The sequence below is a fragment of the Shinella fusca genome (assembly GCF_014203155.1).
GTDB lineage: Bacteria > Pseudomonadota > Alphaproteobacteria > Rhizobiales > Rhizobiaceae > Shinella > Shinella fusca.
On record NZ_JACHIK010000013.1, the window covers coordinates 1 to 57,103 of the forward strand.

Below are 57,103 nucleotides of genomic sequence, written 5' to 3' on the forward strand. Positions count from 1 at the left end.
CTGCGGTCTCTCATCCGCCACCGCAATCGGCAATACAGCGCCAATCCCGGGCAAAGGGAAGTTACAAAGGTGGCCGGCAGGCCGGATGAGGGGCGGCCAAAGAACACAAAAGGCCGGGATCCTGCGATCCCGGCCTTTCCAGTTCGTCTTTCCGTCGGGGCTGTCAGTCGACGGCTTCCAATGAACGGATCGGTGCCATGTCGGCAGCGCCCGCGTTCTTGTCTCTTTCCCGTTGCAGCGCCTCGGTCTTCTCGCTGAGACAGCGGATGATTTCCTTGAGCTGCTGCTTCTGTTCCTCGGTGAGGACGGCGAAGATCGCCTCGATCGTCTTGTGCTGCGGCTGCTGGGCGGCCGAAATGACGGTCCGGCCCATATCCGTGATCGAGACGATCTTGGCACGGCGGTCCTTCGGGTCGGGCTCGCGCTTGACCAGCTTGTCACGCTCGAGACCGTCGATCGCTTCCGTCACCGTGCGGGGTGCGAAACCAAGAGCGCAGGCGATATCCGTCGACCGTTGCGGGCCCTGACATTCCAGAAGAAGCAGGAACTTGCTGCGGGCGAGCGACACACCTTCGTCCATCATGCACTCGTTCACCAGGCGGCTGACCTGATGGTAGAGCTTGAACATGCCCTGGGAGATTTCTATCGTGCTACTCATGAGGTGGAATATAGGTATTATGAGGGACCATGTCAAAGGATCGTAACGTTTTTCGATGAATTTGATCATAGATATTGAACGATCATCGTAAAGCCGCCCGGCCGTTATTTCCGCCTTCCCGGAAGGTTTTTTCCGGGGGCATGATTTCACCCTGCATAACCCGGCTCTTCGGCCTGCGGGCATTGACCCTTCGGGGCGTCGGGGCGATTGTCCGGCCATGCCTTTCCGCTTCATCCACACGGCCGACCTGCACCTCGATTCGCCGCTCACCTCCCTGGCCCTCCGCAATGCCGACCTCGGCGACCTGGTGCGCGGGGCGACCCGCACGGCGCTGGAGCGCATCGTCGACATCGCGCTCGCCGAGGCGGTCGACGCGCTCGTGATCGCCGGCGATCTCTACGACGGCTCGCAGACCTCCATGGCGACGGCGCTCTTCCTGATGGCCGAGATGCGGCGGCTGGAGGCGGCGGGCATCCGCGTCTATCTCATCCGCGGCAATCACGATGCGCAGTCGCAGATCACCCGCGAGCTCACCTTCCCGCCGAACGTGCATGTCTTCGACGGACGGGGAAGGCCGGTGCGGGCGGGGGCGCTGGCGAACGGGCGCGAGGTCCATGTCCACGGCATCAGCTTCGCCAACCCGCACGCGCCGGCCTCGTTGCTGCCGTCCTTCCGCGCGCCGGTGGCCGATGCGGTCAATATCGGCCTGCTCCACACCAGCCTTGCCGGCGCAAGCCGCCACGATCCTTACGCGCCCGTCAGCATCGCCGACCTCGCCGCGCACGGCTTCGACTATTGGGCGCTCGGCCATATCCACCAGCGCCGCGTGCATCTGGAAAAGCCGTGGATCGTCATGCCCGGCAACCCGCAGGGGCGCGACATCAACGAAAGCGGGCCGAAGGGCGTCACGCTCGTCACCGTGGAGGAGGACGGCACGATCGCCTGCGAGGAGCGCCCGGTCGCCGTCGCCGTCTTCGAGCGGCTGTCGGTGGACCTTGCCGGCGTCGACGACTGGCGCGGCATGCAGGAGCGGGCCGAGGCGGTGCTTGCCGCCGCGCTCGCCGCGACCGGCGGCGCCCATCTCGTCGCGACCGGCGGCGCCCATCTCGTCGCGCGCCTGACGCTGGCGGGCGCGACGCCGCTCGCCTGGCGCCTGCGCCGCGATGAGGACCTGCTGCTCGCCGAATTGCAGAATATCGCCGCCTCGCTCGGCTCCGGCTGGATCGAGGCGGTGGAGCTTGCCGTCACCGCCCCGCCGGTCGCCGAAGGGAGCGATGCCGGGCCGCTCTCCGAGCTTTCCCGCCTGATGCACGCGGACGTCACCCTCAGTCATGCCTATCGCGAGGAGCTGCGCGAAACGCTCGCCGATCTCCTGCGGCAATTGCCGAAGGAGGCGCGTCACCTTCTCGTGCCGGACGAGGTGGCGGAGGAGGGGCTGATCGCCGAGCTTGCCCGCGAGGGGGCCGATACAGTGCTCGCCCGCCTCGGCGGCGAGCGGGAAGGGGCCTGACATGCGCCTCGACCGGCTCGACCTCGTCCGCTACGGCAAGTTCACCGAGCGCAGCCTCGATTTCGGCGTGCCCCGGCCGGGCAAGCCGGATTTCCATCTCGTGCACGGCCCGAACGAGGCCGGCAAGTCGACGCTCTTTTCCGCCTATCTCGACCTCCTCTTCGGCATCGAGAAGACGAGCGCCTACGGTTTCCTGCATCCTTATGCGCTGATGCGCGTCGGCGGGCGGCTTTCCATCGGCGCGGACGCCGTGGAGGCGTACCGGCTCAAGCGCAACCAGGGAACGCTTGTTTCCGCCGACGACCGGCCGCTGCCCGATACGCTCTTCGCCTCCGTCCTCGGCGGCATGGACCGCAGCGCCTACCGCACCATGTTCTCGCTCGACGACGAGAGCATCGAGAAGGGCGGCGAGGATATCCTGAAGAGCGAGGGCGAGCTTGGCGCCATGCTGTTCTCGGCAAGCTCCGGCCTTTCCGACATGGCCTCCGGCCTTGCCGCGCTGAAGGCGGAGGCGGACGATTTCTACCGGCCCGCCGGCCGCAAGCACGGGCTCTCCACGCTGAAAATCGAGATCGAGGCGCTGGCGGCCGAGCGCAAGGCGCTCGACGTCGCTGCCCGCGACTACGGTCTTCTCGTGCGCGAGCGCGACGAGGCCGCCCGGCGCCATGCGGAGGCGAGCGCCGAACGGGCCGAGGCACGCGCCGCGCTGGGGCAGGCCGAGCGCAGCCTTGAGGCGCTGCCCGCCCTTCGCCGCCTGCGCAGCCTCAGGGCCGAGCTCGGCGCCTTCGACCTCGGCGATTCCCCGCCGCCCGGCTGGCGCACCCTTCTGGGCGAGCTTGCCCGCGAGGAGGCGGAGATTGCCGCTCGGACCGAGGGCGTGGCTGCCGAGCGCGACCGTTCCGCCGAGGAACGTGCGGGCCTATCCGAGGATGCCGCGGTGCTGGAGGCCGAGGCCGATATCGCGGCCCTTGCCGGCTCCGCGCTGGAAGCCCGCTTCCGCACCGCCGCGATGGACCTTGCCGCGCGCGAGGGCGAGCGTGACCGGCTTGCCGCAACGCTTCGGGCGGAGATCGCCGCGCTCGGCCTTCCGCCGGAGACGGATCCGGCGGAAATCCTGCTGCCGCCCGGCCTCGGTGAAAAACTCACCGCGCAGCTTTCCCGCCGCGCCGCGCTTGCCGAGCGCGCCGAGGCCGCCCTTCGCGAGCGGGCCGAGGCGGAAAAGGCGCTGGAGGCCGCGCGCGCGGCGCAGGATTGCGGCGCGGAGGGCGATGAGGCGCAGCAAGTGGCGCTCGGCGCCGCGCTGCGCGCCGCTCGCTCCAGCGATCTTCCCGCACGCCTGCGCGAAGCGCGTCGTCTTCTCGCCCTTGGCCGGCAGGAGGCCGAGGCGGCGATGGCGGGGCTTGCACCGTGGTCCGGCACGGCGGCGGCGCTCGCGGCCCTGCCGGTGCCGTCGTCTTCGGAACTTGAAAGCCTGCGCAAGCGGCGCGAGGCGGCGGAAGACGCCCTTCGCCGCCAGCAGGAGCAGGTCGCCGCCCTGACGCTCGAAAGTGCCGGCGCCAAGGCAAGGCTCGACGCGCTGCAGGCGGTAACGGGCGCTGCGGGCGAGGAGCAGGCGGGCCGCCTGCGCGCCGGGCGCGAGGAGGCGTGGCAGGCGCATCTCGCCCGTCTCGACCGCCAGACCGCCGCCGCCTTCGAGGCGGCGATGCGGGAGGACGACCGGGTGACGGATGCGCGCCTGCGCAGCGCCGACCGCCTCTCCGAAATCCGCCTGCTGGAGCGCAGCGTGGCGGAAGGCGCGGCGCGTCTTGCGGCGCTGGCCGGCGAGACGGAACGGCTTGAGGCGGCGCGAACGGAGACGGATGCGGAGATCGCCGCCATCGCCCGCCGCTGCGGCCTGCCGGCGGAGACGCCCCTGCCGGAAACGGCGGGCTGGATCGAGCGCCGTTCGGCCGCGCTCGCCATGGCCGCCGATCTTGCCCGGTGCGGCACGGAGGCCGATGTGGTCGAGGAGGAGGCCAGGGCGACGCTCCTGCGGCTTGCCGGCCTGCTCGGGACGGATTTTCCCGCCGGAACCACGTTCGAGGAAGCCGTCTTCCTTGCGGAGGATCGCCTGGAGGCGCTGAAGGCGGCGGAAGCGCGCCGCCTTGCCGCCGCCGAGCGCCACACCCGTGCCACAGCCGATGCCGAAGCGCGCGGCAAGGCGGCAGGGGAGGCGGCGGACGCCCTTTCCGCATGGCAGGCGGCATGGCAGCGGGACATCGCCGGCACATGGCTCACAACGGACCGGGCGCCGGGCGATCCGGAGCGCCTTGCCGCCCTTCTGCCCGCCCTGCAGGCGCTCGCCCGCACCGTCGAGCGGCACCGCGAACTGGAGCACCGCATCGCCGCCATGCGGCGCGACCAGGAGGATTATACCGGCCATGCGCAGCGGCTCGCCGGCCGGCTCGGCGAGGCGTTCGACGCGGCGGACCCCCTTGCCGCGGTTGCGAGCCTTAACCGCCGGCTCGCCGCGGCGAAAGCGGTGCACGACCGGCGCGCGGCGCTCGACAAGGCGCTGGCGCGGCTCGGCGAGGAGGCCCGCACGCTGGAGGAGCGCCGGGCGGCGCTTGCCGCGCGGCTTTCGGAGATTTTCGCCGTCCTCGGCTGCGCCAGCCTCGCAGAGGCGGAAATCCTCCTGGAATCCTATCGCCGGCGCGACGATCTTCTCGACCGCATCGGCGAGGCGGCGCGCGACCTTGCCCGGCAGATGCGCCTGGAAACCGCCGAGGAGGCGGAGGCCGCCCTGTCGGCGGTCGACGAGGACCAGCTTGCGGGCGAGCGGGCCGATCTTGCCGCACGGCTCGACGATCTCGACCGCGCGGTGGAGGAGCAGCACCTTGCAAAGGCCCGCGCCGACGAGGCCCTGTCGAAGATCGCCGGCAGCGATGCGGCGGCGGCGCTGGAGGAGCGGCGGCGCACGGCGCTCGTCGATCTTGCCGAGCGTTCGCGGCGCTACCTTGCCACGCGCGCCGGCATCCTTGCGGCCGAGCAGGCGCTGCGGCTCTACCGCGAGCGCCACCGCAGCCGGATGATGGAGCGCGCCTCGCACACCTTCCGCGCCATCACGGGCGGGGAATATGCGGGCCTTTCGACGGTGCTGGAGAAGGACGGCGAGTTCCTCGTCGCCAATGCCGCCTCAGGCGCCTCGAAGCTCGCGAAGGACCTTTCCAAGGGCACGCGCTTCCAGCTCTATCTCGCGCTGCGCGTGGCGGGCTACCATGAGATCGCCGAAACCCGCGAGACCGTGCCCTTCATCGCCGACGACATCATGGAGACCTTCGACGACGGGCGCGCGCTCAATGCCCTGCGCGTCATGGGCGAGATGGCAAGGGGCGGGCAGGTGATCTACCTCACGCACCACCGGCACCTGCGCGATCTGGCGCGGGAAGCCTGCCCGGACGTCACGGTCCACGAGCTGTAACGGACGCCCCGCCGGGCGCGGAACTTGACTCGCCCGGCGGTAAATGGTTCTTGGCGCACCATCTGCGCCGTGCGAAGCCTGCTTCGCGCGACCTTCCGCCTTCGATGAACGGACAGGCATGAACATGAGGACCGGGAAAGAGGCGACGATGTGGGAGCGGGGTCTTGCGCCTGCCGGCTTCCTCGTGCTGCTTTTCACCCTCTTCCTCTCGCAGTTCTCCCTGCCCGACAGTGCACGCACCGCAGGCCATCCGCAGCGTGCCGCCGCGGAAGGGGGCGTCGCGCCGTCGCCGCTTTCGCCTTCCGGCGACGATCTCTGGTTCCCGGCGAGCGGCCATGCCGAGCGGCGGACGGCCAAGGCGAAGGCCGGCCTTGAAAGCGGCAATGCCGGCGGCAAGGCTCTCCTGCCCGGCACGGGCTTCCTTGCCTATCCCTTCGAGACGGCGGCTTTGCTGGTCTTCGTCCTTGCCGACGATGCGGCCCCGGCGCGTGCAGCCACCGCGTTCTTCAGAAGCCGTGCGCCTCCGGCCCTTGCCGGTTGAGGCTCCGTGGCGCCGGTTGCGCGCCATTCGATGACATTCCGATCCCAGCGGACGGCGTCGGCCTGAGGGCGCGCCGTTCCGGCAGTTGAAGTGGAACACCCAATGAAAACCTCCAAGTGGGCCCTGATGGTCTACGCCGTCATCATCCTTTTCGGGATGCTCGCGGCCGTGCCCAACGTGCTGACGTCTGAGCAGCAGGCGAAATTCGGGCGCTACCTGCCCGCCAACCCCGTCACCCTCGGCCTCGACCTGAAGGGCGGCTCGCACCTCGTCCTCGAGGTGGATTCCGCCGCGCTGCGCAAGGCGCGCATGGATACGCTCCTCAACGACGCCCGCGCCATCCTGCGCAAGGCCGGCGAGCGGGCCTCGGCCGCCCGCCTCAACGGCGCCACGCTGACGATCACGCTGCCCGACCAGGACGCGCTCGACAAGGTGCTGCCGGAAGTGCGCAAGCTTGCCGCGCCTGCCTCCGCGCTCGGCTTCGGCGGCGGCTCGGCCGATATCGACGTCGCCACGAGCGGCACCGTCATCAACGTGACGCTGACGGAAGCCGGCATCAACGAGCGCATGTCGGCCGCCGTCGAGCAGAGCCTCGAGATCATCCGCCGCCGCGTCGACCAGGTCGGCGTTGCCGAACCGCTCATCCAGCGCGTCGGCGGCGACCGCATCCTCGTCCAGCTTCCGGGCCTCCAGGACCCGACGCGCCTTCGCCAGCTGCTCGGCTCGACCGCGCAGATGAGCTTCCACATGGTCGACCAGAGCGTCGATCCGAACGGCGTCGCCCCGCGCGGCGTGCTGATCCTGCCCGGCGCCAACGACGGCCGGAAGTATGCGGTCGAGGAGCGCGTCGCGATCTCCGGCGACCGCCTTGCCGACGCCAAGGCAGGCTTCGACCAGCGCACGAACGAGCCGATCGTCTCGTTCACCTTCGATTCCACCGGCGCGCGCCAGTTCGCGGAAGTCACCCAGGCCAATGTCGGCAAGCCCTTCGCCATCGTCCTCGACGGCAAGGTGTTGACGGCGCCGGTCATCCGCGAGCCGATCCTCGGCGGCCAGGGCCAGATCTCGGGCAACTTCAACCCGCAGGAAGCGACCGTCCTTTCGGCGCTGCTGCGCTCGGGCGCCCTGCCGGCCCCGCTCACCATCATCGAGGAGCGCACCGTCGGCCCGAACCTCGGTTCGGACTCGATCCGCATGGGCCTCTATACGGGTCTTGCCGGCCTTGCCGCCGTCGTCGTGATGATGCAGGTGCTCTACGGCTCCTGGGGCCTCATCGCCAATCTCGGCCTCGTGCTGCACACGATCCTGACCATCGGCCTGCTCGGCCTTCTCGGCTCGACGCTGACGCTGCCCGGCATCGCCGGCATCATCCTCGGCATCGGCATGGCCGTGGACGCCAACATCCTCATCAACGCCCGTATCCGTGAAGAGACGGCGGGCGGGGCGGGGGCCATGAAAGCGCTCGATGTCGGCTTCAACAAGGCCTACGCCACCATCGTCGACGGCAACATGACCACCATGGTGGGCATGATCCTGCTCTTCATGTTCGGCTCGGGTCCGGTGCGCGGCTTCGCCATCACCATGATCATCGGCCTTGCCATCTCCATGTTCACCTCGATCACCTTCGTGCGCCTGCTGATGCGCGAAGTGGTCATCCGCAGCAAGATGAAGAAGATCAACATCCATTCGATCTTCGGCCAGGTCTGGAGCATCCCGAGCTTCTCCTTCATGCGCGGGCGCTATATCGCGATCGCGACGTCTGCGATCATCTCGACCAGCTCGATCGTCCTGTTCTTCACGCCGGGCCTCAACTACGGCATCGACTTCGTCGGCGGCATCCAGGTGGAGGCGACCTCCAAGGCGCCGATCGACCTTGCCGTGCTGCGCAAGAAGATGGAGGACCTGAACCTCGGCGAAGTGGCGCTGCAGGAATTCGGCCAGGGCACGTCCGTCCTCGTGCGCGTCCAGCGTCAGCCGGGCGGCGAAGCGGTGCAGACCGCCGCGCTCCAGGAAATCCGCAACGGCGTTGCCGAAGTGATCCCGGACGCCAGCTTCGAGCGCACGGAAGTGGTCGGCCCGACGGTCAGCACCGAGCTTGCCCGCTCCGGCTTCCTTGCCGTCGGCCTCGGCATGCTGGCGATCCTGATCTACATCTGGTGGCGCTTCGAATGGCACTTCGCCGTGGGCGCCATCGTCACGCTGGTGCTGGACATCACCAAGATGATCGGCTTCTTCTCGCTGATGCAGATCGACTTCAACCTGACGGCCATCGCCGCCGTGCTGACGCTGATCGGCTATTCCGTGAACGACAAGGTAGTGGTCTACGACCGCATGCGCGAGAACCTGCGCAAGTACAAGACGATGCCGTTCTCCGACCTCATCGACCTGTCGATCAACCAGGTGATCATGCGATGCATCTTCACCTCGCTCGCCGTCGCGGCCTCGCTGCTGCCGATGGCGATCTGGGGCGGCGACACGGTCAAGCCCTTCGCCTGGCCGATGCTCTTCGGCGTCGTCGTGGCGACGACGTCGTCGATCTATATCGGCGGCCCGATCCTGCTCTTCCTCAGCCGTTACTGGAAGGATCGCAGCGCGACGCGCACGGCCGACGCGCCGGCGGCGGAGGCTTGAATGCAGAACGGGCGCCCTTGAGGCGCCCGTTTCGTTTCAGGAGAAGCGCGCCGGGCTGAAGGCCGCCGCCTCCACGCCCTCGCGGGCAAGCGGTTCGGGCACCGGAGCGCCGGCGAGGAGGCTGCCGGCAAGGCTGCCGAGGGCGGGCGAGGTGAGGATGCCGTAGCCGCCCTGGCCGGCGAGCCAGAAGAAGGACGGCTCGTCCTTCGCAAAGCCCACGACCGGCAGGCGGTCCGGCGAGAAGCTGCGCATGCCGGCCCAGCTCCTGAAGACGCGGCGCACGCTGAGGGTCGTCGCCTCCTCGATGTAGTGGGCGGCATAGGCGACATCCAGTTCTTCCGGCTGCACGTCGGCGGGCTCGCACGGCGTCTCGTCAGCGGGGGAGGCAAGCAGGCGTCCGCCCTCCGGCTTGAAATAGAACGTGTCCTCGATCTCGTTCATCTCCGGCAGGCGGCTTGCCTCGACGCCCTCCGGAAGGTCGACCGTGACGGCGGTGCGCCGGTGCGGCACGATGCCGACAGGGGCGACGCCGGCGCGGGCGGCGACCGTATCGGCCCAGCCACCGGCCGCATTCACCAGCATGCCGGCGACAAGCGTCTCCTCGTTCGTCTCGACCAGCCATTTGCCGCCGACGCGCCGGGCGCCGGAAAATTCGCGCTTCTCGAGGACCTGCGTGCCGTGGCGGCGGGCGTGGCGGGCGTAGGATTGCAGGAGCGCGTCGACCTCGATGTCCCAATAATCCGGGTCGAAATAGGCGGCGGCGACATAGGCGGGGTTCATGATTGGCGTGCGGGCGAGGAGGGCGGTCTCGTCGAGCCATTCGACGGCCGCGCCGAGCGCCTTCGCCTCCTCGAAGCGGGCCTGCACCAAGGCCGCCTTTTCCGCAGCGCCGAAGACGACGCTGCCGCGTGGGATGAGCAGAGGCACCTCGCAAAAGCCTTCCGGCGGCGCGGTCATGAAGGCGTGGCTGGCGCGGGCGAGCGCGTTGACGGCGGGGGCGTTGTCGCGCAGCGTGAACTCGGCGGCCGACCGGCCCGTGCTGTGATAGCCGAGCGCGCCTTCCTGCTCCAGAACGACGACGGAGCGGTGCGGGCTCAGGAAATAGGCCAGCGACAGGCCGGCAATGCCGCCGCCGATGATCGCGATGTCGAAAGTCTGCATGGTCGTCTCCGCCTGTCGTTTCGCCACAGGGGTAAGGGAGCGGCGGCCATTCTTCAAATTTATAGGGATGAAGGTGGCTATCAGCCGGATTGATGCTCGTCGCCCCATCGCCATGCGGAAACACCCGCGACATGGGCGAGGAAGGCGCGCTCGGCGGGGTTCAGCGTCGCGCCGGGATTGGAAATGCGGAAGGTCTCCGTCACCGGCAGGTCGGCATAGGGCGGCAATTGCCAAAGTTCGCCGGCCGCGAGCGCCCGGCCTGCGAGATGGACGGGCAGCATGCCGATGCCCGCATTGGCGATGACGAGCCGCAGCACCTCCTCCACGTTGAAGGCGAGCGCGCGCACCTGCTGGCCGAAGGAGCCGATGGCGCGTACGGCCGTCACCGGCCCCATATGGGGCCCGCCCAGTACGTCGGCGAGGAAACTTACATAGGGCTCGCCCCTCAGGTCCTCCAGCCGTGCATCCGCCGCGCCGAACAGGCGGTGGCTACGCCCACAGTACAGCGCATAGCGCTCGTAGCAGAAGGGCGCCTTTTCCAGCGCCTCGGGAATGATGCCGTCCGAAAGGCCGAGCGTGGCGACGCCCCGCTCCACCGAGCGGATGACGTCCGTGGTGGTCTCGACGGTGACGCCGACCGTCACGCGCGGATAGAGCTTGAAGAAATCGGCGATCGCCCGGTCCCAGGCCGGGTTCATGGCATGGCTGACGGTGTGGATGGCGATATGGCCGGCGATCTCCTCGCCGGAGGTCTCCATCGCTTCCGGCAGGCGCACGATGGAGGTGAAGATGTCGCGGCAGAGCGCATGCAGCCGCACGCCGGCCTCGGTGAGTTCGAAACGGCCGGGGCTGCGGTCGATCAGCCGGTGGCCGACCGATTGCTCCAGCCGCTTCAGCGCCATGCTGACGGCCGGCTGCTGCAACAGGAGCCGGCTCGCCGCCCGCGTGATCGAGCCTTCCTCCACCACGACCACGAAGGTGCGCAGCAGGTTCCAGTCGAGATTGTGGGCGAAGCGTTCGAGACGGTTGAGCGGCATGGGCCTAGCTATGACGGCAGGGCGGGGAATGGCAAGGGGTGGAAGCCGCCCCTCATCCCGCTGCCGCGACCTTCTCCCCGCAAGCGGGGAGAAGGAGGTTGTCGCGCCCGCTTCCTGCAAAGGGAAAACAGGGCCTCATGCTTCCTTCTCCCCGCTTGCGGGGAGAAGGTGCCGGCAGGCGGATGAGGGGCATTAGCCTCCCGCACCTCACTTCATCGTATAGATATCGATGGAGAAATACTTGTCGTTGATCTTCTGGTAGGTGCCGTCCTCGCGGATGGCCTTCAGGGCGGCGTTGAGCTTTTCGCGCAAGTCGTTGTCGTCCTGACGCACGGCTATGCCGACGCCTTCGCCGACGAACTTCGGGTCGGTGATCGGCTGGCCGATCAGCTCGCAGCAGGCCTTGCCGTCGTCGTTCTTGGTGACCCAGTCGAGCAGCGGGATCATGTCGCCGACCTGAAGGTCGAGACGGCCGTTCGCCATGTCGAGGTTGACCTCGTCCTGTGTCGGATAGAGCTTGATGTCGGCATCCGGGTAGACGGCGGCGACATAGTCGGCCTGCGTGGTGCCGGACTGGGCGCCGATGGCCTTGCCCTTCATGCCTTCGTTGGTGAAGTCGGTGATGCCGGAATTCTTCGCGGCGGCATGGGTCATGGCGGCGAGATAATAGGGATCGGTGAAGGCGACCTGCTTCTTGCGCTCCTCGGTGATGAACATCGAGGCGATGATCATGTCGTATTTCTTGGCGATGAGGCCGGGAATGATGCCGTCCCAGTCCTGCGCGACCACCTCGCACTCGACCTTCATCTTCTCGCAGAGCGCAAGGCCGATCTCGACGTCGAAGCCGCCGAGCTTGCCGGCCGAATCCTGGTAGTTGAAGGGCGGATAGGCGCCTTCCGTGCCGATCTTCAGCGTCTCGGCGGAGGCGTTGGCGGCAAGCAGCGTGGAGCCGGCGAGCGCCAGTGCCAGAAGCATTCTTTTCATGGTGGTTCCCCTGTTGTCTTTGGACGATGGGGAACGGTAGCGCGGGGCAGCGCATAAACGAAATAGATAGCCATGATGTTCGCTATCATTCCGGTTGATGCGCCGGCCCGGTTTTCCGGCTGCTACCAGCGCTGGTGGACGTGCGGTGCGACGAGGCGTTCGTAGATCTCCCGCGTCGCGTCCATCACGTCCTGCGGGATGGGCGGGAGGCTTGCGGCCGCGGCATTGGCCTTCGCCTGCGCGGCGTTGCGCGCGCCGGGAATGACGACGCTGACGGCGTCCGCCATCAGGATCCAGCGGAGCGCGAAGGCGGCCATGCTCTCGCCCGCCGGCACCAGCGCGCGGATCTCTTCGACCGCCTGAAGGCCCGCCTCGAAGGGCACGCCCGCAAAGGTCTCGCCGACGTCGAAGGCCTCGCCGTTGCGGTTGAAGTTGCGGTGGTCGTCGGCGGCAAAGGCGGTCTCGCGCGAAATCTTGCCGGAGAGGAGCCCGCTTGCCAGCGGCACGCGGGCGATGATCGCGACGTTGCGGCGGGCAGCTTCCTGGAAGAAGAGCCGCGCCGGGCGCTGGCGGAAGAGGTTGTAGATGATCTGCACGCTAACGACGCCGGGATATTCGATCGCCTTCAGCGCCTCCTCGACCTTCTCGACGCTGACGCCGTAATTGGCGATCTTGCCGGCGGCCTTGATCTCCTCCAGCGCTGCGAAGACCTCGGGGCGATAGAACACCTCGGTCGGCGGGCAATGGAGCTGCACGAGGTCGAGCCGCTCGACGCCGAGGTTCTTCAGGCTCCGGTCGATGAAGCCTTCGAGGTTTTCCTTGGTGTAGCCGTCGGCGACATGGGGCGAAAGGCGGCGGCCGGCCTTGGTGGCGACCATCGGGCGCGCGCCGCCGCGGTCCTTGAGAACGTCGGCGATGATCTTTTCCGAGCGGCCGTCGCCGTAGACGTCCGCCGTGTCGATGAAGGTCATGCCGGCATCGAGCGCGGCGTTGAGGGCGGCGCGGCCGTCGGCCTCGCTCACATCGCCCCAGGCGCCGCCGATCTGCCAGGCGCCGAAGCCGATGTCGGTGGTGGTGAAGCCCGTGCGGCCGAATGTGCGATGTCTCATGAAAATGTCTCCCGGCAAAAATCGATGTGCCGGGAGGTAGCATTCCGCCGGGAGGCGGACAAGGAAATCGCGCGATCTTCCGGTCAGGCCGGCATGATTTCAACGAGATAGAAGGCGGCACTGTCGCCGGCCGGCACCACCTCCGCCGCTTCCGCGCCGGCGAGCACGAGCGCATCGAGCGGCTGGAGGCCGATGAGGCCGTCGCCCGTCGAAACGCCGAGCGGTGCGAGCGCCAGAAGCAGGCGCTCGCCGGACGATGCCGGAAGGGCCGTCGATGCCGACGCGACATGATGCGTGAGCGTGTGCCGGAAGGCACCGCGCCGCGTCATCACGTTGAGGTCGGTGATCGGCCCGCCGGTAAGGCGCGCCGTGGTGGGCGCATCGGCGGGGAAGGCGAGCGGCGCGGACTGCGGCGTCAGCAGCCTGTCGCCGAGCCCTTCGATGGAAAGCGCCATGCCGTCGCCCGAAAGCACCGCCAGCGTGCGGTCGATGCCGGGGAAGACGGAGAAGGGGCCGTCGCTCGCCACGCTCGCCATGCTGACGCGCCAGCCGAAATCCGAAAGGCTCGCGCCTTCCGGATGGACGATCACCTCGACCGTCTCGCCGCCGCCGTTCTTCCACGGCATGCGGCGATGGTCGGCGTTGGGCAGGAGCCTCGCCATTAGTTGCCGAGGATGGCCGGCAGGCGCAGGCCCTTTTCCTTGGCGCAGTCGATGGCGATGTCGTAGCCGGCATCGGCATGGCGCATGACGCCGGTCGCCGGGTCGTTCCACAAAACGCGGCCGATGCGCTCGGCGGCGTCATCCGAGCCGTCGCAGCAGATGACCATGCCCGAATGCTGCGAGAAGCCCATGCCGACGCCGCCGCCGTGGTGGAGCGACACCCAGGTGGCGCCCGAGGCGGTGTTGAGGAGGGCGTTCAGGAGCGGCCAGTCGGAAACGGCGTCCGAGCCGTCCTTCATGGCTTCCGTCTCGCGGTTCGGCGAGGCGACCGAGCCCGAATCGAGGTGGTCGCGGCCGATGACGATCGGCGCCTTCAGTTCGCCGTTCCTGACCATCTCGTTGAAGGCGAGGCCGAGGCGGTGGCGGTCGCCGAGGCCGACCCAGCAGATGCGCGCCGGCAGGCCCTGGAAGGAGATGCGCTCGCGTGCCATGTCGAGCCAGTTGTGCAGGTGCGTGTTGTCGGGCAGCAGCTCCTTCACCTTGGCGTCGGTCTTGTAGATATCCTCCGGGTCGCCGGAGAGGGCCGCCCAGCGGAACGGGCCGATGCCGCGGCAGAACAGCGGGCGGATATAGGCCGGCACGAAGCCGGGGAAGTCGAAGGCGTTTTCCAGGCCTTCGTCTTTGGCGACCTGGCGGATGTTGTTGCCGTAGTCGAGCGTCGGGATGCCGGCATGGTGGAAGGCGAGCATCGCCTCGACATGGTCGCGCATGGAGGCGCGGGCGGCCTTTTCCACGGCCTTCGGGTCGCTTTCGCGCTTTGCCCGCCATTCGGCCATGGTCCAGCCCTTCGGCAGGTAGCCGTTGATCGGGTCGTGCGCGGAGGTCTGGTCGGTGACGATGTCCGGGCGGATGCCGCGGCGGACCATTTCGGGCAGGATCTCGGCCGCATTGCCGAGGAGGGCGACCGATTTGGCCTCGCCCGCCTTCGTCCAGCGGTCGATCATCTCCATGGCTTCGTCCAGTGTCTCCGCCTTCTCGTCGACATAGCGGGTGCGCAGGCGGAAATCGATGGAATCGGGGTTGCACTCGACGGCAAGGCAGGAGGCGCCGGCCATGACGGCGGCGAGCGGCTGGGCGCCGCCCATGCCGCCAAGGCCGCCGGTGAGGATCCACTTGCTCTTGAGGCTGCCGTTGTAATGCTGGCGGCCGGCTTCCACGAAGGTCTCGTAGGTGCCCTGCACGATGCCCTGGCTGCCGATATAGATCCACGAGCCGGCCGTCATCTGGCCGTACATGGCAAGGCCCTTCTTGTCGAGCTCGTTGAAGTGGTCCCAGTTCGCCCAGTGCGGCACGAGGTTGGAATTGGCGATGAGGACGCGCGGGGCATCCTTGTGCGTGCGGAAGATGCCGACCGGCTTGCCGGACTGCACGACGAGCGTCTCGTTTTCTTCCAGATCGCGCAGCGAGGCGACGATCGTGTCGAAATCCGCCCAGGTGCGGGCGGCGCGGCCGATACCGCCGTAGACGACCAGCTCGTGCGGGTTTTCCGCGACGTCCGGGTCGAGGTTGTTCATCAGCATGCGCAGCGGCGCTTCGGTCATCCAGCTCTTGGCGGTGCGCTCGGTGCCGGTGGCGGCGCGCACGTCTCGGATGTTGTGGCGGGGATTGTCGGTCATGGCTGGTTCTCCCGGATCAGCGATTGAGGGTGGAGGCGAGCGCCTCGATGTGGGTGAGGATGTCTTTCAGGTGGACGCGGAGCTTTGCGGCCTTCTCCTCGTCATAGGCGAAGGGCGGGGCCTCGCTTGCAAGATGGCTGCGCTGGGCAAGCTCCATCTGGATGGCGTGGACGCCGGTTTCCGGCCTGCCGTAATGGCGCGTCGTCCAGCCGCCCTTGAAGCGACCGTTGAGCACGCTCGTATAGCCTTCGGCCTTGGCGCAGACGTCGACGGTCGCCGCCTCGATCTCCTTGGCGCAGGTGCGGCCCATGTCGGTGCCGACGTTGAAATCCGGCAGCCGCCCCTCGAAGAGGAAGGGGATCAGCGAGCGGATCGAATGGCAATCGTAGAGGATGGCGACGCCGTGGATCGCCTTCACGCGCTCGATCTCGGCGGCAAGGGCCGCATGGTAGGGCGCATGGAAATTGGCGAGCCGATGGGCGATATCCGCTTCGGTCGGCGCAGCGCCGTCCTTCCAGATCGCCTTGCCGTCGAAATCCGTCTCCGGCACGAGGCCCGTCGTGTTCTGCCCCGGATAGAGGCTGACGCCGGCCGGGTCGCGGTTGGCGTCGATCACGTAGCGGTGGAAGGTGGCGCGCACCGTCGTCGCGTCCGGCAGGAGGCCGTCATAGAGGCGCTCGATGTGCCAGTCGGTGTCCGCGAGGATGCGGCCGTTGTCGTTCAGCCGCTCCCATATATCGGCCGGAACCTCCGTGCCGGTATGCGGAAAGGCGAGGATGACGGGCGAGGTGCCCTGGTGGGTTTCGAAGACGGTGCTCATCGGATGGCCTCCGGGTGACGCTCACCCCCCTCTGGCCTGCCGGCCATCTCCCCCACAAGGGGGGAGATCGGCAAGGCGTGGGGGCATTGCTCGACCGCGACGGTCGAATTGGGCGAAACGGCCCTCCATCCAATCTCCCCCCTTGTGGGGGAGATGGCCGGCAGGCCAGAGGGGGGTATCACGCTAAACGTACCCATCCCTATACCTCCAGCACCGGCAGGATGCCCTTGGAGACGGAGGCGGCGAGGGCGCCGGAGGAGATGAAGGTGCCGGCGGCCGCAAGGTCGGGGGCCATGTAGCGGTCTTCCTCCAGCGTCGGCACGACGGTGCGCAGCGCCGCAACGACCTTCTGCAGTTCCGGGCTGGTCACGAGCGGGGCGCGGAACTCGATGCCCTGCGCTGCCGTCAGCGCCTCGATGCCGACGATGGCGGCAAGGTTCTCCGTCATGCGCAGGAGGCGGCGGGCGCCGTGGCAGGCCATGGAGACGTGGTCTTCCTGGTTGGCCGAGGTCGGCGTCGAATCGACCGAGGCCGGATGCGCCATCTGCTTGTTTTCGCTCATCAGCGCGGCGGAGGTGACTTCCGCGATCATCAGGCCGGAATTGAGGCCCGGCTTCTTGGCGAGGAAGGCCGGCAGGCCGAAGGAAAGGGCGGGATCGACCAGCAGCGCGATGCGCCGCTGCGCGATGGCGCCGATCTCGCAGACCGCAATCGCGATCTGGTCGGCGGCAAAGGCGACGGGCTCCGCATGGAAGTTGCCGCCGGAGACCACCGTGTCGTCGGAAAGCACCAGCGGGTTGTCCGTCACTGCATTCGCTTCGATTTCCAGCGTGCGGGCGGCAGAGCGCAGGAGATCGAGGCAGGCGCCGTCCACCTGCGGCTGGCAGCGGATGCAATAGGGGTCCTGCACGCGCTCGTCGCCGGTAATGTGGCTTTCGCGGATGACGGAGCCGGCGAGCAGCGCGCGCAATGCGGCGGCCGCGTCGATCTGGCCCTTGTGGCCGCGCAGCGTGTGGATATCGGGATGGAACGGCGCGGAGGAGCCCATGGCGGCATCCGTCGAGAGCGCGCCGGTGACGAGCGCGGCCTGCGCGGCGCGGTGGGCGCGGAAGAGGCCGGTGAGCGCCAGCGCCGTGGAGACCTGCGTGCCGTTGATGAGGGCAAGGCCCTCCTTGGCGGCCAGCACGACCGGCTTCAGGCCGGCCTTGGCGAGCGCCGCGCCGCCCGGCAGGCGTTCGCCGGCATAGAAGGCCTCGCCTTCGCCGATCATCACCGCCGTCATGTGGGCGAGGGGGGCAAGGTCGCCGGAGGCGCCGACGGAACCCTGTTCCGGGATGACCGGGACGACGCCCTTTTCCTGCATGGCCTCGATGAGGCGCACGACCTCCAGCCGCACGCCGGAGGCGCCGCGGCCGAGCGAGATGAGTTTTAGCGCCATGACGAGGCGCACGATGTTCTCGCCGAGCGGTTTGCCGACGCCGCAGCAATGGGAGAGGATCAGGTTGCGCTGGAGCGTGGCGACATCGGCGGGCGCGATCTTGATGGAGGCGAGTTTGCCGAAGCCTGTGTTGATGCCGTAGACCGGCACGTCGCCGCTGGCGATCTCGGCGATGCGCGCGGCGGCCTTCTCGATGCCCGCGTCGAAGGACGCGTCGAGCCGGGCGGCTTCGCCGGTGCGGTAGATGGTTTCGAGGGTCTTGAGGGGCACGGAGCCCGGATGAAGCGTGATTGTCATGGTTCACTCCCGCGGCAGCTCCCGGCTGCCATTGATCGAATTACTGTCCGCTGCGGATGCGGGCGTGCATGGGGTTGAAGCCCATGCGGTAGACCAGCTCCGCCGGCCGGCCGATGTCCCAGAGGACGAAATCGGCCCATTTCCCGGCTTCCAGCGTTCCCACCTCGTCGACGAGGCCGAGCGCGCGGGCGGCCTCGCGCGTCACGCCGGCGATGCACTCCGTAACGGTCATGCCGAAGAGGGTCGCGGCCATGTTCATGGTGAGGAGGAGGGACGTGAGCGGCGAGGTGCCGGGATTGGCGTCGGTCGCGACCGCCATCTTCACGCCGTGCTTGCGGAAGAGCTCGACCGGCGGCTTCTTCGTCTCGCGGATGAAATAGAAGGCACCCGGCAGGATGACGGCGACGGTGCCGGCCTTCGCCATGGCGGCCGCGCCCGCATCGTCGGTATATTCGAGGTGATCGGCCGAAAGCGCGCCGTAACGCGCGGCAAGCGCCGCGCCATGCAGGTTGGAGAGCTGGTCGGCGTGGAGCTTGACCGGCAGGCCATGGCTTTTCGCGGCATCGAAGACCTTCGCCATTTCATCCGTCGAGAAGGCGATGCCCTCGCAGAAGCCGTCGACGGCGTCCGCCAGCCCCTCGGCGGCGATGGCCGGCAGCATCTCGCCGACGACCTTCTCGATATAGGCGGCCTTGTCGCCGTTCATTTCCGCCGGCAGCGCATGGGCGCCGAGGAAGGTGGTGCGCACGGTGACGTCGCGCGCCTCGGCGATGCGGCGGGCCGCGCGCAGCGACTTCAGCTCGTTCTCGGTGTCGAGCCCGTAGCCGGACTTGATCTCCAGCGTCGTCACGCCCTCGGCGATCAGCGCATCCACACGGGGAAGCGTCTGGCGCACCAGGTCGTCCTCGCTTGCCGCGCGCAGCGCCTTGACGGAGGAGACGATGCCGCCGCCCGCCCGCGCGATCTCCTCATAGGAGGCGCCGGCAAGGCGAAGCTCGAATTCATGGGCGCGGTTGCCGGCATGGACGAGATGGGTGTGGCAATCGATGAGGCCCGGTGTGATCCAGCGGCCCTCGCAGTCGATGCTTTCGGCGCCGGCAAAGGCTGCGGGAAGCTCGGCTTCCGGGCCGGCGAAGGCGATGCGCCCGTCCTCGACGGCGATGGCGCCGGCCTCGACAATGCCGAGCCCCGGAAGGCTTTCGTTGAGCGTGGCGAGGCGCGCATTGCGCCAGACGCGGGGCGTATCCTTTTCCGGTGTCGTCATCACGATTGCCTCTTCCCTGTGATGGATATAATGTATATACATAATGACGCAACACGCAAGGGCCAATTTGAGGCCGCGTTCAAGTGTACCGCGAAGGAGGGGACGATGGCCGTCATTCATGCAAGGCAGGCGCTGCTTTCGGGCGGCTGGGCGAACGATGTGCGGCTGCATGTCGAGGCGGGCCGCATAAGCGCGGTCGAGACGGACGCCGCCCCTGAAGCCGCCGACGAGCGCCACGACACCCTCTTCGCCGGCATGCCGAACCTGCACAGCCACGCCTTCCAGCGCGGTATGGCCGGCCTTGCCGAGACGCGCGGGCCGGGCAGCGACAGTTTCTGGAGCTGGCGCAACGTCATGTACCGCTTCGCGCTCTCCATGACGCCGGACGACGTCGAGGCCGTCGCCGCCCAACTCTATGTCGAGATGCTGGAGGCCGGCTTCACCCGCGTGGGCGAGTTCCACTACCTGCATCATGACAAGGATGGCGGGCATTACGACGATATCGCCGAGATGGCCGCGCGCATCGCCGCCGCGGCCTCCACGACCGGCATCGCGCTCACGCTGCTGCCGGTCTTCTACGCCCATGCCGGCTTCGGCGGCACGGCGCCGGGCGAGGGGCAGCGCCGCTTCATCAACGATCCCGAGTCCTATGCGCGCCTGCTGGAGCGCTGCCGCGCGCTCACCGACGGCCTGCCGGAAGGCGTCACCGGCGTCGCCCCGCACAGCCTGCGCGCCGTCACGCCGCAGGAGCTTTCCGCCGTCGTCGCCATGGCCGGCGACAGGCCGGTGCATATCCACATCGCCGAGCAGGTGAAGGAGGTGGAGGACAGCATCGCCTGGTCCGGCCGACGCCCCGTGGAATGGCTGCTCGACAATCAGGCCGTCGATTCGCGCTGGTGCTTCATCCACGCCACGCACATGACCGGGGCCGAGACCGCCGGCATGGCGAAGGCCGGCGCGATTGCCGGCCTCTGCCCTGTGACGGAGGCCAATCTCGGCGACGGCATCTTCGCAGGCGCCGATTTCCTTGCCGCCGGCGGCCGATTCGGTGTGGGGTCGGATTCCAACGTGCTGATCGGCCTGCCGGACGAGTTGCGCCAATACGAATATTCGCAGCGCCTCGCCCACCGTGCCCGCAATGTGCTGGCCGCCCCCGGCGGTTCGACGGGCCGCGCGCTCTTCGACGGGGCGCTTGCCGGCGGGGCCGCCGCGCTCGGTGCGCCGTCGGGCCTTGCCGCCGGCAACGCCGCCGATTTCGTCAGCCTTGCGCCGCGCCACGGCCTGGCGCTTGCCGGCGACGGCCTGCTCGACGGCTGGATCTTTGCCAACGGCGCGACGGTCGATTGCGTCTGGGTGAACGGGCGCAGGCAGGTCGAGGGCGGCCGCCATGTCGCGCGCGAGGCGGTCGGCCGGCGCTTTGCCGAGACGATGCGGGCGCTCGCCGACGCCTGACTTTCCATTGAAAGGCGTTGCGGCCTTTCCTAAGACAAGGAGCCGGGCGATTCCCGCCCGGCACACGCGCGGAGGCGGCCATTTCCATTTCCCCCGAAGAGGACAAGCCCCAGGCCGACGGCAAGGAGCCGTCGCTGCACCGCCGCATCCTCGACGATGTGGAGGGGAAAATCCTCTCGGGCGAATGGCCGCCCGGCCACCGCATCCCCTTCGAGCACGAATTGACCGAGCAATACCAATGCTCGCGCATGACGGTGAACAAGGCGATCACCGAGCTCGTCAAGCGCGGCCTCATCGAGCGCCGCCGCAAGTCCGGCAGCTACGTCACCCATCCGCACGCGCAATCCGCCGTGCTGGAGATCCACGATATCCGCCTGGAGGTCGAATCGCTCGGCCTGCCGTACCGTTACGAGCGCCGCAGCCGCACGGACAGGGCAGCGAAAGCCGCCGACCGCCGCCTGCTCGACCTGCCGGAGCCGACGCGCCTCACCGACATCACGGCCCTGCATTTCGCCGGCGTCCAGCCCTTCTGCCTGGAAGAGCGCATCATCAACCTCGCCGCCGTGCCCGAGACGGCCGGGGAAACCTTCGATACCGTCGCCCCCGGCCCCTGGCTCATCAGCCGCGTGCCCTGGAGCGCCGCCGAGCACCGCATCCGCGCCGTCGGCGCCGATCCCCGCGCCGCCGCGCTCCTCGCCATCCCCCCCGGTACGCCCTGCCTCGTGGTCGAGCGCCGCACCTGGAGCGGCGGCCTCTACATCACCCACGTCCGCCTGACCTATCCCGGCGAAAAGCACGAACTCGTCGCCGAATTCGCCCCGACCCACCCGCGGTAGGCATTCTTTTTGGACTGTAGAAAAAAAGACGGAGGCAGGTTGCGTCCGTCACAACGAGAGGACGCGCATCGACCAGCGCAGCCTTGCGGCAGATTGGTGTAACCGGATGGAAACAAGGGGAAAATGGTGGGCGATGAGAGAGCGTCCACCATCCGCTTAAAGCCTTGAATTACTTGAACCCGGCTAGCGGCGAGGGAGACACGATGTCTCCCTTTTGTGCCTCCTCATGACACAGGCTGACGAAGCACACAATAGGAACAGCTAAGACACCCGGCTTTGCAAAGTGTAGAAAGCCTACGTGGTTGCGAGCTTCTGGACAGAGGCTAGAGCAGCCCCCGCTCAATGAGATTGCTTTCTCCTGCTAACGATGCAAGTAAGCTGATATGTGCTGCCGATAACTGATATTTTTCATCTACAGGGGCATCAGCACTAACAAGATGAGCCATTCCCGCCTTCAGGATATCCCTTGAGACCCCATTCTCGATGACAGCTCTTACGCCTCCATAGGTAAACGTACGAGACAGCCTCACCCCGTCTACGAGTTGGAGGCCTTCGGCTGATGCGCTGGCGATCAAAGCATAAGCACATCTAACGGTTGGTGATCGCGGGCTAGGATGTGGAGACGAAGGCAGTATCCGTTTTATCTGGCTGAGAGGCTTTATGGGTATGCTGGCAACAGGGCCGATGCTCAGCAGGAACTTGTTTAAGACTGCTCGTTCAGGGTTATCTAGTGGTTCTCCCGAAAGAGTAGCAGCATGACGTTCGAGGCTGAAGGGTGCTGCACCAGACAGATTTCCTAAACCGCCAGCTAGGTTCGTCAAACATCCACCTTCGTGCAGACGCTTGTACTGATGAATAAGCTCAGCTTCTCTCTCTAAGCATTGCTGCTGTTCGTACTGGTCGTATAACTTCTCAATACGATAGATGACGTCACCGCCGTCGCGCAAGATTTTCCTGATGACGTTACACTTGAACGGATTGCTTTCTCCTATGGGGTGATTCCTCCTCGCCTCAGCTTCATGGTCCAAGGCGCGGAAATTAGTTCCCTTTCCAATGTAGAACGGGCGACCATCTTGACGGCATAGGAGGTATACATAGAAACGACCGTTGGTCGACTTGAGAAAAGACTGCGCTTCCGTCCGAAGCCCTTCAAATACAAAACTCATATCCCGCCCTTCGAGCCCACCCTACAAGTCTTCTACATTGGGGCTGATAACTGGCCCACTCGATAGTCATGCCAACATGTTCGCTGTCCACAGCATCTTAGACTACGGACATGGTACGACAAGAAACTCACGGCGCCGCCTGTCCAGTGGGCGACTGGATTGCAGGCTGGCTGTGGATGGGCGCGCTGGAGAAAACCAGAAATTTTTACGAGGGGGTATTTAAATCTCTTCGTGCAGCCACTTCCCCCCATGGGCGCTGTACGTCTGTACTTGCTGCTTCGCCGCCGATTACAGGTTGGCCTAAGCTGTTCGTACTGCCTTCTGACAGGTCGAGTGGGCGAAATTCTTCTGGAATGCCGTCAAGCCCGCAGGCAGCATAAGCGCCGTGTGACCCTGCCAGTAAGCCAGCGGCTAATATGCAGGTCCGCAATGCTGACTGTATGAAAGGAATTGGGCGAGCGGATACGGATGCTTGCGAGTATGTCGCCGCCGTCATAGCTGATGCGTTCGGTTTCAATGATACGCCCCACACAGAAGGGCGGTAGGCGCGGTACGTCCCCGCGAATTGCCCTTCGATCTCTGGTGATCGGGGAGGTAGTAAACCGCACAACACGGCCCCACGGCCTTTAGTCCGAGAACCTGTTGCATACGCCGCAGGCTCCCCGACCATAGGTCGAAGAGTGGTGTCTTTCAGGACACCGATCCTAGTTGTGACGGGCTACTACCCCCGTGGGGCCGCACGTACGGCTCCGAGGCTTGTTTCTCGCGTTCGTGCTTTGCTGTCAATCCTGAATGGCAATGTCAGGTTTCAGCGCTGGCAAGCTGTAATCCAGCTTTTTTATCGCTTCGTTCAACTGTTGAAGCGTGTATCCCTGCTTGAAATAATTCTGGTGAGTAACGCCTTGCCGCGTATGGCCCACCAGTGCTTGCACAATGGCTAGATCGACCCCGATCTGCATAAGCTGGGTGACAACAGTATGCCGCAGGCTGTGAAAAACGAGCCCGCTGTTTTTTAGGCCGAGTTCTGGCAGAAGCCGCGTATTAAAGTAATGTCCGAGACGTCGGCCCCATCCGTTTTTGGGATCGTAGGTAAAGGTGGGAAAAAGCTTCTGCTCTCCAAGGCGGCGCTTGACGGCGACATAATCCAGCAAGCCTAATTGGATCAAGCGCGGGTGCATCGGGATAAGGCGACGGGATGCTTCCGTTTTCACGCTCTTGCGGTCGCCCTCATCGTTGATGTCGAAGCAGCAGATACCGTCAACCTCACGAATGTCCTTGAGGTGGAGCTGTGCGATTTCGCTAAGCCGTGCGCCGGTGTAAATGCCGATAAGCGGTCCCCATTTCTGGTATTCCTTATTGGCAAGACCGTTCTTGTTGGACAGAACGGCAGCAAGGATAAGCTGTATCTGGTCAGGGGAGAAGGCTTCACGGCTGTCCTGATTGCGGGCCTTGTTCTGGCGGATGGCAAGTCCGACGAAAATGTTCTGGTCCACATGCCCGTTCTGCTTAGCCCAATTGAACAGGTCTCCGTAACTCTGAAGGTATTTGTTCACCGAGGTCGTATGTAGCTTTGCTACATCAGGCAGGCCGAGGATTTCAGACAAGGGACGGCCACTGGTCTCTTTCATCTTCTCGCGGTTCTTTGGGTAAGACCGAAGCGTATCCTTGACCTTCTTCGCGTCCATAGCGCCAAGGATTTTAACGTCTGTATCCGCTCCCAATATCTCTTTCAGGAGCTCAAGGTGGCTGAGTTTTTCGCTTTCGGTTTTATACGCCCAGTTTTTCCCATCCCGCTTTTCGTCAACGTAGGCTTTGATGGTATCGGCAAGGGGCATGCCTTTCTCTGTGGGGGCTATCTGCGTCGGTGGGGCAATATGCTGTGCCGGTGAATTAAGATCGAAATCCGCCACCTCAGCATCGTAGGCAAGCACGTCTTCAAGGAAACGCCGATAGCCCCGTTTTACATCCCGTTCCAGCTTGTCGTACAGGTCCGCACCCTTGGCGATGTCGAGGCCGAACCTGTCGATGAAGCGTGCCAGCAATTCGTCGTCGGATTTAACGAACGATAGCGGCCTACCTGTTTCGATTGCCTGTTCGGCAATCTTGAGGCTGGTCTGGTAAAGATCGCGGTCGCTGGCGCTCAAGCCGCCCGCTGCATCTATCTCTTTTCTGGTTTGGTCCCTCAATTCCCGAAAATGGTTTTGAAGGGTGGTGCGTAAATGCTGGTAGTCCATGCGGCAGGCAATTCCGACATTATTATATTGTTCGCCTATGTGGATCAAAGGGCGCGATAAACGCAACGCCTTTCGGGGATCGCGGGTCTGTAGCGATACCTTGATGTCGGATGCCAGTTTTTGTGGATGGAGTTGCCGGGGCAGGGGCCAGCGCAGATAAAAGATACCGTTACGCGACCGCAGCAAATAAGCCGGAATGAGCAAGCCAATGTCTCCCTCGAATGGCTCACTGGCCAAATTCAAGGTGCAAGGCTTTGATTTTAAGGGGAATGGTGGGCGATGAGAGCCCAATTGTTTCCCACATTTCCAATGCGCACAGCGAGAATGAGACACAACAAAAAATCGAGGAAAAACAATCCTCGCTAAATCAGGGTGTCTCACGTTTTTCTAGCGCAGTCGAATGGCTTTGTGTCCACCTCGACGACTGCCCGCGCCCCGTCGTTCCCTATGTCAAACAAGCGTACGGCCTTAGCAATCTGGAGGCCTGCGAAGCTCTCCGGCTTGCGAACCTGAAGCGCGGAACGGGGGCCGAATGACGTGCCTGCTGAGGTAAACCGCGACATCCATCTCGGCTTCATGGCATTTGGTGCGCTTGCTGATTTGACCAGCAATGAGCGCCGGGTCGCGTTCGCAATCCTCGATCACTACAACAAGCGCGACGGCCGCTGCGATCCTAGCGGCGAGCGTTTGGCGAAGCTGCTGGAAATGGACCGCACCAGCGTTGTGAAGGCGGTATCCCGGCTTTGCAACGTCTTCGGCCTTTTCGAGAAGGTTAGCCACGGCGGCCACAATCATTGCGCCTCGTACCGTCCTCAGTGGCGTCGCTACCGCGAAATCATGGGCGAATGGAACGCTAAAGCGCGAGGCCGCGATCCACGTTCAAACATGGCGAAATCACCACAGGCAACGTGGCGAAATCACCACACTGAACGTGGTGAAATCACCACACAAACCGATCTTATTAACCGAATAGATAAGTATGGAAATAGTGGAAGGGCCGCACCAAGCGCGGAACCGCCCACGGATGACCTGCGGCAGGATCAGCGCAGTCAGGCGCGTGTCGAAACGGTGAATGGGCTCTTGAGAGGGAGCCTGAAGCGGGTGAACGGCGGACGCTCACCGAGCCATGCATCCGTTGCAAGGCAACAGGCCGAGAAGAGGCTCGACGCCGATCTTATCAGCCTTGGGTTGCATGCCCACGCTGACGCCATGAACCGAATGGACGAGGGCACGCAAGCCGACGCGGTCGATGCTGAGATGCATCGACGCGGCGCAGGCCTCGCCTTGCTGCAAGAGCGCCTCGGCCTCGGAGGTGGGCGCGGACCGCCCGACAGGGGGGGCGGGTCGAAAGTCTAGAAACCCTCTCGCTCCCAGACCCGCGCCCCCCTCATTCAGAGGTTTTTTCCTTGCGGAGCGAGTTTTTTCATGGGTGATCGCCCTATTCCAGCCACTGGAAGCACGGCCTACATAAAGAAAATCAATAGCTTAGCATCTATGAAGGCCCGAGAAATGCCGAATAAATCCCGACTTGCGAGCCATTCTTTTATCGCCGACCTCTTCGGCGCGCAGCCTTCGTGCGAGCTGCCGGCCGTCGTCCGGCATGCGGTTTGCGCAGAGTGCGGCAAGTCGTTCGGAACGGAGCTTGGCATGGGGCGTCCGGCGAAGTTCTGCACGGTCGCGTGTCGCAGCAAGCACCGTCGCGGTCAGCAGCGCGCCTGGCGTGGTGCCGCTGCCACCGATGGACACGAGACGCCACGTTCCTGCGCCTTCTGCGGCGGCGCCCTCCCGCCGCGCTCACCCGGTCCCGGCCGGGATCGCCAGTTTTGTCGCCGCGCGTGCTTCCGCGCCTTCCAGCGAGGCGAGCGGCCTCCCGACCAGACCATGATTTTCCCTCTCCCCCTCGACCAACGAAAGGAACCGACATGACCGATGCTGATCTTGAAACCCATGACCGCCAGGTCACGGCCGTCGCACAGGCCGTCGCGAAGTTGCTGCCAAAACTCAATGCTCAGGGCTTCACGCCGGAAGCGATTTTCGAGGGGGCGGTGAAGGGCGGAGCGACGGCGCTCCTCGCCGGCACCTCCGCCAGCGCGGAAGAGGTGGCCGGCCTTCTTGAGGAGATGGCGGTGGGATTCCGCAATCTCGAAAAGCCGAACCTGCATGTGGTTCAGTAGCCATGCGTGTTGACGCGGTTTCTGAACACGCGCATATTGCGCCTGCACTTCCCGTTCGGCAGCATGATGCGCTCTGCCCCAGCCGTTCCCGGATTTGCAGGCCCGGATGCGTTCCGCGCAGCGAAAATCACCCCAAAATTAGACCGCCTCGGCGGGCGAATGGCGTTTGCATCCGCAAGATGATGCTTTCCGTTTCGCTGTCGCCCAGGCTAGACCAAAGGAACGCATCATGCGGAAATCCCTAATCATGGGCGCAAGCCCGATGGCGCTTGGCGCTGGCGTGCAGATGGTAAACGCCATGGCATCGGCCGGCGGACACCCCGCCGCCGGAGCAAGTGCGCTGCTTGCCGAGCTCACCGGAAAGGTCGACGACTTCATCGCGAACAATGGTGCTCGCGTCGACAAGATGGAAGCCGCGCTCGACGCGGCGAACGCCACCATCGCGGCGCTCAAGATCGGCGGCGTCGGTGACGGTGAGCCGTCCGGCGGGGCCTTCGACGGCTCCCCTGCCGCCAACGCTATGCTCGGCTTCATGCGCAACGGATCGACGACGGCCTTTGCCGCTCTGAACCCGCGTGGCGGCATGTCGTCGGACAGCGATCCCGATGGTGGATGGACTGTGCCGACGCAGGTCGACCAGGTCATTCAGAACCAGATGATCGAGCTTTCGCCGATCCGCCGTGTGGCGAGCGTCGTGAGCATCAGCACCGCGGACTACAAGCGTTTCATCAACCGCCGGGGCGCGACCTCCGGATGGGTCGGGGAGCGTCAGGAGCGCGGTGAAACGGAAACCCCGCTGCTCGGCATGATCTCGCCGCCCATGGGGGAGATCTTCGCACAGCCGGAGATCACCCAGCGCCTGCTCGATGACAGCTCGTTCAATTTGGCCGCATTCCTCTCCGAAAACGTGAGCGACGAATTTGCGCTCCAGGAGGGAACGGCCTTCGCCCGCGGCGACGGTATCGAAAAGCCCCGCGGCTATCTCACCTACGATACCGCCGTCACGGCGGACGACACGCGGCCCTTCGGCACCATCCAGTACGTGCCGACCGGGGTTGCCGGTGCGCTGGCGGACAGCACGCACAACGGCGTCGACGTCCTGATCGACCTGGTGCATGCCCTGCGGCCGTCCTACCGCGCCGGCGAGGGTGTCGGCTGGATGATGAACTCCACCACGGCGTCCGTCATCCGCAAGCTGAAGACGAAGACGGAAGAGCAGTATCTCTGGCAGCCGTCGACGATCGCAGGCCAACCTGACCGCCTGCTCGGCTATCCGATCTACGAGGATGAGCAGATGGACGATATCGGCGCCGGCAAGTTCCCCATTGCCTTCGGCAACTGGAAGAAGGGCTACGTCATCGTCGATCGCCACGAGCTGCGCCTGCTGCGCGATCCCTACACCAAGAAGGGCTGGGTGAAATTCTACTTCACCAAGCGCGTCGGTGGATCGGCGACGGATACGAACGCCATCAAGCTCCTGAAGGTCTCCGCCTCCTGATCGCGGTGATTTTCGGAATAGCTGCTCGGCCGGCCTCTCGATGATCTGAGGCCGGCCAGTTTCCAACATAGAGGAATTTCAAAATGGATGAAGCGATGTTAAGCAGACCCGCAATGACCGCCGTGACGCTGCTCTTTGGCGATGGCGAATACACCTTCAACCTCACATGGGGTTGCGTGGTCGAATGGGAGAAGACGACTGGCCGCAGCCTTTTCGCCACCTTCAAAGCGATGCTTTCAGGTGGCGATATCCCTCTTGAATGCATTCGTGAAACGATCCGCCTCGGCCTGATCGGCGGCGGCATGGCTCCCGTCGATGCGCTGAAGAAGGTCAAATTCTACGTCGAGGGCCGCCCTTTCGCGGAGAGCTACGGCACTGCACTCGCAATCGCTGGTGCGGCCCTCTTCGGGGCCGACAAGATCGAAGCCGCCGTCGCGGAGGGTTGACGATGGCGAAGACCCTTCAGGGATGGGAAAGGCTCCAGCGCCGCCTTAAAGCGATACCGGAAGCGGTTCGCAAGGCGGCAGTGCTGGAACTGGAGCGGCAAGCTGCTGATATGGTGGAGACGATGCAGAGCCTGGCGCCGGTAGCTGATGGCGATTTGCGGGATAGCATCGTCGCCACGCCTGCCGGGAGGTCAACGCCGCCCTATTCTCAGCCTGGAGGGGCAACCGTCGTGCCGGAACTTTCCGTTCTGATCACGGCCGGCAACTCGGAGGTTCGCTATCCGCATCTTGTCGAGTTCGGCACGAAAAGCCACGAGATCAAGGCGAAGATGGCCCCGGCGTTGCGACTCCACGGCGGTCGGTTCGCCGAAAGCGTGCAGCACCCCGGTGCTGCCGCGCATCCGTTTTTCTTCCCCGGCTATCGCATGAGCAAGCAAAAGACGGCTCGCGCGGTGAAGCGCGCGATGGCCAAGGCAATCAAGGAGAGCAAACGTGTCAACTGATTATGAGCGGCTGGCCGTCCTTCTCGAGGCGCGTGTTAGCGATTTTGAGAAGAAGATCGCGTCCGCGACCCGCACGGCGGATCGCCAATTCAAGAAGATCGAGCGCTCGGCCGCCTCGATGCGGGATCGCGTTTCGGCGTCGGCCGGGGGCATGGCGACACGTCTCGCCGGCGCCTTCGCTGCGGCAGCTTCGGCCCGCGCGGCGGTGCAGCTCATCGACGCGGCGACGAAGATCGAAAACTCGCTGAAGGTGACGGGCCTTGCTGGCGAGGATCTAGCGAAGGTCTATGACCAGCTGTTCACGGCGGCGCAGAAGAATGCTGCGCCCATCGAGAGCCTGACCACGCTCTATTCGAAGCTGGCGCTAACCCAGAAGGAGTTGGGCGTCACAAATCAGGAGCTGATCGGTTTCACCGACAAGGTGGCGCTGGCGCTGCGCGTCGGCGGGACGGATGCGCAGGCGGCATCCGGCGCGTTGCTCCAGTTGTCGCAGGCCCTCGGCGGCGGCGTTGTCCGCGCCGAGGAATTCAACTCCATCCTGGAAGGGGCGCCGACCATCATGCAGGCGACGGCGGCCGGTCTGAAGGAAGCAAGCGGGTCCGTCGCCCAGCTGCGCAAACTCGTCGTTGACGGCAAGGTCTCCTCCGAAGCCTTCTTCCGCGCCTTCGAAGCAGGATCGGTCATTCTGGATAAGCAGGTTGCCGGGGCAGAGATGACCGTCTCGCAGCAGTTCGTGCGCTTACAAAATGTCCTTATCGACACGGCCGGCAAGATCGACGAGGCGACCGGCGCAAGCGGGCGGATGGGCAAGAGCATCGAGACTCTTGCCGGCGTCATCCGAGGTTTCGGGGATATCGTCGTGGAGACGTCGGACAGCGACCTCGGTCGGCTCCTCGGCTGGTTTGACGATGCGATCGGCAAGGCGGACGAATTCCGCAAGGTCATGGGCGGCATCTCCGGAATCCTCTCGAAGCTGAGCCAGATCAATCAGGACATGCTCACCGGGCGCGAAATCGGCTCGGGGTTGAGTGAGAAGAACATTCAGGGCCGGATCGACGCCGCGTTCGAAGGGACTGGCCGCTCGCCGAAGACCGGGCGCCTGCCCGGTGAGGAGGTTGTGAAGAATGTCAGCCTCGCCGATTATGACTTGCCGGCCAATACGAAGACGAAAAAGGGCAAGCGGGAGCGAGCCGACGAATACGCCCGGGAGATTGTACAAATTCGTGAGCGAACGGCGGCGCTGACGGCGGCGTATGCTGCTCAGGCTAGCCTGAACCCCCTCATCGAGGACTACGGCTATACCATCGAGAAGGCGCGCGCACGTCAGGAACTGATGACGGCGGCGCAAAAAGCCGGCAAGGAGATCACGCCACAGCTGGCGGCCGATATCGACGCCGCGGCCGAAGCCTATGCCCGGGCCGGCGCGCAAGCTGAACGTTTGGCAGAGAAACAGGACGAACTGCGCCAGCGCGCCGAGGATGCACTCAACGCCACCAGGGACGTCGTTGGCGGCATGATCGACGGCTTCATTGAAGGAGAGAAGGCGGCGGATATCTTCGCAAGCTCGCTGAAGAAGATCGGTAAGACACTCGCAGACGACGTCCTTTCCAGCATTTTCAGCATCAAGAATGCAACGGCGGGCGGAGGCTGGATGGATGGTATCTTCAGCCTCTTCGGCGGCAGTGGCGGCTTCAAGGCGAACACGACCCTCGGCAATTACCTGATGGGAATTCCCGGCTTTGCCAGCGGCACGAATAATGCGCCTGGCGGCCTCGCGCTGGTCGGCGAGCGCGGGCCGGAGCTGGTGAACCTGCCGCGTGGTGCGCAGGTCATTCCGAACCATCAGATTCGTGCGCCCGTCATGCCAGACCTTTCGGCCGTGAGAAGCGAAACGCCTTCCGCGTCGATTGTCTACGCGCCCGTCTATAACGTTGCGCAAGGTGCCGACCCGAAGGCTATTGCCGAGCTTCAGCAGGCGCAGGCACAGGACAGGAGGGATTTCAAGAACAACGTTGTTGCTGCGATCGTGGATGCGCATAGACGGAACGTGCGTGGTATCTAGAGTGTGGCTTCGGGCCCGCAAATTTGCTGACCCGAAAATGTTCTTATCTAGGACATTTATCCCTTCCCGCGTGGAAGGTTTTCAAATGCCGCCTAACCCTTCGGCTTTAATTCGGCACGCTGTTTGAAACTGAAGGCAGGGGCATGATGGATCACGGGAATTACATTTTCAGTTGCCCACAACTCATGGTCGCGGCCCCAATAAAAGAAGTGAGCAGTTCTGCCTTTTCCCAATTCCTTCGTATTTTGCGTGCCTTTGCGGCTATAAACAACGACAAGGTCGCCTGACTTGATCTTATTGAAAGGGAACCAATATGCATCCAGAACTTCTACGCCAACCTCTTCCCCAATAAGTTCATTCCTCGTCAACATATACTCACCAACATCGGTGTCACCTTTAGCCTTCAGTATAACTCTTTCCTTCGAGAAGTTTCCCGCGTCAGAAATCAAACTTAGTTCAAGGCTCATTTCTTCACCCAGTGCGTGTACAGGGCGGTGCCGGTAATTACGGCTCCGGCCAGAAGGACATAAATGCCAGTTAAACCCTGATCCCAGACATTCGGCGCAAAACCAAAGAGTACCGACCCACCGATAACGCTCCCATTGTAAAGAAGTTCGTTTCTGTTTTTCGTCACGAGTTGCCCTTCGAGCGTGGCAATATTTTTGTCGGCCGCATGGAAGCGCTCGCGAAATCTTTTGGCTTCTTCAAGTTCGCCTTCCAACCGTTCAAGATCGTCGAGGAGAAGTTTTTGAGCTCCCGGGCTGCTGAGCTCCTTCTCACTTAGCTCACGACGAACATTCCTGAAGGATCTTCGCCCCTTCGTTTGCGGTGCTGAATTTGTATCTTCGCTGACAACATCAGTAATCTCCTCAACCTCAACGTCGTTCTCAGCCATAAAAAGCCCCCACTTTTGCGCCAATGGTCGTACGCGGAGGCGGCCATTCACGCAATCTCAAAGTGCGACATCGTTGCCGGCTATGAAGCTGCTCGTTTGCGCTTCCGCAGTGCCCGTGCGCTTTGCAACGCCGCGGCAAGTGCCGCGCTTTGTCCTTCTGCCTCTGACGCACCAATAGCCAGAGGCCTCGCCCAGGGTCATGGACTCATCATCGGCGATATCGCTGCTGGCGAAAATACCCCGTCAATCCCGCGACCGCGCTGAAAGCGTTCGGTGTCCTCGGTGGCGTTGTATCCGTTAAATGGATCGAAGATTTAGCTTCCGATAAGTAATAGCTTATCGGAAGTTAGGGTTGAGGCTTCTTTCCCTTTCGGACGACGTCTTCAATTTTCCCTGGATCGATGCCATCGACGCTTATAGGAGCGTCCTCATCGCTCTGGATTTCTTTGCCTTGTTTAAGCTCGGGAAAGCGTTCCCAGAAGTCTGTCAGAAAATCTTCCATTAAGTCAGCTGCGGCTTTGAGGTCGGGATTTTTCGCCAAGCCCTTCTCAATTGCCTCTTCAAAAGTGTCGAAAGATCGTAGATTTTTTGCGCGATCTTCCATGTCGCGCGCGAGCGCGATGACGCCTGTCAGCGCCATGGTGGTAAAAAGGTTTGTTTGATGGGATGCGGGTGCTGCGGCGTTCTTATCTTCCTGGGGGGCTAGTTCGCCTAGCTCCTCATTCTGGAACTTTCTGGTCTTTGACGCCCACATCATGCCGGTTTCAGCCACTTCGCGGATGATTTTGGCGCCGTCCTCGGCTTGAAGGCCGATCTGGCAAAGCCGCCGGATCGCTTCCGCGCGTGTGCGGATGCGGTTTTTGAACCCCCAATCGTCAATGGCAGCGGCTTCAGAAGGTGAGAGCATCAATTGGAATTTGATGGTCTTGAGTTCGTCCGACATTAGCAGGTGCCTCCAGTTCTGGCTTTCATAGATCGCATCCGTTTCTGCCGCAATAAATGGAAGTTCCATCTATTGCTTGACATGAGCACTAACTGGCGTCATATCCATCCATCATAGATGGAAGTGATGGAGGTAGTTGTGGCCGAGACTGATGAGATCAAGACCGAGCGTTTTCAGATGTTGATGGATAAATCGACACTTAACGCGGTCGATGATTGGGGGTTTGCAAATCGAGTGCGCACACGCGCGGAGGCAATTCGTAAGCTGATCCGTATGGGATTAATGGCTAGCAATGAAACCAAAGAGGGCTCCGTCTCGGCGTAGGAACCGACGGAGCCCTCTTTCTGCATGTGAAAGGATATCCAAATGCAGAAAAACTTTACCCCAGAACCGGGAATCAACGCAAGTGCCGCGGGCGAATGCTTCTCCATCGTCCGTGTCTTGGATCGCCTCGAGGAGGTGGAGAGCGTGCTTGCCGCTCTCTACATGATGGCCGCCGACCTTGATAACGATACGCAAATCGGCGCCATTCGTCACATCATCACAACCGGCGAGGATGCGCTGGCATTTGCGAAGGGGCCGCTTGAGAACAATGCTGGCCGACTGCGCTTTGTCGCTGAAAAGATGCGGGCTGGCGTAGTAGCGTCAGAGCCGGCGTCATCCGCTAAGCCCGTCAAGAAGGTGACATCTGATCCGTTGATCGCTGCGATCCGGGCCTACCGGAAAGGCGAGGCCGCCTTCAACGGGATCAAGGAAGACGACTGGGCCGCACTTGGAGGAGAAACCGAGGTCATCCGTAAGACCTACGGCGAACCGTTAGGTGTTCTTGAGCAATGGCGTGCGCCTGCCACGACGCGGGAAGCGGCAATCGAAGCTCTCCGCTTTGCCCATGAGGAGAATAAAGACTGCGACGCGAGCGCTTCCGCGGCGGCGATGACGGCGGCGGCGTTGGCCTTCTTCGAAAGCGAGGAGGTATAGAAATGGCGGCATCTTCCCTCCGTGAGGCCTCGCTTCCGCGCTTTGCCCTTCGTCGTGGCGAAGCGGCGGCAGCGTTGGCGATCTCTCCCGGCACCTTTGATAGCTGGATCGAAAACGGACGTCTGCCGAAGGGCAAGCGAATCGACGGCGTTGTCGTATGGGATGTGGAGCGGCTGCGTGACGCCTGGCTGAGGCTCTACGAGGCTGACAACCACCTCGACGGTGACGATGGGAATCCGTTTGACGAATTGGTTGTCTGATGAAGGCCGTTCTTCGCTATCTTGTCTACGATCCCGACCCGCGCGGGAACGAACGCTACTACGTTCGTATGAAGGGACGGCCCAAAATTCGCATCCGGGAGACGTTCCGCAATGCCGAGGGCGAAATCACCGACGAATTCATGGCGGCCTACAAGGCCGCCATCGCATCTTTGAAGCAAGAGGGGCCTCAAGTTAGCAGGCGCACGCCGGCTCCGGAGGGCACGTTCGAATGGCTGTTTGACCAATTCTATCGATCACCCACCTTCGCGGGCTTCGACAAGGCCACCCAGAAGGACAAGGCCAGCGTGCTGGATCGTTTCTGCGAAACTGCCGGCCGGCTGCCCTATCGCAAGTTTCGCCACGAAGACATGGTGAAGAGCCAGCAGAAAAGGGCGGCCACCCCGGGCGCCGCCGATAAACTAGTGAAGGTGCTTCGCGCTCTCTTTAATTGGGCGATGGATCAGACGCCGCCCCTGGCGACGTACAACCCGGCCGCGCGCGTGAAGCCGATTCATAAGTCGCAGGGCGGTTTTCACACCTGGTTGCCGGAAGAGATCGACAAATTTCGAGCGTTTTGGCCAATCGGGAGCATGCCGCGTCTAGCGCTGGAGATCATGGTCGCGATCGGCGCACGCCGTTCCGACGCCGCATTGATCGGACCGGCGAACGAGGTTCGCCATGATGGCAAGCGGTGGCTGCGCTTCACGCCCTACAAGGGCCGGAACAACTACCCGGTGACGATCGAGACCCGCATGACGCCGGAGTTGATCGAGGCCCTCGCCAACATTGAGGGCGGCAGCAAGACCTTTATCACCTGGGGGCAGGGGCGTTCTTATACGATCGAGAGTTTCGGTAATGCCTTCGGGCGCTGGTGCGAGGAGGCGGGTCTTCCGCATTGCTCCTGCCACGGGCTCCGGAAGGCCGCTTCCGTCGCTTATGCGGAGAGCGGCGCAACGGCTCCGGAATTGATGGCCGTCTTTGGCTGGACCAATCTCAAAACGGCGCAGGGCTACATCGAGAAGGCGCAAAAGCGCATCATGGCACGCAATGCGGCGGACCGTCTTGAGAGGCATAGGGAAAGAGAAAGTGTCTCACTTTCCGGCAGCGAAACCCCGGATGAGACAAACGAGGGAAAAAGCGATGAATAATCATAAGGGAAAAGGAAAGATGGTGGGCGATGAGAGACTCGAACTCCCGACATCCTCGGTGTAAACGAGGCGCTCTACCAACTGAGCTAATCGCCCGCCGCGTTGGTGGCTGTGATCTATGCGGAACCGGATCGAACCGCAAGAGGCAATCGCCAAGTTTTTTGCATTTTTTTGAGCCGGCCCGCAGGAAGCCGGAAGGGTGTGGAAACATTTTCCGGCACGTCATTCTTTTGTCTTGAAACCTGCTTGACACCCAAACACGAACCCCGTAGTTAGCCGCTCATCGAACGGCTTGGCCGCTCGACGCGGATGCTTCGTCATCCGGTCTTTCGAGGAATGCGGGTGTAGCTCAGTCGGTTAGAGTGCCGGCCTGTCACGCCGGAGGTCGCGGGTTCGAGCCCCGTCACTCGCGCCACTCGAAGGTTCGGACAAGCATGCGGGGCCCTTGCGGCCAACAAGATGCGCGGGTGTAGCTCAGTCGGTTAGAGTGCCGGCCTGTCACGCCGGAGGTCGCGGGTTCGAGCCCCGTCACTCGCGCCATTCTTCTTTCTCTCCAGGATATTGCATCCGTTTCCTGAAGCCGTTTTTGCGCGGCGCGCCTGCGCCGAATCGCCGCTGTGAATCCCCGCCTTTGCGCCGGCGCATGCCGGGCGCACGTCGCGGACTTTGCCTTCCGTCAAGATTGGGGATGCCCGGCCCGGGCGTGATTGCGGGCGGCCGCCACATCGCTGGCGGCGCGGCCGGCCGGACGCGGGGCCGTTGCGGCGACGGGGAGGGGTCCCTATATGAAAGTGAAGGCCCTCATAAGCCGGGCTTCATGAAATCGTAACGATTTAAATGGCTTTGGCGGCGGCGTTTCCGGCCGACCGGGAAAAGAGCACAATGATTGCGGCGAAAGCCGGACAAAGCCTTGCGCGGGGACGCTCACTGCGCTAACGACGTGCCGTTGCAACATACTTTATCGGCTTGCAGGCCTTCATGGCCACAGGCGTCTCTCCGGCGCCGCGGGCAGGCAGGATGGACGCCAATGACTGAACTTCTCGGTTCCTATATCCCGATCGCCATTTTCATCGGTATCGCGCTTGTGATCGGCATCGCGCTGCTCGTCGCGCCGTTCGCCGTCGCATACAAGGCGCCCGATTCGGAAAAGCTCTCCGCTTACGAATGCGGCTTCAACGCCTTCGACGATGCGCGCATGAAATTCGACATCCGGTTCTACCTCGTGTCGATCCTCTTCATCATCTTCGACCTGGAGGTCGCCTTCCTCTTTCCGTGGGCCGTCTCCTTCGCGAAGATGGGCTGGTTCGGCTTCTGGTCCATGATGGTCTTCCTCGGCGTCCTGACCATCGGCTTCATCTACGAATGGAAGAAGGGAGCACTCGAATGGGAGTAGCTCATACGAACGCCACGCTCGTCGCGCCGCAGGCCAAGGGGATCATCGATCCCAACACCGGCAAGCCGGTCGGCAGCAACGACGCCTTCTTCGGCGAGATCAACAACGAGCTCGCCGACAAGGGTTTCCTCGTCACCTCGACCGATGAGCTCATCACCTGGGCGCGCACCGGCTCGCTGATGTGGATGACCTTCGGCCTGGCCTGCTGCGCCGTCGAGATGATGCAGCTTTCCATGCCGCGCTACGACGTCGAGCGCTTCGGCTTCGCGCCGCGCGCCTCGCCGCGCCAGTCCGACGTCATGATCGTCGCCGGCACGCTCACCAACAAGATGGCGCCCGCGCTCCGCAAGGTCTACGACCAGATGCCCGAGCCGCGCTACGTCATCTCGATGGGCTCGTGCGCCAACGGCGGCGGCTACTATCACTATTCCTATTCGGTGGTGCGCGGCTGCGACCGCGTGGTGCCGGTCGACATCTACGTACCGGGCTGTCCTCCCACGGCAGAAGCGCTCCTCTACGGCGTGCTCCTGCTGCAGAAGAAGATCCGCCGGACGGGTACGATCGAGCGTTAAGGGCAGGGGACTTTAGAATATGAGCGAAGCCCTCCAGGAGCTTTCCTCCCATATCGGCGAAGCGGCCGGCGGTCTTGTCGCCTCCGCCGACATCGCCTATGGCGAACTCACCCTGAAGACGGATGGCGCCCGCGTCATCGAGCTTCTGACCTTCCTGCGCGACGACGTGCAGTGCGGCTTCGTCAACCTCGTCGACATCTGCGGCGTGGACTGGCCGGCCCGCGCCGAGCGCTTCGACGTGGTCTACCACCTCCTGTCGCCGCGTCAGAACCAGCGCATCCGCGTCAAGGTGGCGACGGGCGAGGACCAGCCGGTGCCGTCCGCCTGCTCCGTCTATCCGGGCGCGGACTGGTTCGAGCGCGAGGCCTACGACATGTACGGCATCCTCTTCACCGGCCATCCGGACCTTCGCCGCATCCTCACGGACTACGGTTTCGAGGGGCATCCGCTGCGAAAGGACTTCCCGACCACCGGTTTCGTGGAGGTGCGCTACAACGACGAGGTCAAGCGCGTCGTGTACGAGCCTGTCGAGCTGAAGCAGGAATTCCGCAACTTCGACTTCCTCTCCCCCTGGGAAGGCACCGACTACGTGCTGCCGGGCGACGAGAAGGCGAAGACGAACTGATTTTGGGTCGCGTGGCCCGACAGGGCACCGGCTTCTGGAGCAAGCGGCATGAACGAGCACAACGTTCGCAACTTTAATATCAACTTCGGCCCGCAGCACCCTGCGGCGCACGGGGTTCTGCGTCTCGTCCTCGAGCTCGACGGCGAAATCGTCGAGCGCGTCGATCCGCATATCGGGCTCCTGCATCGCGGCACCGAGAAGCTGATCGAGACGAAGACTTATCTTCAGGCCGTGCCCTATTTCGACCGCCTCGACTACGTGGCGCCGATGAACCAGGAGCATGCCTTCGCGCTCGCCGTCGAGAAGCTGACGGGCACCGAGGTGCCGATCCGCGGCCAGCTCATCCGCGTGCTCTATTCGGAGATCGGCCGTATCCTGTCGCACCTCCTCAACGTGACGACCCAGGCCATGGACGTCGGCGCGCTGACGCCGCCGCTCTGGGGCTTCGAGGAGCGCGAGAAGCTGATGGTGTTCTACGAGCGGGCCTGCGGCGCGCGCATGCATGCGGCCTATGTCCGGCCGGGCGGCGTGCACCAGGACCTGCCGCACGAGCTGGTGGAAGACATCGGCAAGTGGATCGACCCGTTCCTGAAGACGGTCGACGAGATCGAGGTCCTGCTGACCGACAACCGTATCTTCAAGCAGCGCAACGTCGATATCGGCGTGGTGAAGCTGGAAGACGCGTGGGCCTGGGGCTTCTCCGGCGTCATGGTGCGCGGTTCGGGCGCCGCCTGGGACCTGCGCCGCTCGCAGCCCTACGAGTGCTATTCCGAGCTGGATTTCGACATCCCGATCGGCAAGAACGGCGACTGCTACGACCGCTACCTGATCCGCATGATCGAGATGCGCGAATCCGCCAAGATCATGCGCCAGTGCGTCAACCGCCTGCTGGGCGACGCCAAGGTCGGCCCGGTCTCCTCCATCGACGGCAAGATGGTGCCGCCGAAGCGCGGCCAGATGAAGCGTTCGATGGAAGCGCTCATCCACCATTTCAAGCTCTATACGGAAGGCTACCACGTTCCGGCCGGCGAAGTGTATGCCGCCGTGGAAGCGCCGAAGGGCGAGTTCGGCGTCTACGTCGTCGCCGACGGCACCAACAAGCCCTACCGCTGCAAGATCCGCGCCCCGGGCTATGCGCACCTGCAGGCCATGGATTTCATCTGTCGCGGCCATCAGCTTGCCGACGTCTCGGCGATCCTCGGTTCGCTCGATATCGTGTTCGGCGAGGTTGACCGCTGATGAAGAAGCCCGCCCTTGCCGCCGCCGCCGTTTTCCTTGCCGCTCCCGCCTTTGCGCAGGACAGCGGTGAGAAGAGTGCGTCCGTGACCATGGGGCAGCTCGCCAGCCAGGGCTATGAAATCAAGGCGGCGGCGCCGAACGGCGGCCGCTACGTCGTATTCATGCAGAATGACAAGTCGGCCTATGCCTGCGAGTTCGTCAACACGAACCAAACGCAGTGCCGGCAGATTAACTGAGACAAGGCGTTACAGAATGTCCGTTCGTCGACTAGCCGAAGACAGTGTCCAGCCCGCCAGCTTCGCCTTCACCAAGGAGAACGCGGCCTGGGCGAAGGCAACGATCAACAAGTATCCGAAGGGCCGCCAGCAATCGGCGGTCATCCCGCTTCTCATGCGGGCGCAGGAACAGGACGGCTGGGTCACCAAGGCCGCCATCGAGGTCGTCGCCGACATGCTCGGCATGGCCTATATCCGCGTTCTGGAAGTGGCGACCTTCTACACGCAGTTCCAGCTCCTGCCGGTCGGCACGCGCGCCCATGTCCAGGTCTGCGGCACGACGCCCTGCATGCTGCGCGGCGCGGAAGACCTGATCAACGTGTGCAAGAAGCGCATCCACCCCGAGCCCTTCCACCGCAACGAGAGCGGCACGCTCTCCTGGGAAGAGGTCGAGTGTCAGGGCGCCTGCGTCAACGCACCGATGGTCATGATCTTCAAGGACAGCTACGAGGACCTGACGGCCACGCAGCTCGAGCACATCATCGACCGCTTCGACGCCGGCAAGGGCTCGACCGTCGAGCCGGGCCCGCAGATCGACCGCGTCTATTCCGCGCCGGTCGGCGGCCTCACCAGCCTCAACGCGCCGGAAGCGGCCGCGAAGAAGGCGCCGTCCCGCGCCAAGAAGGCGGACGAGGACAGCGTCAGCGTTCCCCCGTCGAACGCCGCCCGCGCCCGGACCGATGCGGACGAGACGAACCCCAAGCTGAAGACCGCGGCGAACGCCAAGGCGGAAGCCGCGGCCAATGCCGAGGTGAAGGGCGAGACCCGCGCCGAGGGCGAGAGCGCCCCCGCCGGCAAGCCCTCGCTGGCCGACAAGAATCGTCCGGCCGCGATTGCACGCCCCGAGACCCCGGACGACCTCAAGCTCATCTCCGGCGTCGGCCCGAAGATCGAGAACATTCTCCACGAGCTCGGCATCTTCACCTTCGCGCAGGTCGCCTCCTGGAAGAAGGCCGAGCGCGAATGGGTCGACAGCTACCTGAACTTCAAGGGCCGCATCGAGCGCGACGACTGGGTCAAGCAGGCCAAGGCGCTCGCCAAGGGCGGCGAAGCGGAATACATCCGCGTCTTCGGCAAGAAGCCGCGGTAAAGAGGTGAACCATGCTTAAAGACCAGGATCGCATCTTCACCAACATCTACGGCACCAAGGACAAGTCGCTGAAGGGCGCCATGGCCCGCGGCCAGTGGGACGGCACCAAGCAGCTTCTCGAAAAGGGCCGCGACTGGATCGTCAACGAGATCAAGGCCTCGGGCCTGCGCGGCCGTGGCGGCGCCGGCTTCCCGACGGGCCTCAAATGGTCCTTCATGCCGAAGGAGAGCGACGGCCGGCCACATTACCTCGTCGTCAATGCGGACGAATCCGAGCCCGGCACCTGCAAGGACCGCGATATCCTGCGCCACGATCCGCATACGCTGATCGAGGGCTGCGTGGTCGCGTCCTTCGCCATGGGCGCCAACACCGCCTACATCTACGTGCGCGGCGAGTTCATCCGCGAGCGCGAGGCGCTGCAGGCCGCCATCGACGAATGCTACGATGCCGGCCTGCTCGGCAAGAACAACAAGCTCGGCTACGACATCGACGTCTTCGTGCACCACGGCGCCGGCGCCTATATCTGCGGCGAGGAGACCGCGCTGCTCGAAAGCCTTGAGGGCAAGAAGGGCCAGCCGCGCCTGAAGCCGCCGTTCCCGGCCAATATGGGCCTCTACGGCTGCCCGACGACGGTCAACAACGTGGAATCGATCGCCGTCACGCCGACGATCCTGCGCCGCGGCGCAAGCTGGTTCTCCTCGTTCGGCCGCCCGAACAACGTCGGCACCAAGCTGTTCATGATGTCCGGCCACGTCAACACGCCCTGCACGGTCGAGGAGACCATGGGCATCTCCTTCAAGGAGATGGTCGAAAAGCACGGCGGCGGCATCCGCGGCGGCTGGGACAACCTGCTTGCCGTCATCCCCGGCGGCGCATCGTGCCCGGTCGTCAAGGCCGAGGACATGATGAACGTCACGCTCGACTTCGACGGCCTGCGCGAGGTCAAGTCCTCCTTCGGCACCGGCGGCATGATCGTCATGGATCGCTCGACCGACATCATCAAGGCGATCTGGCGCATCTCGGCCTTCTTCAAGCACGAGAGCTGCGGCCAGTGCACGCCCTGCCGCGAAGGCACGGGCTGGATGATGCGCGTGATGGAGCGCATGGTGCGCGGCAATGCGCAGAAGCGCGAGATCGACATGCTGTTCGACGTCACCAAGCAGATCGAGGGCCACACGATCTGTGCGCTCGGCGACGCCGCGGCCTGGCCGATCCAGGGCCTCATCCGCAACTTCCGCCCCGAGATCGAGGCGCGCATCGACCAGTACACCGCCAATGCCATGGCGCATGGCGCGGTGCTGGAAGCCGCGGAGTAAGACGATGAAGACGCCGGCGGGACAGGATGCGAATGCGACCAGGACCCCGCCGGACGAAGCCGCCGGCGATGATCCCTTCGGATTCTCGCCCTGGCTGAGGCAGATGCCGGACGTTCCGCTGCATCCGCTGATGGCCCATCCGGTCGCCGGCCTCGTCGCCACCACCGCGATCGGCTTCGGCCTTGCGGGCCAGATGGCCGGCATGATGCTGGGCATGATGCAGGGCGCGGCCGAGCGGACGAAGGCGGTGCTGGACGAGGCGGCCGAACGGGCCGCAAGGGCGGACGCGGTGGAACGCAGGGCGCCGCCGGTGCTGAGGATCGTTCCGAAGGCGGAAGTGTCCGCCGCGGAGAGGACGGAGAAGGCGGCGCGCAAGGGCGCGACGCCGAAGACGGCGGCGAAGGCCGCAAGGGCCGATGACCTGAAGGCGATTTCGGGTATCGGGCCGAAGCTGGAGCAGGTGCTGAACGGCATGGGCTTCCGGCGCTACGCCGACATCGCGGCCCTGACGGACGGCGATGTGGCACGGATCGAAGCCGAACTCGGCCTCGGCGGGCGCATCGCCCGCGACGGCTGGGTGGAGCAGGCAAGAACGCTGGCAAAGGGCAGGGGCTGACCTACCGGAACCGGCAGAGAACGAAGGCCGAAGGGGCGGGCGAAGGTCTGCACCGAAGCCGGAGAGAATGGCGCTGGCAAGACGCGGGGAGCTTCCCTCGTCAAAAGCGGGATTGAGATATGGCAAAGCTGAAAGTCGACGGAAAAGAAATCGAAGTCCCGGATCACTTCACGCTGCTTCAGGCGTGCGAGGAGGCCGGCGCCGAGGTTCCGCGCTTCTGTTTCCACGAGCGGCTGTCGGTTGCCGGCAACTGCCGCATGTGCCTCGTCGAGGTGAAGGGCGGCCCGCCGAAGCCGGCGGCCTCCTGCGCCATGGGCGTGCGCGACCTGCGCCCCGGGCCGAACGGCGAGCCGCCGGAAGTCTTCACGACCACGCCGATGGTCAAGAAGGCGCGCGAAGGCGTGATGGAGTTCCTGCTCATCAACCATCCGCTCGACTGCCCGATCTGCGACCAGGGCGGCGAATGCGACCTGCAGGACCAGGCCATGGCCTACGGCGTCGACAGCTCGCGCTTCCAGGAAAACAAGCGCGCGGTCGAGGACAAGTATATCGGCCCGCTCGTCAAGACGATCATGAACCGCTGCATCCACTGCACGCGGTGCGTCCGCTTCACGACGGAAGTGGCCGGCATTTCCGAGCTCGGCCTGATCGGCCGCGGCGAGGACGCCGAGATCACCACCTATCTCGAACAGGCGATGACCTCCGAGCTGCAGGGCAACGTGGTCGACCTCTGCCCGGTCGGCGCGCTCACCTCCAAGCCCTTCGCCTTCACGGCCCGCCCGTGGGAGCTGAACAAGACCGAATCGATCGACGTCATGGATGCCGTCGGCTCGGCGATCCGCGTCGATACGCGCGGCCGCGAAGTCATGCGCATCCTGCCGCGCGTCAACGAGGCGGTGAACGAGGAGTGGATCTCCGACAAGACCCGCTACATCTGGGACGGCCTGAAGACCCAGCGCCTCGACCGCCCCTATGTGCGCAAGGACGGCCGCCTGCAGCCCGCCACCTGGGCCGAGGCCTTCGGCGCCGTCAAGGCCGCCGTCGCCGGCAAGTCGGGCGACCGGATCGGCGCGATCGCCGGCGACCTCGCTTCCGTCGAGGAAATGTTCGCCCTTCGCGAACTGATGGCGTCGCTCGGCTCGAAGAACATCGACTGCCGCCAGGACGGCTCGGTGCTCGATCCCTCGCTCGGCCGCGCCAGCTATCTCTTCAACCCGACCATCGAGGGCATCGACGAAGCCGATGCGCTGCTCATCGTCGGCGCCAATCCGCGCCTGGAAGCGGCCGTGCTCAACGCCCGCATCCGCAAGCGCTGGCGCATGGACAACTTCCCGATCGGCGTGATCGGCGAAGAGGCGGACCTTCGCTACGGCTACGACTATCTCGGCGCCGGCACGGACACGCTCTCCGGCCTCCTCGACGGTTCGGTCAAGTTCGCCGCCAAGCTGAAGAAGGCCGCGCGCCCGATGATCATCATCGGCCAGGGCGCGCTGTCGCGCGCCGACGGCCTTGCCGTTCTTTCGGCCGTCTCGGCGCTCGCCGAGAAGGTCGGCGCCGTCAAGGCGGACTGGAACGGCCTTGCCGTGCTCCACACCGCCGCCGCGCGCGTCGGCGGCCTCGATCTCGGCTTCGTGCCGGGGGCAAGCGGCAAGACCGCGGCCGACATGCTGACGGGCACGGACGTCCTCTTCCTGCTCGGCGCCGACGAGATGGATTTTTCCAAGAAGACCGCCTTCACCGTCTATATCGGCTCGCACGGCGACAACGCGGCGCATGTCGCCGACGTCATCCTGCCGGGCGCGACCTATACCGAGAAGTCGGGCACCTGGGTCAACACCGAAGGCCGCGTCCAGATGGGCAACCGCGCCGGTTTCGCGCCGGGCGACGCCCGCGAGGACTGGGCGATCCTGCGCGCGCTTTCCGACGTGCTCGGCAAGAAGCTGCCGTTCGATTCGCTGCTGCAGCTCCGTGCGAAGCTCTATGAGGCGCACCCGCATTTCGCCGGGATCGACGAGATCGCGGCCGGCAATATCGCCGATCTTTCCGCGCTTGCGAAAAAAGGCGGGACGATGGCGAATTCCGGGTTTGCGTCTCCGATCAAAGACTTCTATTTGACGAACCCGATAGCGCGCGCGTCCGCGGTCATGGCCGAATGCTCGGCACTGGCCCGCAACAACTTCAAAGTCGCGGCGGAATGAGCGCGAAGGGATAAAGCATTATGGACGCTTTCGTTTCGACCTACGTTTGGCCTGCCGCGATCATGATCGGCCAGTCGCTCCTGCTGCTGGTCGCGCTGCTGATCTTCATCGCCTACATCCTTCTTGCCGACCGCAAGATCTGGGCGGCCGTGCAGCTTCGCCGCGGCCCGAACGTCGTCGGCCCCTGGGGCCTGTTCCAGTCCTTCGCCGACCTCTTGAAGTTCGTCTTCAAGGAGCCGGTGATCCCGGCGACGGCCAACAAGGTGATCTTCCTGCTCGCCCCGCTCGTCTCCGTGACGCTCGCGCTCGCCACCTGGGCGGTCGTGCCGCTCAACGACGGCTGGGTGATCGCCAACATCAATGTCGGCATCCTCTACATCTTCGCGATCTCCTCGCTGGAAGTGTACGGCATCATCATGGGCGGCTGGGCTTCGAACTCGAAGTACCCGTTCCTCGGCGCGCTGCGCTCGGCCGCGCAGATGGTCTCCTACGAGGTCTCCATCGGCTTCGTCATCGTCACCGTTCTGCTCTGCGTCGGCTCGCTGAACCTCACCGACATCGTCAATTCGCAGCATGACGGCCTCGGCACGCGCCTCGGCCTGCCGGCGTCCTTCCTCGACTGGCACTGGCTGTCGCTGTTCCCGATGTTCATCGTGTTCTTCATTTCGGCGCTTGCCGAGACGAACCGCCCGCCCTTCGACCTTCCGGAAGCCGAATCCGAACTCGTCGCCGGCTTCATGGTCGAGTACGGCTCGACCCCGTACATGATGTTCATGCTCGGCGAATATGCGGCCATCTGCCTGATGTGCGCGCTGACGACGATCCTCTTCCTCGGCGGCTGGCTACCCCCGGTCGACGTCTGGTTCCTCAATTGGGTCCCGGGCATCGTCTGGTTCGTCCTCAAGGCCGGTTTCGTCTTCTTCATGTTCGCGATGGTGAAGGCCTTCGTGCCGCGCTATCGCTACGACCAGCTCATGCGCCTCGGCTGGAAGGTCTTCCTTCCGATCTCGCTCGCCATGGTCGTCATCGTTGCATTCGTGCTGAAGCTCACGGGCTGGTCCGCATGAGGACCGCCCTGAACCTCGGCAGCATTGGAGCTTGAAATGGCTAGTCTTTCGCAAGCCGCAAATTCGCTGTTCCTCAAGGAATTCGTGGCCGCTTTCGCCCTGTCGATGCGCTACTTCTTCCGCGCGAAGGCGACAGTGAACTATCCCTTCGAAAAGGGCCCGGTCTCCCCGCGCTTCCGCGGCGAGCATGCGCTGCGCCGCTATCCCAACGGCGAGGAACGCTGCATCGCCTGCAAGCTGTGCGAGGCCATCTGTCCGGCCCAGGCCATCACCATCGAGGCGGGGCCGCGCCGCAACGACGGCACGCGCCGCACCGTGCGCTACGACATCGACATGGTGAAGTGCATCTATTGCGGTTTCTGCCAGGAGGCCTGCCCGGTCGACGCCATCGTCGAAGGGCCGAACTTCGAGTTCTCGACCGAGACGCGCGAGGAGCTCTACTACGACAAGCAGAAGCTGCTCGACAACGGCGACCGCTGGGAGCGGGAAATCGCCCGCAACATCGCTATGGACTCGCCTTACCGCTGACCGGCGGCTGGGCATGAATGAACTGAAGTGCCTGGCGGCGAGGTCGTCAGGCTTCGACGGGGGAGGGGGAACCTTCTCCGGGGAAGACGAAAAGGCACCAAAATGGGTCTGCAGGCTCTATTCTTCTATCTCTTCGCCTTCGTGGCGGTGGCGTCCGCCTTCATGGTGATCGCGTCCAGGAACCCGGTCTATTCCGTGCTGTTCCTGATCCTCACCTTCTTCAATTCGGCGGGCCTCTTCCTTCTGACGGGCGCCGAGTTCCTGGCGATGATCCTGCTGGTCGTCTATGTCGGGGCCGTGGCGGTTCTCTTCCTCTTCGTCGTCATGATGCTGGACATCGATTTCGCCGAGCTGCGCGCGGGGGCCCTCGAATATGCCCCGGTCGGCGCACTGATCGGCGTCATCCTCGCCATCGAGCTCATCATCGTCATCGGCGGCTCGACGCTCTCGCCGGAGATCGCCGCCAGTGCGGCCGTGCCTATCCCGCCGGTCACCGAGCGCACGAACACGGCCGCCCTCGGCGACGTGCTCTATACGAACTACGTCTACTTCTTCCAGCTTGCCGGCCTCGTGCTGCTCGTCGCCATGATCGGCGCGATCGTGCTGACGCTGCGCCACCGCGAGCACATCAAGCGCCAGGATATTTCCAGGCAGGTCGCCCGCACGCCCGAAACCGCCGTCGAGGTGGTCAAGGTGAAGCCGGGCCAGGGTATCTGAGGCCGCGAGAGACCAAGGAAAAGCATCATGGAAATCGGTATTTCCCACTACCTCACCGTCAGCGCGATCCTCTTCATGCTCGGCGTCTTCGGCATCTTCCTGAACCGGAAGAACGTCATCGTCATCCTGATGTCGGTCGAATTGATCCTGCTGTCGGTCAACATCAACATGGTCGCGTTCTCGCACTTCCTGAACGACATCGTCGGCCAGGTCTTCGCGCTGTTCATTCTGACCGTCGCGGCCGCGGAAGCGGCCATCGGTCTTGCAATTCTCGTCGTCTTCTACCGTAACCGCGGTTCGATCGCCGTCGAAGACGTCAATATGATGAAGGGCTGATCGGGTCATGGATACCATCATCAAGGCAATCGTCTTCCTCCCGCTGATCGGCTTCCTGATCGCCGGCCTCGGTGGCAACACCATCGGCGCCAAGGCGTCGGAATACGTGACCTCCGGCCTCATGATCCTCGTGGCCGTGCTGTCGTGGATCGTCTTCTTCCATGTCGCGCTCGGCGAGACGGAGATGCTCAAGGTCAGCGTGCTGCGCTGGATCCAGAGCGGCGGCCTCGACGTCGAATGGGCCTTCCGCGTCGATACTCTGACGGCCGTCATGTTCGTCGTCGTGAACACGGTCTCCACGCTCGTGCACGTCTATTCGATCGGCTACATGCACCACGATCCGAACCGGCCGCGCTTCTTCGCCTATCTCTCGCTCTTCACCTTCGCCATGCTCATGCTGGTGACGTCGGACAACCTCTTCCAGATGTTCTTCGGCTGGGAGGGCGTAGGCCTCGCCTCGTACCTGCTGATCGGCTTCTGGTACAAGAAGCCGTCGGCCTGCGCTGCCGCCATGAAGGCCTTCATCGTCAACCGCGTCGGCGACTTCGGCTTCGCGCTCGGCATCTTCTGCGTCTTCGTGCTGTTCGGCTCGGTCAATTTCGAGACGATCTTCGCCGCCGCAGCGAGCTACCTGCCGGCCGAAGGCGCGGCGGACGCCGCAGAGCCCGTCATCAACCTCTTCGGCATGACGCTCGACAAGTCGCAGGCGCTGACCGCCACCTGCCTCCTGCTCTTCATGGGCGCGATGGGCAAGTCGGCGCAGTTCCTGCTGCACACCTGGCTGCCGGACGCCATGGAAGGCCCGACCCCGGTCTCGGCCCTCATCCATGCCGCCACCATGGTCACCGCCGGCGTCTTCCTCGTCGCCCGCATGTCGCCGCTCTTCGAACTGTCGCACACCGCCCTCATGGTCGTGACGCTGGTCGGCGCCATCACCGCCTTCTTCGCCGCGACGGTCGGCCTCGTGCAGAACGACATCAAGCGCGTCATCGCCTATTCGACCTGCTCGCAGCTCGGCTACATGTTCGTGGCGCTCGGCATCGGCGCCTACGGCGCGGCGATCTTCCACCTCTTCACGCACGCCTTCTTCAAGGCGCTCCTGTTCCTCGGCGCCGGCTCGGTCATCCACGCGGTCGACGGCGAGCAGGACATGCGCTACATGGGCGGCCTCAGGAAGCACATCCCGGTCACCTTCTGGATGATGACCATCGGTACGCTGGCGCTGACCGGCGTCGGCATCCCGGGCACCGTCATCGGCTTTGCCGGCTTCTTCTCGAAGGACGCGATCATCGAGAGCTCGTTCGCCTCGGAAAGCCCGCTTTCCGGCTTCGCCTTCGCGCTGCTGGTCATCGCCGCGCTCTTCACGAGCTTCTATTCCTGGCGCCTGGCGTTCATGACCTTCTTCGGCAAGCCGCGCGCTTCCGCCGACGTCATGCACCATGTCCATGAATCGCCGGCCGTCATGCTGGTGCCGCTCTACATCCTCGGCGCGGGCGCCGTCCTCGCCGGCGTCCTGTTCGTGCAGTATTTCTACGGCCACCACTATGACGAATTCTGGCAGGGCGCGCTCTTCACGCTCCCCGACAACCATCTCGTCCACGAATTCCACAACGTCCCGATCTGGGTGAAGTGGAGCTCGTTCGTCGCCATGGCCGTCGGCTTCGTGCTGGCCTGGTACATGTACATCCGCTCGCCGGAAACGCCGAAGTACCTTGCCGAGCAGCATCGCGGCCTCTACCAGTTCCTGCTCAACAAGTGGTACTTCGACGAATTGTACGACTTCCTCTTCGTCCGCCCGGCCAAGCGGCTCGGCAAGTTCCTCTGGAAGAAGGGCGACGGCGCCGTCATCGACGGGCTCGGCCCGAACGGCATCGCCGCCCGCGTCGTGGACGTCACCGACCGCGTCGTGCGCCTCCAGACCGGCTACCTCTATCACTACGCATTCGCGATGCTGCTGGGTATTGCAGCACTCGTCACCTGGATGATGCTCGGGAGTTCCATCTGATGACCGATTGGCCCATTCTTTCAGCGGTCACCTTTCTCCCGCTCGTCGGCGTGGCGCTTCTGCTGCTGACGCGTGAAGACAGCCCCTACGGGCGCCGCAACATCCTGAACGTCTCGCTGCTGACGACGGTCTTCACCTTCGTCCTCTCGCTCTTCATCTGGACGGGCTTCGATGCGTCGAACCCCGGCTTCCAGATGACCGAGAAGCACGAATGGCTCGGCACCGGCATTTCCTACCATCTCGGCGTCGACGGCATCTCCATGCTGTTCGTCATCCTGACGACCTTCCTGATGCCGTTCTGCGTGCTCGCAAGCTGGAACACCATCGAGAAGCGCCTGAAGGAATACATGATCGCCTTCCTGCTCCTGGAAGTGTTCATGGTCGGCGTGTTCGTCTCGCTCGACATCGTCCTCTTCTACGTCTTCTTCGAGGCGGGCCTCATTCCGATGTTCATCATCATCGGCGTGTGGGGCGGCAAGGATCGCGTCTACGCATCCTACAAGTTCTTCCTCTATACGCTGCTCGGCTCGGTGCTGATGCTGCTCGCCATCATGGCGATGTACTGGCAGGCCGGCACGACGGACATCACGGAACTGCTCGCCTATAATTTCCCGGCGCATATGCAGACCTGGCTGTGGCTCGCCTTCTTCGCCTCCTTCGCGGTGAAGATGCCGATGTGGCCGGTGCATACCTGGCTTCCGGACGCGCACGTCCAGGCGCCGACGGCCGGCTCCGTCATCCTGGCGGGCGTTCTCCTGAAGCTCGGCGGCTACGGCCTGATCCGCTTCTCGCTCGCCATGTTCCCGCTCGCCTCCGACTATTTCGCGCCCTTCGTCTTCACGCTTTCGGTCATCGCCATTATCTACACCTCGCTGGTCGCGATGATGCAGGACGACATGAAGAAGCTGATCGCCTATTCGTCGGTCGCGCACATGGGCTACGTCACCATGGGCATCTTCGCGGCGAACGTGCAGGGCCTGCAGGGCGCCATCTACCAGATGCTCTCGCACGGCCTCGTCTCCGGCGCGCTGTTCCTGTGCGTCGGCGTCGTCTACGACCGGCTGCACACCCGCGAGATCGCGGCCTATGGCGGCCTCGTCAACAACATGCCGAAATATGCCGTCGCCTTCATGGTCTTCACCATGGCCAATGTCGGCCTTCCGGGCACGTCCGGCTTCGTCGGCGAAATCACGACCCTGCTCGGCGCCTTCCGCGCCAATACCTGGGTCGCGCTCTTCGCCACGACGGGCGTCATCCTGTCGGCCTCCTATGCGCTGTGGCTCTACCGCCGCATCATCTTCGGCGCGCTGGAGAAGGAAAGCCTGAAATCGCTGCCCGACCTTTCCGGCCGCGAGAAGCTGCTTCTCTATCCGCTCTTGATCCTGACGATCTTCTTCGGTGTCTACCCCGCGCCCGTCTTCGACGTGACGGCGGCCTCGGTCGACGCGCTCCTCAATCACTATTCCGCGGCTCTGCAGGCGGCGCAGCAATCCGTTGCGCTCCTGGCGAACTGACGACGGGACTGGAAGACAATGACCGCTGATACAATCCTTGCCAGCCTTCATCTCTCGACGCCGGAGATCATCCTCGCCGTCGGCGGCCTGGTCCTGCTGATGATCGGTGTCTTCTCCGGCGAACGGTCGGGAACGATCGTCACCGGGCTCGCCGTCGCCCTGCTGATCATCTCCGGCCTCTGGCTCGTCCTTGCGACGGGCGAGGGCGAGGCCTATGGCGGCGCCTTCGTCTCCGATGCCTTCGGCAAGTTCATGAAGGTGCTGGCGCTGATCGGCTCCGTCACGGCCATGGTGATGACCGTCGGCCACGACCGCTCCGAGCAGCTCGACCGCTTCGAGTTCCCCGTGCTCATCGTGCTCTCGACGCTCGGCATGCTGCTGATGATCTCGGCCAACAGCCTCCTGTCGCTCTATCTGGCGCTGGAACTCCAGTCGCTGGCGCTCTACGTGCTTGCCGCGATCAACCGCGACAGCCTGCGCTCGACGGAAGCGGGCCTGAAATACTTCGTGCTCGGCGCGCTGTCCTCGGGCCTGCTGCTCTACGGCATGTCGCTGGTCTACGGCTTCACCGGCCATATCGGCTTTGCCGAGATCGCCGCGGCGCTGACCTCGGAAGGCCGCTCGCTCGGCCTCGTCTTCGGCCTCGTGTTCATCCTCGCCGGCATCGCCTTCAAGATCTCGGCCGTGCCGTTCCATATGTGGACGCCGGACGTCTATGAAGGCGCGCCGACCCCGGTCACGGCCTATTTCTCGGGTGCCCCGAAGGTCGCCGCGATGGCCATGCTGGTGCGCATCGTCATCGACGCCTTCCAGCCGGTCGTCGCCGACTGGCAGCAGGTCGTGGTCTTCATCGCCATCGCCTCCATGCTGCTCGGCGCCTTCGGCGCCATCGGCCAGCGCAACATCAAGCGCATGATGGCCTATTCCTCCATCGGCCATATGGGTTACGCGCTGGTCGGCCTTGCCTCCGGCTCCATGGCGGGCGTGCGCGGCGTCGTCCTCTACATGCTGGTCTACATGGTCATGACGCTTGGCGCGTTTGCCTGCATCCTCGCCATGCGCCGCAAGGAAGGCGGCTATGTCGAGAACATCGACGATCTTGCCGGCGCCTCCGCGACCAACCCCTTCATGGCGACGGCGATGACGGCGATGATGTTCTCGCTGGCCGGCATCCCGCCGCTGGGCGGCTTCTTCGCCAAGTACTTCGTCTTCATGGCCGCCATCGAGGCGCAGCTCTATGCGCTCGCCATCATCGGCGTCCTCGCCTCGGTCGTCGGCGCCTACTACTACCTGCGCGTGGTCAAGGTGATGTGGTTCGACAACGCCACCGGCGAATTCGCCCGCACGCCGGGCGAATTGAAGCTGGTCTTCGGCCTCGCCGGCCTCTTCGTCGTCGGCTATGTGCTGATCGGCGGGCCGCTCGGCAGCGCGGCCGAAGCTGCGGCGCGGACCTTCTTCTGATGCGCGCAGACATGCCCGGCCGGATGTCGCTCGACGACTTCCGGCACGAGGCGCTCGCAGAGGTCGGCTCGACCAACACGGAATGCCTGGAGCGCGCCCGAAAGGGCGCGCTTTCCGGTCTCTGGATCACCGCCGGCCGGCAGACGGGCGGGCGCGGGCGGCGCGGACGCGCCTGGTTCTCCGAACCCGGCAATCTCTATGCCTCGCTGCTCCTGATCGATCCCGCCCCGATGGAACGGCTCGGCTCCCTGCCGCTCGCCGTCGCCGTCGCCGTGCAGGAGGCCGTCAGCCGCATCATGCCGCTGGACAGCCCCGACGTGCTGATCAAGTGGCCGAACGACATCCTCATCGACCGCCGCAAGATCTGCGGCATCCTGATCGAGGGCGAGACGCTTGCGGACGGGCGCCATGCGGTGGTGATCGGCTGCGGCATCAACGTCGCCGTGGCGCCGGAGGCCGGGCTCTATCCGGTGGCGACGCTGCGGGGTTTCGGCGCCTCGGCCTCGCCGGACGAGCTCTTCGCCTGGCTCTTCCGCTCGATGGCCGAAACGCTTGCCCTGTGGAACCGCGGGCGCGGGATTTCGGCCGTCATGGAGCGCTGGAAATCGGTCGCCGGCGGCATCGGGGAAAACATAACGGTCAATCTTCCCGACCGTTCTATTTCCGGGCGCTTTGCCGGAATTGATGATACAGGTCTCCTGAAACTGGAGACGGATGACGGCGGCACGCGGCTGATCGCGGCCGGCGACGTATTTTTTGGATAGGACTGTTTGAACCCGATGGCAAAAGAAGACGAACTGGTGTTCCTGCCGCTTGGCGGCGTCGGCGAAATCGGCATGAATCTGGCGCTCTACGGCTATGGGCCGAAGACGAACCGCCAGTGGATCATGGTCGATTGCGGCGTCACCTTCCCGGGGCCGGACCTGCCGGGCGTCGACCTCGTTCTGCCCGATATCCGCTTCCTCGCCGAAGAGCGCAGGAACCTCAAGGGCATCATCATCACCCATGCGCATGAGGACCATTACGGTGCGCTGAACGAGCTGTGGCCGGGCCTCAACGTGCCGGTCTACGCCTCGCCGTTCACCGCCGGCATGCTGGAGGCCAAGCGCGACTACGAGCGCAGCCGCACCGAGATCCCGGTGACGATCTTCAAGCAGGGCGACCGCATCAACCTCGGCCCGTTCGAGATCGAGGCGGTGGGCGTCAACCACTCCATTCCCGAGCCGATGTCGCTGGCGATCAGGACCCCGCTCGGCACCGTCATCCATACCGGCGACTGGAAGATCGACCTCGAACCCTCGCTCGGGCCCCTGACGGACGAGGCCCGCTTCCGCAAGCTCGGCGACGAGGGCGTCCTTGCCCTCATCTGCGACAGCACCAACGCGGTGCGCGACGGCATCTCGCCCTCCGAGCGCGAGGTCTCCGAGAGCCTCACCAAGATCATCGAGGCATCCGAGGGCAGGGTGGGCATCACCACCTTCTCCTCGAATGTCGGGCGCATCCGCTCCATCGCGCGGGCCGCCGAGGCCGCCGGCCGCGAGGTGCTGCTGCTCGGCAGCTCCATGAAGCGCGTGACGGACGTGGCGCGCGACATCGGCCTCATGGAAGGCATCAAGCCCTTCATCGCCGAGGACGAGTTCGGCTATATCCCGCGCGACAAGGTCGTCGTCATCCTCACCGGCAGCCAGGGCGAGCCGCGCGCCGCGCTCGCCAAGATCGCCCGCGACGAGATGCGCAACGTCGCCTTCTCGGCCGGCGACACGATCATCTTCTCCTCGCGCGCCATTCCCGGCAACGAGAAGGCGATCAACGACATCAAGAACGGCCTCGTCGAGCAGGGCATCCACATCATCACCGACGCCGAGGCGCTGGTGCACGTCTCCGGCCATCCGCGCCGCAACGAGCTGCAGCAGATGTATGGCTGGGTGCGCCCGAAGATGGTCGTGCCGGTGCATGGCGAGGCGGCGCATCTCGTCGCCCATGCCGAGCTCGCCGCGCAGTCGGGCATTGCCGAGGTGCCGCGCGTGCGCAACGGCGACATCCTGCGGCTGGCGCCCGGTGTGCCGGAGGTCGTCGGCGAGGCGCCGCACGGCCGCATCTTCAAGGACGGCAACCTCATCGGCGACTATGAGGAGATGGGCATCGGCGACCGCCGCAAGCTCGCCTTCGTCGGCCATGTCGCCGTCAGCGTGCTGCTCGACAGCCGTTTCGATTTCATGGGCGATCCCGAGGTGGAGCCCTTCGGCCTGCCGCAGTTCGACGACGAGGGCGAGGACATGGGCGACACGCTCTACGACGCCGTGCTCGGCGCCGTCGAGAGCATTCCGCGCGCCCGCCGCAAGGACCTCGAAATGGTGCGCGAGGCCGTGCGCCGCGCCGTCCGCTCCACCGCGAACGAAATCTGGGGCAAGAAGCCTGTCGTCACGGTGTTCTTGACGAAAGTCTGATCCGCTTGGCGTTGCCCCTCATCCGGCCTGCCGGCCACCTTCTCCCCGCAAGCGGGGAGAAGGAAACGAGCGGCAAAGTTTTCCTTCTTGCTGCGTGAATTGCTTGAGGAGGCCGGCGCAACATCCCCTTCGCCCCGCTTGCGGGGAGAAGGTGGCGGCAGCCGGATGAGGGGCTGCCCGAAGGACTTGCCTCACGGAGAGAAAAGCATGCTCGAAAAGGTCAACCACATCGCCATCGCCGTGCCGGACCTTGCCGCCGCCATCGCGACCTATCGCGATACGCTGGGCGCGAGGGTCTCCGCGCCGCAGGCTCTGCCGGAGCATGGCGTGACGGTGGTCTTCGTCGAGCTGGCGAACACCAAGGTGGAATTGCTGGAGCCGCTGGGCGAGGCCTCCCCCATTGCCGCCTTCCTGGAAAAGGCGCCGGCCGGCGGCATGCATCACATTTGCTACGAGGTGGACGATATCCTCGCCGCGCGCGACCGGCTGGCGGCGAGCGGCGCGCGCGTGCTGGGCGACGGCAATCCGAAGATCGGCGCGCACGGCAAGCCCGTGCTCTTCCTGCATCCGAAGGACTTCCTCGGCACGCTGGTCGAGCTCGAGCAGGTGTGACAGCGCGCCGCCATCGCGCCGTTTGAACTTTGCGGGGAAGGGGCGTAAAAGAGCCCCGTCGCAGGAGGCTCGCCCATGCAGGTATTTTCCTATCTCGCCGTCTATTTCATCGTCTGGTGGCTCACGCTCTTCGCCGTCCTGCCCTTCGGGCTGAAGACGCAGGCGGAAGCCGAGGAGGTGGTGCTGGGAACGGTGGCGAGCGCGCCGGCGCGCTTTCGCGGCGGCCGCGTGGTGCTGATCACCACCTGCATTTCGGCGATCGTCTACGCCCTCTATATCCTGGCGATGAAGTCGGGCTACGGCCTCGACGCCATCCCGCAGCTCTATCCGGATTTCGAATAGGCCACCGCCTTAAAGATTAACGGAGCCCGACGGCTGGGAAGTACGTCATTCCCGTTGCGCGCGTTCTTTCGGAAAACTCTTCCTTTGCGCCTCTCGGCTAAGCGGGCGGAAAAGCCCGTTTCGCCGACCCGTTCGGGCTGGAAAAAGCAGCGGAGGGCAGGGACTTTGCCTCTCCTAACGTGAGGCCGAGTGCCGCAGGGTAAGGCGGCTGTGCGTCTTTGACGCATGGACTTTGCGGAGAAGGTTGCGGCAGAAATGCCGCCGTGTATGAAAAGCAAAAAAAAACAAGGCTGAAAGCCTTGTTTTACAGGTATCGCGTGATCTCTATCCGTTGTGCGGTGGCAGCGTCTACGCGCGCCAAAGATCTGATCCTCCCAAGACTTGACCGCGAAATTGGCAAGAATTTTTGCTCCCTGCCTATTTTGTGGCGTGAAACTAGCCCAAACATTGGGCGTTGTCATCCGCTTTTTTTGCATTTTTGCTACACTGGAATAAAATTTTTCCGTTGACAAGCTTCGCGCAATTTCCGTTATTGGCGGCCCCATTTTTCTGCCACATTTGTCCGGGCCGCCGACAGCGGTGGACAGTGCTTCGCGCCGGCGGCCCCGCGCCGCGTGGCGGGTTTCCTTCCGTTGGCGAAGCGTTTATGAACGCGTGAAAATCAACGTCATTTTGCCCGATTCCCGAAATAGGGCGGATCAGTCACTCCGGAACCCGATATGCGCCTTTCCCGCTTCTTCCTGCCCATCCTCAAGGAAAACCCCAAGGAGGCCGAGATCGTCTCCCACCGGCTCATGCTGCGTGCGGGCATGATCAAGCAGCAGTCCCAGGGCATCTACACCTGGCTGCCGCTCGGAAAGCGCGTTCTCGACAAGGTCAACGCCATCATCCGCGAGGAGCAGAACCG

Annotated in this window: 52 protein-coding genes and 3 tRNA genes (1 of these 55 cut by a window edge); 39 read left to right on the top strand and 16 right to left on the bottom strand. The window is 64.3% G+C overall.

Annotated elements, in window-relative coordinates:
* Positions 1-163: 163 nt before the first annotated feature.
* Positions 164-658 carry a MarR family transcriptional regulator gene (locus HNQ66_RS16985; RefSeq protein WP_184145472.1) on the bottom strand — a complete coding sequence of 165 codons (495 nt, stop codon included), beginning with the start codon at positions 656-658 and terminating at the stop codon, positions 164-166.
* Between the two features lie 217 nt (positions 659-875).
* Between HNQ66_RS16985 and HNQ66_RS16990 the strand changes: the two genes are divergently transcribed.
* The 4 genes from HNQ66_RS16990 (at position 876) to secD (ending at position 8,800) form a co-directional block, all read left to right on the top strand.
* Positions 876-2,168, top strand: coding sequence for a metallophosphoesterase family protein (locus HNQ66_RS16990; protein ID WP_184145368.1), 1,293 nt, complete (start codon positions 876-878; stop codon positions 2,166-2,168).
* 1 nt (position 2,169) lies between these two features.
* Complete coding sequence (locus HNQ66_RS16995) at positions 2,170-5,628, top strand: ATP-binding protein (RefSeq protein ID WP_184145369.1); 3,459 nt, start codon at positions 2,170-2,172, stop codon at positions 5,626-5,628.
* A 124-nt stretch (positions 5,629-5,752) separates the two neighbouring features.
* Positions 5,753-6,169 (top strand): hypothetical protein, encoded by a 417-nt coding sequence (locus tag HNQ66_RS17000; protein ID WP_184145370.1) that lies wholly within the window; start codon positions 5,753-5,755, stop codon positions 6,167-6,169.
* Positions 6,170-6,271: 102 nt separating this feature from the next.
* The gene (secD, locus tag HNQ66_RS17005) at positions 6,272-8,800 is read left to right on the top strand and encodes a protein translocase subunit SecD (RefSeq protein ID WP_184145371.1); all 2,529 of its coding nucleotides are present in this window, start codon (positions 6,272-6,274) and stop codon (positions 8,798-8,800) included.
* Positions 8,801-8,836: 36 nt separating this feature from the next.
* On the opposite strand, the gene HNQ66_RS17010 is transcribed toward secD, so the two are convergent.
* The 9 genes from HNQ66_RS17010 to hutI form a co-directional block, all read right to left on the bottom strand.
* Positions 8,837-9,961, bottom strand: a complete 1,125-nt coding sequence (locus HNQ66_RS17010) for an NAD(P)/FAD-dependent oxidoreductase (protein WP_184145372.1) — start codon at positions 9,959-9,961, stop codon at positions 8,837-8,839.
* An 80-nt stretch (positions 9,962-10,041) separates the two neighbouring features.
* Complete coding sequence (locus HNQ66_RS17015) at positions 10,042-10,998, bottom strand: LysR family transcriptional regulator (protein WP_184145373.1); 957 nt, start codon at positions 10,996-10,998, stop codon at positions 10,042-10,044.
* Positions 10,999-11,205: 207 nt separating this feature from the next.
* Entirely contained in the window at positions 11,206-11,982 is a 777-nt protein-coding gene (locus tag HNQ66_RS17020) for an ABC transporter substrate-binding protein (RefSeq protein WP_184145374.1), read from the bottom strand.
* 122 nt (positions 11,983-12,104) lie between these two features.
* Positions 12,105-13,091 (bottom strand): aldo/keto reductase, encoded by a 987-nt coding sequence (locus tag HNQ66_RS17025; RefSeq protein WP_184145375.1) that lies wholly within the window; start codon positions 13,089-13,091, stop codon positions 12,105-12,107.
* Positions 13,092-13,174: 83 nt separating this feature from the next.
* Positions 13,175-13,753: a HutD/Ves family protein gene (locus HNQ66_RS17030; RefSeq protein WP_184145376.1), complete on the bottom strand. Its 579-nt coding sequence runs from the start codon at positions 13,751-13,753 to the stop codon at positions 13,175-13,177.
* Positions 13,753-15,429, bottom strand: coding sequence for a urocanate hydratase (gene hutU / locus HNQ66_RS17035; protein ID WP_184145377.1), 1,677 nt, complete (start codon positions 15,427-15,429; stop codon positions 13,753-13,755). The genes HNQ66_RS17030 and hutU overlap by 1 nt, the downstream gene beginning before the upstream one ends.
* A gap of 16 nt (positions 15,430-15,445) precedes the next feature.
* Positions 15,446-16,249: an N-formylglutamate deformylase gene (gene hutG, locus HNQ66_RS17040; protein WP_184145378.1), complete on the bottom strand. Its 804-nt coding sequence runs from the start codon at positions 16,247-16,249 to the stop codon at positions 15,446-15,448.
* 199 nt (positions 16,250-16,448) lie between these two features.
* Positions 16,449-17,984, bottom strand: a complete 1,536-nt coding sequence (hutH, locus tag HNQ66_RS17045) for a histidine ammonia-lyase (protein WP_184145379.1) — start codon at positions 17,982-17,984, stop codon at positions 16,449-16,451.
* Between the two features lie 40 nt (positions 17,985-18,024).
* Positions 18,025-19,248: an imidazolonepropionase gene (hutI, locus tag HNQ66_RS17050; protein WP_184145380.1), complete on the bottom strand. Its 1,224-nt coding sequence runs from the start codon at positions 19,246-19,248 to the stop codon at positions 18,025-18,027.
* A 105-nt stretch (positions 19,249-19,353) separates the two neighbouring features.
* Here hutI and HNQ66_RS17055 point away from each other — a divergent pair, with 105 nt between their 5' ends.
* Positions 19,354-20,700 carry a formimidoylglutamate deiminase gene (locus tag HNQ66_RS17055; RefSeq protein ID WP_184145381.1) on the top strand — a complete coding sequence of 449 codons (1,347 nt, stop codon included), beginning with the start codon at positions 19,354-19,356 and terminating at the stop codon, positions 20,698-20,700.
* Between the two features lie 86 nt (positions 20,701-20,786).
* Complete coding sequence (gene hutC, locus HNQ66_RS17060; protein ID WP_184145473.1) at positions 20,787-21,536, top strand: histidine utilization transcriptional repressor HutC; 750 nt, start codon at positions 20,787-20,789, stop codon at positions 21,534-21,536.
* A 323-nt stretch (positions 21,537-21,859) separates the two neighbouring features.
* Here hutC and HNQ66_RS17065 read toward each other — a convergent pair whose 3' ends face one another.
* Together HNQ66_RS17065 and HNQ66_RS17070 are read right to left on the bottom strand one after the other, a co-directional pair.
* On the bottom strand, positions 21,860-22,702 hold the full coding sequence (locus tag HNQ66_RS17065; RefSeq protein WP_184145382.1) for a GIY-YIG nuclease family protein: 843 nt from the start codon (positions 22,700-22,702) through the stop codon (positions 21,860-21,862).
* 782 nt (positions 22,703-23,484) lie between these two features.
* Positions 23,485-25,140 (bottom strand): site-specific integrase, encoded by a 1,656-nt coding sequence (locus tag HNQ66_RS17070; protein ID WP_184145383.1) that lies wholly within the window; start codon positions 25,138-25,140, stop codon positions 23,485-23,487.
* A 333-nt stretch (positions 25,141-25,473) separates the two neighbouring features.
* Here HNQ66_RS17070 and HNQ66_RS17075 point away from each other — a divergent pair, with 333 nt between their 5' ends.
* From HNQ66_RS17075 to HNQ66_RS17100, 6 genes are all read left to right on the top strand, one after another.
* Complete coding sequence (locus HNQ66_RS17075) at positions 25,474-26,292, top strand: helix-turn-helix domain-containing protein (protein WP_184145384.1); 819 nt, start codon at positions 25,474-25,476, stop codon at positions 26,290-26,292.
* 566 nt (positions 26,293-26,858) lie between these two features.
* On the top strand, positions 26,859-27,110 hold the full coding sequence (locus HNQ66_RS17080; protein ID WP_184145385.1) for a hypothetical protein: 252 nt from the start codon (positions 26,859-26,861) through the stop codon (positions 27,108-27,110).
* A gap of 229 nt (positions 27,111-27,339) precedes the next feature.
* Positions 27,340-28,608 carry a phage major capsid protein gene (locus tag HNQ66_RS17085; RefSeq protein WP_184145386.1) on the top strand — a complete coding sequence of 423 codons (1,269 nt, stop codon included), beginning with the start codon at positions 27,340-27,342 and terminating at the stop codon, positions 28,606-28,608.
* Positions 28,609-28,691: 83 nt separating this feature from the next.
* The gene (locus tag HNQ66_RS17090) at positions 28,692-29,054 is read left to right on the top strand and encodes a gene transfer agent family protein (protein WP_184145387.1); all 363 of its coding nucleotides are present in this window, start codon (positions 28,692-28,694) and stop codon (positions 29,052-29,054) included.
* Positions 29,055-29,056: 2 nt separating this feature from the next.
* The gene (locus HNQ66_RS17095) at positions 29,057-29,557 is read left to right on the top strand and encodes an HK97 gp10 family phage protein (RefSeq protein WP_184145388.1); all 501 of its coding nucleotides are present in this window, start codon (positions 29,057-29,059) and stop codon (positions 29,555-29,557) included.
* Complete coding sequence (locus HNQ66_RS17100) at positions 29,547-31,619, top strand: tape measure protein (RefSeq protein ID WP_184145389.1); 2,073 nt, start codon at positions 29,547-29,549, stop codon at positions 31,617-31,619. The genes HNQ66_RS17095 and HNQ66_RS17100 overlap by 11 nt, the downstream gene beginning before the upstream one ends.
* A 92-nt stretch (positions 31,620-31,711) precedes the next feature.
* On the opposite strand, the gene HNQ66_RS17105 is transcribed toward HNQ66_RS17100, so the two are convergent.
* From HNQ66_RS17105 to HNQ66_RS17115, 3 genes are all read right to left on the bottom strand, one after another.
* Positions 31,712-32,086: a hypothetical protein gene (locus HNQ66_RS17105; protein ID WP_184145390.1), complete on the bottom strand. Its 375-nt coding sequence runs from the start codon at positions 32,084-32,086 to the stop codon at positions 31,712-31,714.
* A complete protein-coding gene (locus HNQ66_RS17110; protein WP_184145391.1) occupies positions 32,083-32,514 on the bottom strand; it encodes a hypothetical protein in 432 nt (143 codons plus the stop codon). Before HNQ66_RS17110 ends, HNQ66_RS17105 begins: the two co-directional genes overlap by 4 nt.
* Positions 32,515-32,860: 346 nt before the next feature.
* Positions 32,861-33,457 (bottom strand): hypothetical protein, encoded by a 597-nt coding sequence (locus HNQ66_RS17115; RefSeq protein ID WP_184145392.1) that lies wholly within the window; start codon positions 33,455-33,457, stop codon positions 32,861-32,863.
* Between the two features lie 138 nt (positions 33,458-33,595).
* Between HNQ66_RS17115 and HNQ66_RS17120 the strand changes: the two genes are divergently transcribed.
* The 4 genes from HNQ66_RS17120 to HNQ66_RS17135 are packed head-to-tail and all read left to right on the top strand — an operon-like array spanning position 33,596 to position 35,843.
* Positions 33,596-33,781 carry a hypothetical protein gene (locus tag HNQ66_RS17120; RefSeq protein WP_184145477.1) on the top strand — a complete coding sequence of 62 codons (186 nt, stop codon included), beginning with the start codon at positions 33,596-33,598 and terminating at the stop codon, positions 33,779-33,781.
* Between the two features lie 42 nt (positions 33,782-33,823).
* Positions 33,824-34,435: a hypothetical protein gene (locus HNQ66_RS17125; RefSeq protein ID WP_184145393.1), complete on the top strand. Its 612-nt coding sequence runs from the start codon at positions 33,824-33,826 to the stop codon at positions 34,433-34,435.
* A gap of 2 nt (positions 34,436-34,437) precedes the next feature.
* Entirely contained in the window at positions 34,438-34,695 is a 258-nt protein-coding gene (locus tag HNQ66_RS17130; protein WP_184145394.1) for a helix-turn-helix transcriptional regulator, read from the top strand.
* The gene (locus HNQ66_RS17135; protein ID WP_246434335.1) at positions 34,695-35,843 is read left to right on the top strand and encodes a tyrosine-type recombinase/integrase; all 1,149 of its coding nucleotides are present in this window, start codon (positions 34,695-34,697) and stop codon (positions 35,841-35,843) included. The genes HNQ66_RS17130 and HNQ66_RS17135 overlap by 1 nt, the downstream gene beginning before the upstream one ends.
* Positions 35,844-35,863: 20 nt before the next feature.
* On the opposite strand, the gene HNQ66_RS17140 is transcribed toward HNQ66_RS17135, so the two are convergent.
* Positions 35,864-35,939 (bottom strand) — tRNA-Val (locus HNQ66_RS17140).
* Positions 35,940-36,181: 242 nt separating this feature from the next.
* Here HNQ66_RS17140 and HNQ66_RS17145 point away from each other — a divergent pair.
* The 23 genes from HNQ66_RS17145 to proS form a co-directional block, all read left to right on the top strand.
* Positions 36,182-36,258: transfer RNA gene (locus HNQ66_RS17145), tRNA-Asp, on the top strand.
* 48 nt (positions 36,259-36,306) lie between these two features.
* Positions 36,307-36,383 (top strand) — tRNA-Asp (locus tag HNQ66_RS17150).
* A gap of 487 nt (positions 36,384-36,870) precedes the next feature.
* Positions 36,871-37,236, top strand: a complete 366-nt coding sequence (locus HNQ66_RS17155) for an NADH-quinone oxidoreductase subunit A (protein WP_184145395.1) — start codon at positions 36,871-36,873, stop codon at positions 37,234-37,236.
* On the top strand, positions 37,227-37,808 hold the full coding sequence (locus HNQ66_RS17160; protein WP_064329772.1) for a NuoB/complex I 20 kDa subunit family protein: 582 nt from the start codon (positions 37,227-37,229) through the stop codon (positions 37,806-37,808). The genes HNQ66_RS17155 and HNQ66_RS17160 overlap by 10 nt, the downstream gene beginning before the upstream one ends.
* A gap of 19 nt (positions 37,809-37,827) precedes the next feature.
* On the top strand, positions 37,828-38,433 hold the full coding sequence (locus HNQ66_RS17165) for an NADH-quinone oxidoreductase subunit C (protein WP_184145396.1): 606 nt from the start codon (positions 37,828-37,830) through the stop codon (positions 38,431-38,433).
* Between the two features lie 48 nt (positions 38,434-38,481).
* On the top strand, positions 38,482-39,672 hold the full coding sequence (locus HNQ66_RS17170) for an NADH-quinone oxidoreductase subunit D (RefSeq protein WP_184145397.1): 1,191 nt from the start codon (positions 38,482-38,484) through the stop codon (positions 39,670-39,672).
* Positions 39,672-39,908, top strand: coding sequence for a hypothetical protein (locus tag HNQ66_RS17175; RefSeq protein ID WP_184145398.1), 237 nt, complete (start codon positions 39,672-39,674; stop codon positions 39,906-39,908). Before HNQ66_RS17170 ends, HNQ66_RS17175 begins: the two co-directional genes overlap by 1 nt.
* A gap of 16 nt (positions 39,909-39,924) precedes the next feature.
* The gene (locus HNQ66_RS17180; RefSeq protein WP_184145399.1) at positions 39,925-41,037 is read left to right on the top strand and encodes an NADH-quinone oxidoreductase subunit E; all 1,113 of its coding nucleotides are present in this window, start codon (positions 39,925-39,927) and stop codon (positions 41,035-41,037) included.
* Positions 41,038-41,048: 11 nt separating this feature from the next.
* Entirely contained in the window at positions 41,049-42,353 is a 1,305-nt protein-coding gene (gene nuoF, locus HNQ66_RS17185; protein ID WP_184145400.1) for an NADH-quinone oxidoreductase subunit NuoF, read from the top strand.
* Positions 42,354-42,357: 4 nt separating this feature from the next.
* Entirely contained in the window at positions 42,358-42,969 is a 612-nt protein-coding gene (locus HNQ66_RS17190) for an NADH:ubiquinone oxidoreductase (protein WP_184145401.1), read from the top strand.
* Between the two features lie 119 nt (positions 42,970-43,088).
* Complete coding sequence (gene nuoG / locus HNQ66_RS17195) at positions 43,089-45,167, top strand: NADH-quinone oxidoreductase subunit NuoG (RefSeq protein ID WP_184145402.1); 2,079 nt, start codon at positions 43,089-43,091, stop codon at positions 45,165-45,167.
* A 20-nt stretch (positions 45,168-45,187) separates the two neighbouring features.
* Positions 45,188-46,234: an NADH-quinone oxidoreductase subunit NuoH gene (nuoH, locus tag HNQ66_RS17200; protein ID WP_184145403.1), complete on the top strand. Its 1,047-nt coding sequence runs from the start codon at positions 45,188-45,190 to the stop codon at positions 46,232-46,234.
* Positions 46,235-46,270: 36 nt separating this feature from the next.
* Positions 46,271-46,762, top strand: coding sequence for an NADH-quinone oxidoreductase subunit NuoI (nuoI, locus tag HNQ66_RS17205; protein ID WP_184145404.1), 492 nt, complete (start codon positions 46,271-46,273; stop codon positions 46,760-46,762).
* 102 nt (positions 46,763-46,864) lie between these two features.
* Entirely contained in the window at positions 46,865-47,479 is a 615-nt protein-coding gene (locus HNQ66_RS17210) for an NADH-quinone oxidoreductase subunit J (protein ID WP_184145405.1), read from the top strand.
* A gap of 27 nt (positions 47,480-47,506) precedes the next feature.
* Positions 47,507-47,815 carry an NADH-quinone oxidoreductase subunit NuoK gene (gene nuoK, locus HNQ66_RS17215; RefSeq protein ID WP_184145406.1) on the top strand — a complete coding sequence of 103 codons (309 nt, stop codon included), beginning with the start codon at positions 47,507-47,509 and terminating at the stop codon, positions 47,813-47,815.
* Between the two features lie 7 nt (positions 47,816-47,822).
* Positions 47,823-49,820, top strand: a complete 1,998-nt coding sequence (gene nuoL, locus HNQ66_RS17220) for an NADH-quinone oxidoreductase subunit L (RefSeq protein WP_184145407.1) — start codon at positions 47,823-47,825, stop codon at positions 49,818-49,820.
* A complete protein-coding gene (locus tag HNQ66_RS17225; RefSeq protein ID WP_184145408.1) occupies positions 49,820-51,334 on the top strand; it encodes an NADH-quinone oxidoreductase subunit M in 1,515 nt (504 codons plus the stop codon). The genes nuoL and HNQ66_RS17225 overlap by 1 nt, the downstream gene beginning before the upstream one ends.
* Before the next feature lie 18 nt (positions 51,335-51,352).
* Positions 51,353-52,795, top strand: coding sequence for an NADH-quinone oxidoreductase subunit NuoN (gene nuoN, locus HNQ66_RS17230; protein WP_184145409.1), 1,443 nt, complete (start codon positions 51,353-51,355; stop codon positions 52,793-52,795).
* Positions 52,795-53,559, top strand: a complete 765-nt coding sequence (locus tag HNQ66_RS17235) for a biotin--[acetyl-CoA-carboxylase] ligase (protein ID WP_184145410.1) — start codon at positions 52,795-52,797, stop codon at positions 53,557-53,559. Before nuoN ends, HNQ66_RS17235 begins: the two co-directional genes overlap by 1 nt.
* A gap of 15 nt (positions 53,560-53,574) precedes the next feature.
* The gene (locus tag HNQ66_RS17240; protein ID WP_184145411.1) at positions 53,575-55,242 is read left to right on the top strand and encodes a ribonuclease J; all 1,668 of its coding nucleotides are present in this window, start codon (positions 53,575-53,577) and stop codon (positions 55,240-55,242) included.
* Positions 55,243-55,449: 207 nt separating this feature from the next.
* Positions 55,450-55,854 (top strand): methylmalonyl-CoA epimerase, encoded by a 405-nt coding sequence (mce, locus tag HNQ66_RS17245; RefSeq protein ID WP_184145412.1) that lies wholly within the window; start codon positions 55,450-55,452, stop codon positions 55,852-55,854.
* 75 nt (positions 55,855-55,929) lie between these two features.
* Positions 55,930-56,196 carry a DUF1467 family protein gene (locus tag HNQ66_RS17250; protein ID WP_184145413.1) on the top strand — a complete coding sequence of 89 codons (267 nt, stop codon included), beginning with the start codon at positions 55,930-55,932 and terminating at the stop codon, positions 56,194-56,196.
* A 719-nt stretch (positions 56,197-56,915) separates the two neighbouring features.
* Positions 56,916-57,103, top strand: partial view of a proline--tRNA ligase gene (gene proS, locus HNQ66_RS17255; protein WP_184145414.1) — the 5' end (the start) only. 1,141 nt of this gene lie beyond the right edge of the window; only the first 188 of its 1,329 coding nucleotides appear in the window; it begins with the start codon at positions 56,916-56,918; its stop codon lies beyond the right edge, outside the window.

Coding starts and splice junctions, on each gene's coding strand:
- hutI (WP_184145380.1), bottom strand. CDS start 19,248: ATGACGACACCGGAAAAGGATACGCCCCGCGTCTGGCGCAATGCGCGC.
- nuoN (WP_184145409.1), top strand. CDS start 51,353: ATGACCGCTGATACAATCCTTGCCAGCCTTCATCTCTCGACGCCGGAG.
- HNQ66_RS17165 (WP_184145396.1), top strand. CDS start 37,828: ATGAGCGAAGCCCTCCAGGAGCTTTCCTCCCATATCGGCGAAGCGGCC.
- HNQ66_RS16990 (WP_184145368.1), top strand. CDS start 876: ATGCCTTTCCGCTTCATCCACACGGCCGACCTGCACCTCGATTCGCCG.
- HNQ66_RS17125 (WP_184145393.1), top strand. CDS start 33,824: ATGCAGAAAAACTTTACCCCAGAACCGGGAATCAACGCAAGTGCCGCG.
- HNQ66_RS17085 (WP_184145386.1), top strand. CDS start 27,340: ATGCGGAAATCCCTAATCATGGGCGCAAGCCCGATGGCGCTTGGCGCT.
- nuoH (WP_184145403.1), top strand. CDS start 45,188: ATGGACGCTTTCGTTTCGACCTACGTTTGGCCTGCCGCGATCATGATC.
- HNQ66_RS17190 (WP_184145401.1), top strand. CDS start 42,358: ATGAAGACGCCGGCGGGACAGGATGCGAATGCGACCAGGACCCCGCCG.
- HNQ66_RS17135 (WP_246434335.1), top strand. CDS start 34,695: ATGAAGGCCGTTCTTCGCTATCTTGTCTACGATCCCGACCCGCGCGGG.
- HNQ66_RS17000 (WP_184145370.1), top strand. CDS start 5,753: ATGAGGACCGGGAAAGAGGCGACGATGTGGGAGCGGGGTCTTGCGCCT.
- HNQ66_RS17240 (WP_184145411.1), top strand. CDS start 53,575: ATGGCAAAAGAAGACGAACTGGTGTTCCTGCCGCTTGGCGGCGTCGGC.
- HNQ66_RS17110 (WP_184145391.1), bottom strand. CDS start 32,514: ATGGCTGAGAACGACGTTGAGGTTGAGGAGATTACTGATGTTGTCAGC.
- HNQ66_RS17095 (WP_184145388.1), top strand. CDS start 29,057: ATGGCGAAGACCCTTCAGGGATGGGAAAGGCTCCAGCGCCGCCTTAAA.
- HNQ66_RS17090 (WP_184145387.1), top strand. CDS start 28,692: ATGGATGAAGCGATGTTAAGCAGACCCGCAATGACCGCCGTGACGCTG.
- HNQ66_RS16995 (WP_184145369.1), top strand. CDS start 2,170: ATGCGCCTCGACCGGCTCGACCTCGTCCGCTACGGCAAGTTCACCGAG.
- HNQ66_RS17015 (WP_184145373.1), bottom strand. CDS start 10,998: ATGCCGCTCAACCGTCTCGAACGCTTCGCCCACAATCTCGACTGGAAC.
- nuoF (WP_184145400.1), top strand. CDS start 41,049: ATGCTTAAAGACCAGGATCGCATCTTCACCAACATCTACGGCACCAAG.
- HNQ66_RS17130 (WP_184145394.1), top strand. CDS start 34,438: ATGGCGGCATCTTCCCTCCGTGAGGCCTCGCTTCCGCGCTTTGCCCTT.
- HNQ66_RS17210 (WP_184145405.1), top strand. CDS start 46,865: ATGGGTCTGCAGGCTCTATTCTTCTATCTCTTCGCCTTCGTGGCGGTG.
- HNQ66_RS17080 (WP_184145385.1), top strand. CDS start 26,859: ATGACCGATGCTGATCTTGAAACCCATGACCGCCAGGTCACGGCCGTC.
- nuoL (WP_184145407.1), top strand. CDS start 47,823: ATGGATACCATCATCAAGGCAATCGTCTTCCTCCCGCTGATCGGCTTC.
- HNQ66_RS17055 (WP_184145381.1), top strand. CDS start 19,354: ATGGCCGTCATTCATGCAAGGCAGGCGCTGCTTTCGGGCGGCTGGGCG.
- HNQ66_RS17025 (WP_184145375.1), bottom strand. CDS start 13,091: ATGAGACATCGCACATTCGGCCGCACGGGCTTCACCACCACCGACATC.
- hutH (WP_184145379.1), bottom strand. CDS start 17,984: ATGACAATCACGCTTCATCCGGGCTCCGTGCCCCTCAAGACCCTCGAA.
- nuoG (WP_184145402.1), top strand. CDS start 43,089: ATGGCAAAGCTGAAAGTCGACGGAAAAGAAATCGAAGTCCCGGATCAC.
- HNQ66_RS17250 (WP_184145413.1), top strand. CDS start 55,930: ATGCAGGTATTTTCCTATCTCGCCGTCTATTTCATCGTCTGGTGGCTC.
- HNQ66_RS17170 (WP_184145397.1), top strand. CDS start 38,482: ATGAACGAGCACAACGTTCGCAACTTTAATATCAACTTCGGCCCGCAG.
- nuoK (WP_184145406.1), top strand. CDS start 47,507: ATGGAAATCGGTATTTCCCACTACCTCACCGTCAGCGCGATCCTCTTC.
- HNQ66_RS17030 (WP_184145376.1), bottom strand. CDS start 13,753: ATGGCGAGGCTCCTGCCCAACGCCGACCATCGCCGCATGCCGTGGAAG.
- HNQ66_RS17160 (WP_064329772.1), top strand. CDS start 37,227: ATGGGAGTAGCTCATACGAACGCCACGCTCGTCGCGCCGCAGGCCAAG.
- HNQ66_RS16985 (WP_184145472.1), bottom strand. CDS start 658: ATGAGTAGCACGATAGAAATCTCCCAGGGCATGTTCAAGCTCTACCAT.
- HNQ66_RS17175 (WP_184145398.1), top strand. CDS start 39,672: ATGAAGAAGCCCGCCCTTGCCGCCGCCGCCGTTTTCCTTGCCGCTCCC.
- HNQ66_RS17225 (WP_184145408.1), top strand. CDS start 49,820: ATGACCGATTGGCCCATTCTTTCAGCGGTCACCTTTCTCCCGCTCGTC.
- HNQ66_RS17105 (WP_184145390.1), bottom strand. CDS start 32,086: ATGAGCCTTGAACTAAGTTTGATTTCTGACGCGGGAAACTTCTCGAAG.
- HNQ66_RS17010 (WP_184145372.1), bottom strand. CDS start 9,961: ATGCAGACTTTCGACATCGCGATCATCGGCGGCGGCATTGCCGGCCTG.
- HNQ66_RS17155 (WP_184145395.1), top strand. CDS start 36,871: ATGACTGAACTTCTCGGTTCCTATATCCCGATCGCCATTTTCATCGGT.
- HNQ66_RS17235 (WP_184145410.1), top strand. CDS start 52,795: ATGCGCGCAGACATGCCCGGCCGGATGTCGCTCGACGACTTCCGGCAC.
- nuoI (WP_184145404.1), top strand. CDS start 46,271: ATGGCTAGTCTTTCGCAAGCCGCAAATTCGCTGTTCCTCAAGGAATTC.
- HNQ66_RS17115 (WP_184145392.1), bottom strand. CDS start 33,457: ATGTCGGACGAACTCAAGACCATCAAATTCCAATTGATGCTCTCACCT.
- hutU (WP_184145377.1), bottom strand. CDS start 15,429: ATGACCGACAATCCCCGCCACAACATCCGAGACGTGCGCGCCGCCACC.
- secD (WP_184145371.1), top strand. CDS start 6,272: ATGAAAACCTCCAAGTGGGCCCTGATGGTCTACGCCGTCATCATCCTT.
- mce (WP_184145412.1), top strand. CDS start 55,450: ATGCTCGAAAAGGTCAACCACATCGCCATCGCCGTGCCGGACCTTGCC.
- HNQ66_RS17020 (WP_184145374.1), bottom strand. CDS start 11,982: ATGAAAAGAATGCTTCTGGCACTGGCGCTCGCCGGCTCCACGCTGCTT.
- hutG (WP_184145378.1), bottom strand. CDS start 16,249: ATGAGCACCGTCTTCGAAACCCACCAGGGCACCTCGCCCGTCATCCTC.
- HNQ66_RS17180 (WP_184145399.1), top strand. CDS start 39,925: ATGTCCGTTCGTCGACTAGCCGAAGACAGTGTCCAGCCCGCCAGCTTC.
- HNQ66_RS17065 (WP_184145382.1), bottom strand. CDS start 22,702: ATGAGTTTTGTATTTGAAGGGCTTCGGACGGAAGCGCAGTCTTTTCTC.